Origin of the sequence: Bradyrhizobium sp. HKCCYLS3013 (genome assembly GCF_051167615.1) — a bacterium.
Classification (GTDB): domain Bacteria; phylum Pseudomonadota; class Alphaproteobacteria; order Rhizobiales; family Xanthobacteraceae; genus Bradyrhizobium.
The window spans coordinates 1-52,228 of the sequence record NZ_JBNPTK010000004.1; the positions used below are offsets into that span (position 1 = coordinate 1).

A 52,228-nucleotide genomic window follows, 5' to 3' on the forward strand; every position below is an offset into this window, starting at 1 on the left:
GGCGATGCTCAAGACCGCAGAAGAATCCACGCCATGCACCATGTCCAGTCTGTCTGAACCGGACAGCCGTGGGCTTGACCCGGCCATCCATCTCCTGAACCGTCCATCCATCACCAGAAGAGGATGGATGCCCGGGTCAAGCCCGGGCATGACGATAACTAACAGCTGTGCCTCACATCACGAGGATCATCCCAGCACTGTCTTGCCGTTCTTGATCACCGTGACGTTGCGCGACTTCACGCGCGCTTCGAAGGAGATCACATCGCCATCCTTCCAGAGATCGACCGTCACGGTCTCGCCGGGGAACACCGGCGACGAGAACCGCGCGGCGTGCTGGCGGAACGCCGAGGCGTCGTAGTCGGCATAGGTCTGCAGCACGGCGCGGCAGGTGAGGCCGTAGGTGCACATGCCGTGCAGGATCGGCCGTGGGAAACCGGCGCGACGGGCAAACTCGGGATCGGAGTGCAGCGGGTTGCGGTCCCCGCACAGGCGGTAGATCAGCGCCTGGTCAGGCCGTGTCGAGATGTCGACGCTGCGGTCCGGTGCGCGGGTCGGCACCGGGTGCGGCTCGGGAATGCCGCCAGACGGACCGCCGAAGCCGCCGTCGCCGCGGGCGAAGCGTGAGGCGACCAGCGTCGCCAGCGGCGCGCCGCCCTCGTCGCGCAGGATGGTCTGATGGCGGATGACGGCGCCCTTGTCCTTGCCCTTGTCGGACACCGCGAGCACGGAGGAGTCGGCCGTGATCTTCGCGGCCACCGCCAGCGGCTTGTGAAAGGTGATGTCGCGCTCGCCGTCGACCACCAGCACGCGGTTGAGCTTCATGTCGCCGGGACCGGCGCCCCAGGCCGCGACGGAGGCAAAGGTCGGCACCACCTTCAGCGGCCGCGGCTCGGCGGTGGCCTCGTTGACGAAGGCGAGCTCCTTCTCATCCATGGGATCGGCCCCCATGCCGATGCCATAGGCGTACAGCATCACCTCGCGATCACCGTAGGCATAGGGCTGCCCGATCGCCTTCATCGCCATCAGCTCATCGTAGTTGATCGGCATGTCGCCTCCCCGAACTTCGTTCTCTTGTAGGGTGGGCAAAGCGAAGCGTGCCCACCGCCTTTCTTGTTGTATATCGGTGGGCACGGCGCTCCGCGCCTTAGCCCACCCTACGCACGTCTTCCGATGCCCATTGCTGCGCCCTCTCCCCTTGTGGGAGAGGGCAGCGCAACTATCAATTCCGACCTCACTCGGGTGAGGGGTTGTCTCCACAGCCGCACTGTCTGCGCGGAGAGAGACCCCTCACCCGGCTCAATCTCGCTTCGCTCGATCTCGCCACCCTCTCCCACAAAGGGAGAGGGTGCACCATTGTTGGAGCACGCAGATGCATGCCCCATCGTCATTGCGAGCGGAGCGAAGCAATCCAGGGCTGCGCGAGGACTCTGGATTGCTTCGTCGCTTCGCTCCAATGACGTGGAGCCGCATCCGTGCTCACTCACCTACGCCGGTGTAAAGAACGGCAGCGGGGCGCCGTCGGTGGGCTTGAACACAACCCTCACCTTCTGGCCGATCTTCAACGCATCGAAATCGCAATCGACGAAATTGGTCTGCAGCGACGGCCCCTCCTTCAAGGTCACGTAGCCGATCGCATAGGGCCCGGTCGGCGACTTGCGCATGATCGAGAACGTGTAGATCTCGCCCTCGCCCGCGCTCTGCTCCCACACCGTCTGGTCGGAGAAGCAGAACGGGCAGATCGAGCGCGGGAAATAATGCGCCTCGCCGCATGCCGTGCAGCGCTTGATCATGAATTTGCCCTCGGCGGCGGCATCCCAGAACGCCTTGGTCTCGGGATTGGTGACGGGGGCCGGAAGTTTCTTGGCTTCGGACATCAGACGCGCTCCAGAATGCAGGTCGAGGCGGCGTGGCGCACGCCGAGCAGGCCGCCGGTGCCATGGGCGATGGCGAGGTCGCAATTCGGCACCTGGACCTTCGGATGAGCTTCGCCGCGCAGCTGGCGCACGGCCTCGATCACCTTGGTCATGCCGCCGCGGTTGACCGGATGGTTGCTGCACAGGCCGCCGCCATCGGTGTTGAACGGCAGCTTGCCGACGCCGGAGATGAGGTTGCCGTCGGCGACGAACTTGCCGCCCTCGCCCTTCTTGCAGAAGCCGAGGTCCTCGAGCTGCATCAGCACCGTGATGGTGAAGCTGTCATAGATCGAGGCGTATTTGATATCATTCGGGGTCACGCCCGCCTCCTCGAAGGCGCGCGGGCCGGACCACACACCGGCGGAATAAGTGAGATCGAGGTCCTTGCCGCCGCGCGGCCCCTTCATCGCCTCGCCATGGCCGATCAGCCGCACCAGCGGCTTCTTCAGGCTCTTGGCGATCTCCGGCGTGGTCACGATCAGCGCACCGCCGCCGTCGGTAACGACGCAGCAATCCATGCGGTGCAACGGATCGGAGATCATCGGCGAGTTGATCACGTCCTCGACCGTCACGACCTCCTTCAGCATCGCATGCGGATTGTACTGCGCGTGATGCGAGGCCGCGACCTTGATCCAGGCGAGCTGCTCCGACGTGGTGCCATAGTCGTGCATGTGGCGCATGGCGCACATGCCGTAGGCATTGTGCGTGGTGGCGCCATAGGCCATCTCGAAGTCGGCTTCCGCGCCGGCGGCGCGCGGCGGCATCGGGCCGGTGCGCGGCTTGCCGGCCAGCGTGATCAGCGCGATCGAGCATTTGCCGGCGGCAATCGCCTCAGCGGCGTGGCCGACGTGGATCAGATAGGAGCAGCCGCCGGTCTCGGTGGAATCGATGTGCCGCACCTTCAAGCCGAGATAGTCGACCATCGGCCACGCGCCGCCCGGCGCATCGCCGGCGCAGAAATAGCCGTCGACATCTTTCGCGCTCAACCCGGCATCCTCCAGCGCCCCCTTGGCGACCTCGGCATGCAGTTGTGCGGTCGATTTGTCCGGTGCGTGCCGGGTCGGATGCTCATAGATCCCGGCAATGTAGGCCTTGCCCTTGATGGTCAATTCCGTCTCCGCTTCCTGTCGTGTCCTGCCCGATGGTTGGAGATTTTCTGGACCCTCGCATGAGGCTTGGCAAGCGGTGAAAATATTCCGCGCGGTGGAGATGACGCATGGTCTCGCCCTTCACTCAGCCGTCGTCCCGGGCTTGACCAGGGACCCATAACCACCGGCGGATCTTGTTGGACTCGATGGTCGCCCCGCGTGCCCTCTCACACCCGCCGGTGGTCGTGCCCTCTCACACCCGCCGGTGGTTATGGGTCCCGGGTCAAGCCCGGGACGACAGCGATCGTGTGGCGCGAGCGAGCACATATCGAACTACACGTGACCCAGCACTCCCGCGACATCACTGCCCGGGTCATGCTGATCTTGTTCGCCCTCGTCGAATCGGAGGGCGCAGGGAAGGCCAGGCGTCGGCTGACGCCTGCGGCCCGCCTGCGAAAAAAATGCAGGCGGCAGGTACCACAGGTGCAGCCGAGAACACCCGGCCTTCCCTGCGCGATGGTCTTCACGCTTATACGCAGTCTGCCTGGTGCGCCGGGCTTGTTGGCCACCATGATCCGCGCGGCGCGTCAGCGCCGTCACGAACGTGACACCAGCGTCGGGGTGCCAGCACGCTGCGACTTCACGTCCGCGCCGAACCGTTCGTCCACGCATCCCTCAAGGACACGCTGCGGCTCCATCGCGGCCATCGCTCCCCGCCCCGCGTGTCGTGACGATCGCGCGCAACGCCCCTTCCGAGTGAGGCGGGATGGCGGCAATAAAGCATGATTTCCGATATTCGTCAATATAAATCTGTAAATCAGAATTTGAACGAGGCCTGTCACCCGGGTGAGCGCAGCGACACCCGGGACAGCCGTCCCGCATATCGCTTCGCTCATGCGGGCTACGGCTCTCTCCGCGTCATTGCGAGCGAAGCGAAGCAATCCAGGACGGCCCGTAGGACTCTGGATTGCTTCGTCGCTGCGCTGTTCGCAATGACGTTGAAACCGTAGGGTTCCGAGCTTGCGGTGAGACGGTGGGCACGCGCCGCCAGGGGCGGCGCTTTGCCTACCCTACGGCCCTACTCCGCCGCCATCTGGCGTGGCGCCGACGGCGGGTTGGCGAGGTCGGCCGCCAGTTGCGCGTAGCGCGCCTTGGCGTCCTGCACGGCCTTGTCCTTCACCGGGCCGTAGCCGCGGATCTTGTCGGGCAGCGACAGGAATTCGACGGCGATGTCGGCATTGGCGGGCGACAAGAGGCTGAGCACCGTCGCGACGTCCTTTTCGTAGCCGGCGATCAGGTCGCGCTCCATCTTGCGCTCGGCGGAATAGCCGAAGATGTCGAGCGGCGTGCCGCGCAGGCCCTTCAGCCTGGCCAGCAGCCGGAACATCTTCATCATGCCCGGGCCATAGCTCTTCTTCTTCGGCCGGCCCTGGGGATCGAGGCCGGAATTGAAGATCGGCGGCGCCAGGTTGAAGGAGATCTTGTAATCGCCTTCGAAGGCGTCGTGGAGCTGCTTCTCGAAGGTGCCGTCGGAGAACAACCGCGCCACCTCGTACTCGTCCTTGTAGGCGAGCAGCTTGGCGTAGTTGATCGCAACGGCGCGCGGCAGTGCCTCGCCGTAGCCGCCCTTGTCGGCGGCCTCGCGCACCTGGTCGACCAGCTTGCGGTAGCGCTTGGCGAGCCGGGCGTTCTGGTAGGCCGCGAGATAGGTCATGCGATGGGCGATGATCTCGTCCAGCGTCATCGCGTCGAGCGATTTCGGCGGCACCGTCTCGTCCTGTCCGGTCATCATGCCGGCGACGCGCTCGGGGTTGACCACCACGAGGCGGCCGAGCCGGAATGCCTCGGTGTTCATCTTGACCGCGACGCCGTTGATCGCGATCGCCTTCTCGATGGCCTCGGCCGAGAGCGGCAGCAGGCCCTTCTGATAGGCATAGCCCATCATCATCATGTTGGTGGCGATGGAGTCGCCGAGCAGTGCCTCTGCCGGCTTGGTGAAGTCGAAGAAGGTCGAGTCCTTGCGCAGCGCCGTTTCCAGCAGGCTCGTCACCTTGCGGTTCTGGAAGTTGAAGTCGCGGTTGAGCACGAAGTCGGCGGTGGGAATGAGATGGCTATTGATGACGCCATGGGTGCGCTCGGCATCGCACAGCGTGATCGTCTCCTTGGCACCCGCCACCACCTCGTCGGCGGCGATGACGAGATCTGCGGTGCCGGTGACGATGCGCGAGCAGGTCACGTCGGCGGTGTTCTCCGACAGGCGGACGTGGCTGAGCACCGCGCCGCCCTTTTGCGCGAGGCCCGACATGTCGAGGATCATCGAGGCCTTGCCCTCGATATGGGCGGCCATGCCGAGCAGCGCGCCGATGGTCAGCACACCGGTGCCGCCGACGCCGCCGACGGCGACATTGTAGGGCCGCTCCAGCGACGGCTTGGTCAGGGGCTCCGGCATCACGCCGATGTCGCCGAGCTCGGCCGGAGCCCGCGAGCGCGGCTTGCCGCCGTCGATGGTCACGAAGGACGGGCAGAAGCCCTTCACGCAGGAATAGTCCTTGTTGCAGGACGACTGGTTGATGACGCGCTTGCGGCCGAGTTCGGTCTCCAGCGGCTCGACCGAGATGCAGTTCGACTGCACCGAGCAGTCGCCGCAGCCTTCGCAGACGGCCGGGTTGATGAAGACGCGGCGCTGCGGATCCTCCATCGTGCCGCGCTTGCGGCGGCGGCGCTTCTCGGCGGCGCAGGTCTGCACGAACACGATGGCGGAAGCGCCTTTGGTCTGGCGCAGCGTCTTCATGACGTTGTCGAGCTCATCGCGATGCGCCAGCTTGACGCCGGGCGCGATGCTGTCGGCCGGATACGAGTCCGGATTTTCCGAGACCAGGTAGATCTCGCGGATGCCTTCCGAATGCAGCTGGAAGGTGATCTGCTGCGGCGACAGATCGCCGTCATGGCGCTGGCCGCCGGTCATCGCGACGGCGTCGTTATAGAGAATCTTGTAGGTGATGTTGGCCTTGGAGGCGACCGCCTGGCGGATCGCGAGGCTGCCGGAGTGGAAATAGGTCCCGTCGCCGAGATTGGCGAAGATGTGCTCCTCATTGGTGAACGGCGCGATGCCGACCCACGGCACGCCCTCGCCGCCCATATGCGTGAAGGTCTCGGTGTTGCGGTTCATCCACAGCGACATGAAGTGGCAGCCGATGCCGGCGAGCGCGCGGCTGCCCTCGGGCACTTTCGTCGAGGTGTTGTGCGGACAGCCGGAGCAGAAATACGGCGTGCGCGCCACCGGCGAGACCAGCTGCATCTGCGAGGCGTCGCGGCCGTTGAACCAGTCGGCCTTGGCGCGCAGCATCGCCTTGATCTCGGGATTGAGGTCGAGGCGGAGAAGGCGTTCCGTGAGCGATGTCGCGAGCGAGGCGACGGAGAGCTCGGTCGCGAACGGCAGGAAGCGCTTGTCGTGGTCGTCCATCTTGCCGACGATGCGCGGGCGGACGTCGTCGCGCCAGTTGAACAGCTCCTGCTTGACCTGGTTCTCGACGATCTCGCGGCGCTCCTCGACGATGAAGATCTCCTCGAGCCCGACCGCGAACTGGCGCACGCCCTCCGGCTCCAGCGGCCAGGGCATGCCAATCTTGTAGAGCCTGAGACCGATCTTGGCGGCGACCTCCTCGGTGATCCCCAGCTCGCGCAGCGCCTGACGGATGTCCTCGTAGCTCTTGCCCGACGCCATGATGCCGTAGCGGGCGTTCGGCGAGTCCATCGTGATGCGGTTGACCTTGTTGGCGCGGGCGAAGGCGATCGCGGCAAAGCCCTTGTAGTCCTGCAGCCGGCGGTCCTGGTCGAAGCGATCGTCGGGCCAGCGCAGATTGAGGCCGCCCGGCGGCAGCTCGAAGTCGGTGGGGATGACGAACGGCGTCATCTCGTCGTTGAGGTTGATCTCCGCGGTCGTCTCGACCGTCTCGGTGATCACCTTCATGCCGACCCAGCAGCCGGAGTAGCGCGACATGGCGATGCCGAGCAGGCCCATCTCGATCATCTCGTGGATCGAGGACGGATAGAGATAGGGCATCAGCGCCGACATGAAGGCGTGGTCGGACTGGTGCGGCACGGTAGAGGACTTGGCGCCGTGGTCGTCGCCGGCGAGACAGAGCACGCCGCCGTTCTTGGCGGAGCCCGCGGCATTGCCGTGGCGGAACACGTCACCACAGCGGTCGACGCCGGGGCCCTTGCCGTACCAGATGCCGACCACGCCGTCATACTTGCCGCCGGGCGACAAATGAAGCTGCTGCGAGCCCCACACGGCGGTCGCTGCCAGGTCCTCGTTCACCCCGGGCTGGAACTTGATGTTGTACTGCTCGAGATGCTTGCGCGCGGAGAACAGCTGCTGGTCGTAGCCGCCGAGCGGCGAGCCGCGATAGCCGGAGATGAAGCCGGCGGTGTTGAGGCCGGCGGCGCGGTCGCGCCGGATCTGGGCCATCGGCAGCCGCACCAGCGCCTGGATGCCGGTCAGGAAGATGTGGCCGGAGCTTGCGGTGTATTTCTGGTCGAGATTGATCTCGCTCTCGTTGATGCCCATTCCGCCCTCTTGCCGTGCCTTATCAGGGGTGCGCGGCTGCCGCCGGACGGCGGAAGCGCGCGTTCCGCCAATCATTTATGTCCGGTTTTGAAGAATGCGCATCACAAATCTCGTCTGCGCAGGGCAGCCAACCGAAATCGCAATTTCATGGCGGCAGCCGGCTGCGGCTTTTGCGGTTTGTGTCGAAAACGGCGGCTGCCGCGAAATGGGATGATGCGCGCCATGGCTTTGGCGGCTCGGCGGACGGTGACTGAACCGTTGTGGCCGGCGCGATTCTGGCCCCAACGAATTGTGCAATGCGATAGGACCGCCGCCGTTCAGCCGCGCTCCTCACCTGAAAAGACGAAGCGCGGCATGTTCCATTTATAGCGGATCGCGAGCAGCCGGAACGACAATCCGAGCGCGAAGGTCAGCGCCGTCCACCATCCGCTGCCGATGCCGAGCGACAGCCCCGTCGCATAGACCAGGCCCGTGACGAGGGAGACGCTGGCGTAGAGCTCGGCGCGAAACAGCAATGGCACGTCATTGCACAGGATGTCGCGCAGCACGCCGCCGGCGCAGCCGGTGATCATCCCGGCGACGATGACGATGCCGATCGGCACGTTCATCTGCCAAGCGATGTCGCAGCCGGTCATCGTGAACACGACGAGGCCGACGGCATCGAGAACGAGGAACGCCATCGTCAGCCGGTGAACCAGGCGCGCCATGGCGATCGTCACGAACGGCGCCAGCACGGTGAGCAGCAGCAGGGACGGCCGCTCGACCCAGGCGAGCGGATAGTGGCCGAGCAGAACGTCGCGCAAGGTGCCGCCGCCGAGCGCGGTGATCGCCCCCAACAAACAGACGCCCATCCAGTCCATGCTGCGGCGTCCCGCCGCGAGCGCGGCCGTCATCGCCTGCGCCGCCAGCGCCACCCAGGTCAACAGATGCAGCACGCTGTCACCGGGCGGCAGGTTCCACATCGAGGGGGCTCCAGCTGGACAGAGAATCGCAAAGCAGGCGAGGAACCTTAGCGCGGCACGCAACGGATCGACTGGGGAATTCGCAAGGTTTCGCGGAACAGAGCCGGGGCTGCGCTGGTTGTCGGGTGACAATCGCCAAGGAGGACATCATGGCCAACGAACGGCTCCCGAACGAACGCTATCCCGACGGCATCAACCGGCCGGACATGACCACGCGCCCCGGCATGGCCGGTGCTGACATGACCGCTGCCGAGTACGAGCGCGCGGCGCGGATAGACAGCCAGCTGCAGCCCGATCCCGAGCTGAGGGAAGGCTCCGCCTCGACCGGCCGTATTGCCGCCTACGCCCTGGGCATCGCGATCCTGCTCGGCGCCGTGTTCTACGGCCTCAACAACATGTCGATGCGTAGCGATCAGGCGAGCACGACGCCCGCCTCGCAGTCGGCGTCGACGAGCAATGGCAGCAGCAACAGCTCGGCCGGCGTGACCACCGGCGCCGCGGGCGACCGCACCACGCCGCCGCCGGCCCCGAAGGCTCCGACCAACACCAACAACGCGAAGTAATTCGTCAACTATCCCACGAACGGCGTACCGCCGTTCTCAACTCGGGCGGCGGATGAGCGATCGTCCGCCGCCTTTTTGCGCCCGCTCATCACCAAGACCGATATCGGCGCGCGCGTCATGGCGCCAACAAACGAGTTTCAAGGTGGAACGATCTGCGCGCTTGCCGATTGCCTGTGCGGCACTTTGACCCACACTGATTGGAGGAGATTTGTGATGAAGGCTTTCATTCTCGCGGCCGCAGCAGGCACGCTCGTGATGACCGCAGCACAGGCTGCGCCGCTCTCGGTCGATGTGTCGGCCGTCCCCCAGCGCGACGTCCAGACCGTCCGCATGGTCTGCAACGAGGACGGCCATTGCTGGCGCGAGCGCCACGAGCGCCGTGTGATCATTCACGACGACCGCGACTCCTACGCCTATGCGCCGCGCGAGCGCTACATCGAACGTCGCACCTATGAACACCGCGACGGCATCGGCATCCGCGCCCCCGGCGTGAGCGTCGGCATCGGAACGGACCGCTACTGAACAGTCGTAGCGAACGGATTGGAAAAGCCGCGGCAAGTCCGCGGCTTTTCTACATGCGTGGCCCAACTCAACCGAAGAGCTTGTTCAGCTCGCCGCCGGGATAGCCGCCTGCCAGCTCGGTGAAGGTGCCCTGCTCGGCCATCTCCCTGGCCGCGCGCATGAAGCCGGCCCAGGCCATCCGAGCCAGCGAACCGCCGACGCTGATGCGGCGCACGCCGAGCTCGGCGGCCTGGCTGAGTGAGAGACCGGACGCCCCGATCAGCAGGTTGACCGGCTTTGGCGCCACCGCTTTGACGACCGCCATGATCTCCTCGACCGACTTGATCCCGGGGGCGTAGAGACAATCCGCGCCAGCCTCGGCATAGGCCGTGAGACGCTCGGTCACCAGCGCGAGGTCGGGCTTGCCCCAGAGAAAAGCCTCGCAGCGGCCGGTCAGCAGGACATCGCCGCCGCTGGCATCGATCGCCTGGCGCGCGGCGCGGATGCGCGCCACCGCCAGTTCGCGTTCGTAGAGCGGATCATCCTTGTCACCCGTGGAGTCCTCGATCGACAGACCCGCGACGCCGGTCGCGACCGCACGCGTGACGTTGGCGGCCACGCCCTCGGGGGCATCGGCGAAGCCGCCCTCGAAATCGGCATTGACGGGAATGTCGACCGCCGCTGACAGCGCCGCCAGATGCGCGAGCATCTCGTCGAGCGTCGTGCCGGTGTCGGCCTTGCCAATCGACCACGCGAAGCCGGCGCTGGTCGAGGCGATCGCCTTGAAGCCGAGATGCTGCAGCATTTTCGCCGTGCCGGCATCGAACGGGTTCGGCAAAATAAAGCAGCCGGCCTCGTGCAATTTGCGAAAGGCCGCGCGCTTGTCCGCCGTGCTGGTCACCGTCATGTCATCCTCCCATGCATCTCTTCGTTGCACCAGGATAGTCCCGCTCTCATGGCGCCGCCACGACATTGCGCAGAAATGTTCGTTCTTCGCCCAGAATGAGTTTGTGCTCCTCCGCGAGTGCGAAGTTCGCCCGTCCCTCGCCATCGCTGCGCAAGGTTGCGCGATAGCGCTCGTAAGCCGCGAGACTGTCGAATGAAATCAGGCCATAGGCGACGTCGTTGGTGCCTTCATGAGGCATGAAATAGCCGATCAGGTCGCCGCCGCAGCGGGGAATGATCGACAGCCAGCGCCTGGCGTAGGCTTCGAACACGTCGCGCTGATGCGGATCGATGCGATAGCGGATGAAGACGGTGATGGCCATGACAACCTCCGGTAAGTTTCGTATCATCGACACTATCCGCTTGCGGGGCGAGAATGCTTCGGCTAGCATCGAACTATGAAATCGGGTCCGGACATTGCGATGGTGGCGGCGCTGGTCGGCGATCCCGCCCGCGCCAACATGCTGACGGCGCTGCTCTCGGGCCGGGCGCTGACCGCGACCGAGCTCGCCCAGGAAGCGGGCGTGACGCCGCAGACGGCGAGCTCGCATCTTGCCAAGCTCGAAGGCGGCGGCCTGGTCGAGCCGGAAAAACAGGGCCGTCACCGCTACTACCGGCTCGCCGATCCGGACGTCGCCGACGTGCTGGAGAAGCTCGCCGGCCTTGCCGCGCGCGCCGGCCACATGCGGGTGCGCACCGGGCCGAAGGAGCCGGAGCTGCGGCGGGCGCGCATCTGCTACGATCATCTTGCCGGCGATCTCGGCGTGCAGATGCTCGATAGCATGACCCGGCAGAAGCTGGTGCGCCGGCGCAAGCAGGAGATCGTGCTGACCGAGGACGGCAAACATTTCCTGGCGCAGCATTTGCGGATCTCGCCGGAAATGCTGGCGCATCCGCGCCGGCCCGTCTGCAAGGCCTGCCTCGACTGGAGCGCGCGGCGGCATCATCTCGCCGGCACGCTCGGCGCAGCGTTGATGAAGCGCTTCACCGAGCTGAAATGGGCGGCCCGCGATGCCACTCCAGGCAGTCGCGTGGTCAATTTCAGCCGCGCCGGCGAAAAGCATTTCGCGGCGCTGTTCGGTCCGGCCGAGGACTGACGATCACGTGCTGTTTATCGCAGCAATGCCTTCGTGCATTGCGGCCAGAGCGAACGCAGGGCACGGCGAGACGGTTGACGACCCCATCTCGCTCCCGGAGTCTCCATGTCCCGTTTCGCTGCCGCGCTCTGCGCTGCCCTGCTCACCGTCGCGCCGATCGCCGCCCGCGCTGCGGAGATGCCGCGCGAGCCCTATGGCATCAACCTCGAAGGCTTCGCCTATCCCTACCCGGTCAGCCTGCTGCCCCTGGTCAACGACAGCGAGCAGCTGCGCATGGCCTACATGGATGTCGCGCCGGCGCAGCCGAACGGCCGCGTTGCGCTGCTGCTCCACGGCCGCAACTTCCCCTCGAGCTACTGGGCGCCCGTGATCAAGACGCTGACCGACGCCGGCTTCCGCGTCGTGGTGCCCGACCAGGTCGGCTTCGGCAAATCATCCAAGCCGTCGGGCGAACTGCATTTCGACACGCTGGCGCGCAACACGATGACGCTGCTCGATCACCTCGGCATCGCCAAGGCCGACATCGTCGCGCATTCGATGGGCGGCATGCTGGCCGTCCGCATCGCCCGCGCCTATCCCGACCGGGTCGCGCATCTCGTGCTGACCGCGCCGATCGGGCTCGAGGACTACCGCGCCTACGTGCCGCCGGTCCCGTCGGAAAAGATCAGCGAGAGCGAGGACCGGCTGACGTCGGACGGCTATCGCAAGCAGCTGGAGACCAACTACGCGCTGAAGCTGCCGCCGGAGCAGGTCACGCCGTTCATCGATGCCCGCTTCAACCTGAAGCAAAGCGCCGACTATCCGCGCTGGCTGAAGAGCTTCGTCAGCTCCTATCAGATGATCTACCGCGAGCCGGTGGTGCACGAGATCCCGCTGCTGACGCAGCCGACGCTGTTCATCATGGGCGCGGACGATCACAACGCGCCGGGACGGCCGAACGCGCCGGAAGCCTTGAGAGCGAAGATGGGCCAGAACGCCGAGCTGGCAAAGGACCTGGCCAGCCGGATGCGCGATGCCCGCGCCGAGGTGGTCGCCAATGCCGGCCACCTCGTCTTCCTCGACGCGCCGGACAAATACGACGCGCTGCTGCTGGACTTCCTCGGCAGGTAGTTCAAACGGACACGACCGGCAGGGATCGCGCCGATCCCTGCCGTGCCGCAATCACGAGTCCGAAACGGCGCCTGGCCGCAACGCGGCCGGGCCGATCACCAGGAGTGGCGCCGATGCCAATGGCGGCGCCAGTGCCGATGATGGTGACGCCAGCCCCAATGGCGGCGCCGCCAACCCCAATGCCGCCGGCGCCAGCCCCAGTGATGGCCGTGGCCGTGATGTCCGTGATGATGACCGTGGTGTCCCCAGCGCACCTGCTCCGGCGCGAGCCGATCGGCCTCGTCCTGCGAGCCGACCGCGCGCTCGACGTGCTGATCCCTGGCTGAAGGCGCGGCTTCGTTCAGCGGCGACGGCGAGAGCGGCGCGGCGACCGCATCGCTGGTGCGAAGCACGGCGCCGGCCGCCGCTGCACAGCCGAGCCCCAATGCCAGCTTGAGGAAATTCCGTCGTTCCATCGCACGCCTCCATGATCCACGAGCCAGAGCATGACGGAGTATTCGGCCGATCACCTGAACGTGAGCTGAACCGGATCGCAGTACGGTGATGGAAGCGCCACGCCTTCGTCGTCGAAGGCAACGCAAGCTCAGCCGTCGACCGTCTGCGCCAGCACGAAGCTCTCGCGCGTCCGGGTCACGTCGGGCCAGTCGCGATTGAAATCGGCGGTCAGGCGTTTCATCTCGCGCCGCCGATCGCACGCTCCACCGCGGCGATGGCATCGAACTGATACATCGCCTGATGCACCCTGGGATCAGCGAGACTCCACACCCGCCACGCCTTGCGCACGCCGAAGCTCCTGATCGCGTCGGGCAGATGAACGTCGCGATACCAGCGATCGAACGCATCGCGCCGGGCGGGATCAGGCACGGTCGCGCGCACGACGAAGATGGCTGACGGCATCGAGTTTCCTCCGGACCACGTTGGTGTTGTTCCGGAGTCGACCCGCAATCCGCAGCTCAGCGAAACCCCGCGGCCAGGCCGACCACCTGCCCGTCGAGCCCGTTGAAGCCGTGATGGCCGCGCGCCTGACAGGGATCCCCCTCTTCCGCGCCGCCCGACAGCCACTTCGCGCGCGCCCGGCCGCCGGACCATCTGATGAACGGGTCGACGCCTGCCGGCAGCGTGAACTTGCAGGCGTCGCTGGTATGATGGATGACCAGCGTCCGGGGCAAGGCGGATGGCGAGCCGAGGATCGACATCACGTTCGAGGAGCTCCCCGACTCCGGACTGAGGAAGCCCGAGGTGAGCACCAACGCATCCGGCCGGGCACCGCGCGCGATGCCTTCCGCGGCGCGCAACGTGCCGCGGCTGGTGCCGATCACCGTCACCGGCCGCTTGATCGCGGCCATGTAGTCGACCGCGGCCTTCAGATCGGTGCTGGTGTCCGCGACCATCACGGCGAGCCCGCGCGCGGCATAGGCGTTGCGCGTGCGCACCAGTTGGTTGCCGAGCAGGCCGTGAATGTCGCCGCGCTCGCCGACATGGATGGCGCCGTCGCCGCCGGGCAGCAGAATCACGCTGGCGCGCACCGAGGCCGGCCTGATCAGCGCGACGCGGGAGCCGCCGATCGTCACGCTCTCATCGGCGAAGGCTGCTCCGGCTGCGACAGCCGACATCGCAACTGCCAGCCAGATACGTATCCAATTCGCCGGTCTGATCATCGGAGCCTCCCCGCGCGGACTCGCGCTGCCGCGGGAGACTATCAGAAATCAACGAGGCCCGGAGTGCCTAGGAGTCCGGGCCTCGTCACCTCGCGACCTCGCGCGAGCGAAGCCGGTCGGTATTTGAGAATGTCTAGCGTCCGATCACGCCGATCGCATTGAGCTGGCTCAAGCCGTCAGTAGCAGCGCGTGATCGTGACGGTGTGATCGCCTCCCCGGCGTCCCGGCACCGTCACGGTCTGCATCGGGCAGCTCGATACGTAGGGGCGATCGGATGGCACGACGTTCGGTGGAAAGCGGTGGGCCCAGTCCCACGGGACGTCGTAGGTATAGGTGTAACGCACGTCGGCCGAGGTCCGCTCCGGGATCTGCTGCGGCACGGGCTCGTCATAACCGCCATAGGCGAAGGCGCCGGCGGCTGGCAGATAGGCGCGAGCCCCGCGATAATGGTGATGACGCAGGCCGGGCCTGATCCCAGGCGCCGGCCGGACGACCTGGCTCGGTCCAACGGGACCGGCAGCCACCGCGGCGCCAGACCGGGCCGATGCGGCCTCGGTCGAGAAGATCAGCGCAGCTGCCGCCGCGCAGACGACGAAAACGCCTGAATTCCGAAATGCCGATGTTCTGTCAGCCATGATACGCGATCCTACTCTTCCGACCCACCCGCAGTCCGACAAGGCTAGGCCAGCGGCCCAGTTCCCGCAAACCCATCGTTAAAGGTTAGTTAAGCGACAGGCTTAACGCCAGGGCCCGACCCGGCTCCGGATTGCCGCAATTTCCCGCAATGCGACCAGCAACCCAGAGCCGGGCACGAGGCCCCCGGATTGCTTCGTCGCTGCGCTCCTCGCAATGACGATGGGTGCGGCGGGCTCTCATCCCCGGCCGACGCAGCAGGACGGCGACGGCGCCCGGCGCGCGCGCCGCGTTCTCCGTCATTGCGAGCGAAGCGAAGCAATCCAGGGCCACGCGGCAGCTCGCAATGATTTTGTCGCCGCCGCCCGCGAGGACGACGGCTTGAGCCGATGCCTACAGCGGCAGATTGTCGTGCTTCTTCGCCGGCATCTCCATCTTCTTGTCGCGGAGCATCGCGAGCGCGCGGGCGATGCGGCGGCGGGTGGAGTGCGGCATGATGACGTCGTCGATATAGCCGCGCTCGGCGGCGATGAACGGCGACAGGAAGCGGTCCTCGTATTCCTTGGTGCGCGCGGCGATCTTGTCCGGGTCCGCCATGTCGGCGCGGAAGATGATCTCGACCGCGCCCTTGGCGCCCATGACCGCGATCTGCGCCGTCGGCCAGGCATAGTTCATGTCGGCCCCGATCTCCTTGGAGGCCATGACGTCGAAGGCGCCGCCATAGGCTTTGCGGGTGATCACCGTCACCAGCGGCACCGTGCATTGCGAGTACGCGAACAGAAGCTTGGCGCCGTGCTTGATCAGGCCGCCATATTCCTGCGCGGTGCCCGGCAGGAAGCCCGGAACGTCGACGAAGGTGACGATCGGGATGTTGAAGGCATCACAGAAGCGCACGAAGCGCGCGGCCTTGCGCGAGGCGTCGGAGTCGAGCACGCCCGCCAGCACCATCGGCTGGTTGGCGACGAAGCCGACGGTGCGCCCCGCAATGCGGCCGAAGCCGGTGACGATGTTCTTGGCGAAGGCGTCCGCGATCTCGAAGAAGTCGCCCTCGTCGACGACCTTCAGGATCAGCTCCTTCATGTCATAGGGCTTGTTCGGATTGTCCGGGATCAGGGTATCGAGCGACATGTCGACGCGCTCGATGTCGTCGAAGCTCGGCCATTCCGGCACGCCGTCGCTGTTGTTGCTCGGCAGGAAGTCGATCAGCCGGCGCATCTGCAGCAGCGTCTCGACGTCGTTGTCGAAGGCGCCATCGGCAATCGAGGAGCGCGTCGCGTGCACCGAGGCGCCGCCGAGCTCCTCCGCGGTGACGACCTCGTTGGTGACGGTCTTCACGACGTCGGGGCCGGTGACGAACATGTAGCTGGTGTTCTTCACCATGAAGATGAAGTCGGTCATGGCCGGCGAATAGACGTCGCCGCCGGCGCACGGGCCCATGATGACGGAGATCTGCGGGATCACGCCCGAGGCCAGCACATTGCGGCGGAACACGTAGGAATAGCCCGCGAGCGCCGCGACGCCCTCCTGGATGCGGGCGCCGCCGGCATCATAGAGGCCGATGATGGGGCTACGCGCCTTCATCGCCATGTCCTGCAGCTTGGTGATCTTCAGCGCGTGGGTCTCGGACAGCGAGCCGCCGAACACGGTGAAATCCTTGGCGAAGACGAAGGTCTTGCGGCCGTTGACGGTGCCCCAGCCGGTGACGACGCCGTCGCCGGGGACCTTGGTCTTCTCCATTCCGAACTCGGTGGAGCGGTGCTCGACGAACATGTCGAACTCCTCGAACGAGCCCTTGTCGAGCAGCAGCTCGATGCGCTCCCGGGCGGTCAGCTTGCCGCGCGCATGCTGCGCCTCGATGCGCTTCTCGCCGCCGCCGAGCTTGGCGCCTTTGCGCCGTTCCTCGAGGGTGTCCAGAATGTCCTTCATGCGCTTCCCGCCCGTTCCCGATGTCGTGACTGTTGGCGGCCTTCTAACACGGCTATTTCGAAGCCGGAAAGCCGCTTTCGGCAGTGCCGCCCCTCCTCCCACAGCTCGGAATTGGAAGCAGAATCATGGATATGGCCGCGCAACCGGACCTGGTCACTGAGCCCTTGGGCACATCCCGTGGCGCCGTCCAGGGCGGCCTGCGCCTGCTGCTGCGGCTCGAAGGGCTGGTGCTGGCGGCCGCGACGATCGCCTTCTACGCCCACCAAAGCGGCTCGTGGTGGCTGTTCGCGGCCCTGTTCCTGGCGCCCGACGTCAGCTTCGCCGCCTATCTCGGCGGCCCGCGGATCGGCGCCGTGGCCTACAATGCCGTCCACAGCACGCTGGCACCCGCCGCCCTGCTCGCGATCGGGCTGGCGGCCGGACAGCCGCTGGTGGTCGAGATCGCCACGATCTGGCTCGCTCATATCGGCGTCGACCGGCTCGCCGGCTACGGCCTGAAATACGCCGATGGCTTCGGCTTCACCCATCTCGGCCGGATCGGCGGAGTTCGTCGACCCTGACACCGCGGTCCGAGATGCCGGAGTCTCAAAGAGGCCCGCCGCCCCTTGTTTCGCGGCGCACCAGGCTCGGTGTTGTCCACCGCTGTCAGCCAGCGCGCCGCGCACGGCTGTTTGACAGCTCCGCGATCGCTCGTTCTACTTGGTTGCAAAGCCGCGCCACAAGCGGCGAGCCAGGAGGACGGTCATGGAGCGACACATTGTTGCTGCCTCATCGACGCTTGCCATGGACGCTCGTGTTGCCGTCTCGCATCGACCGCGCCGCGCCGTTGGAGGGTCCCGTTGCCGACAGGCGGCGGTGGCCGTGACGATGCTGCTGACAGCCTTGGCCGGTGACTTCGGCAGCAGCGCCAGCGCCCAGGGCTTCACCAAGGATATGCCCGCCCGGGTCGAGATGTATCCGATCCCGTCGCTGACCCTGTCCGACCGGCAGTTCCTCTCCGGCGACGACGGCGGCAAGCCGGTGACCGTCGTCGGCGAAATGCGCGTCGCGCAGGGCAGCGGCAGGCTGCCGGTGGTGGTGCTGATGCACGGCTCCGGCGGCGTCGGCGCCAACATCGCGGCGTGGAGCCGCACCTTCAATGCGATGGGGATCTCGACCTTCGCGATCGACGGCTTCACCGGGCGCGGCATCACCGCGACCAGCACCAACCAGGCCCAGCTCGGCCGGCTGAACCTGATCATGGACATCTACCGTGCGCTGGACGTGCTGGCGAAGCATCCGCGCGTCGATCCCGAGCGCATCGTGCTGATGGGCTTTTCGCGCGGCGGTCAGGCGGCGCTGTATGCGAGCCTCGAGCGCTTCCACAGGCGCTGGAACAAATCGGGGCTGCAGTTCGCCGCCTACATCCCGTTCTATCCCGACTGCTCGACGACCTATCTCGGCGACACCGACGTCGTGGCGCGGCCGATCCGGATCTTTCACGGCGGACCGGACGACTACAATCCGGTGCGGACCTGCAAGGCCTATGTCGAGCGGCTGAAGGCCGCGGGCCGCGACGTCGCGCTGACGGAATACGCGGACTCGCCGCACGGCTTCGATCTCGGCCTGCTCGGCGCCAACATGCTCGCCGTCGCGCCGAAGGCGCAGACCGTGCGCAACTGCCGCATCAAGGAGAGCGACGGCGGGATGCTGATCAATGCCGACACGCAGCAGCCCTTCACCTATCAGGACGCCTGCGTCGAGTTCGATCCGCATGTCGGCGGCAATCCGGCCACGGCCGAGGCGGCGCGCCAGGCGGTGACGGATTTCCTGCGCGCGCTGTTCAAGCTGTCGTGAGCAAAAATAGAACGATTTGGATCAATTTTTGAGGTGACAGATCGAACGTATCGGGTCTTGCTGCGTTGTCGCTCGCTTTTCGACGATGAAACGGAGCCCGATGATGCGCGCCTCTCGCCTTGCGATCCCCACTTTGCTGACCGCCCTCGCCTTGGGCGGCGCGGCCCATGCGGCGCCTGCCGCGCCGTTCCGGGGGCTGCAGGGCTCCTGGACTGGCGGCGGCGTGATCAGCTTGTCCGACGGCAACCAGGAGCGGCTGCGCTGCCGCGCGGCCTATGACGTCGGCGGCGCCGGCGAGCAGCTCCGGCTCAACATCCGCTGCGCCAGCGACAGCTACAACATCGACCTCTCCAGCGACGTCGCCTATCGCGGCGGCGAGATCTCGGGACAATGGAGCGAGTCGAGCCACAACGCGTCCGGCACGATCGAGGGCCGCGCCGTCGGCAACCGCATCGAGGCCCAGGCGCGCGGGCAGACGTTTTCCGCCGGCCTGTCGCTGACGACGCAGGGACGCCGGCAGACCGTGTCGATCCGCCCGGCGGGCACGGAGATCAGGGGCGTCGACCTGGAGCTGGCGCGGAGATAGGCCACCAACATCTCCGCGTCATTGCGAAGCGAAGCCAAGCGATCCAGAGTCCCTCGATGACTCTGGATCGTCGCGTCGCTCCTCGCGATGACGACAGTGTCTTGGTCTTCGGGGAACTCACGTTCGCCGATCCCGGATATCGCTTGCGCTCATCTAGGCTACAGCGACACCACGGCAGTTCGATTCACACCGCGCCGATGTCCTTCAGGCACGCCTGCGTCAGCGTCATCCGAGCCTCGACGTGGCGCGGCTCCGGGCAGTCCATGTTGAGCGCGAACACGGTCGGCTGATCTCCCTTGTCGACCCAGCCGACCATCCAGCCGAGCGCCCCCTGCTCCTTGCCGAGCAGTCCGGACTTGAAGTGAATGACGGCATCGCCGACCTTGGTCACGGGGATGATGTCGCGGGTCAGATCCTGGCTGCGCTTGGAGACCTGAAGGGCGCCACGCCTGAGGCGATCGATGAAATCGACCTGCTCAACGGGATCGATGCGAAGCGCGCCTGTCAGCCAGAACTGATCGATGCCTCCGCCGATGTCGTGATTGCCGTAGTCGAGCTCCTCGAGATATTTTTGCATCCGCTCGGGACCGATGCGGCGCGCGATCTCCTGATAGACCGGCACGGCGGAGACCGCGATCGCGCTGCGCAAGGTGTGATCCTTGTTCCAGGCCTCGATCGATCTCGTGACGCCATCCCATTTGAACACGTCCTTGTCGGGATCCTCGACGACGCCCGTCTCCAGCGCGATCAGCGAGTTCGCGATCTTGAAGGTCGAGGCCGGCAGCTTCGCCTCGCCGGAGCGATCGGCATCGCTGGCGATGATGAGATATTCCTCGACCTTGTACGCCAGGAACGTGCCCTTGGTGTTCTCGTCGGCGAAGCGCTTGGCGAGATCGCCGCGGATCTCGTTGCGCGGCGGTGCGACATGCGCAAGTGCGCGCGCGGGCAACAGGCTGGCGCCGGTCATCAGGGCGAGCGCGTGGCGGCGGCTCATCATGGGCATCGCAAATCTCCGTCGTCGTTCGCCCTCCCTACCACAGGGCGGTGACGACCGACGCATGACGGAGATCACAAATGCGGCGCGCTCAGCGCATCGGCCGCGACAGGTTGAGCACGAACACCAGCACCTCGGCGACGGCCTTGTAGAGCTCCTCCGGGATCTCGTCGCCGAGCTCGACATTGGAGAGCGCGCCGGCCAGCACCTCGTTCTCCTCGATCGGGATGTCGTGCGCCTTCGCGACCTCGATGATCTTGGCGCCGATCGTGCCCTTGCCCTTGGCGACGACGCGCGGCGCGCCCTGGCCCTTGTCGTAGTGCAAGGCGACGGCGAGCTGGGTCTTGTTGGCGGCCTTCACCTCGATGCTCATAGCGCGCGATCCAGGAAATGGCCGGCCCTGGGCGGCATCACGGCCGGCGGCGCGCCGTCCTGCACCACGAGATCGCCCGGCGAGAGCTCGGCACGGCTGAGGGCCTGGCTGAGGTCGGCAAGGCCGGCGCGCAGCCGCGCGGCGGTGACCGGACGCTCGGCCCACATCCGCACCGAGGTGCGCTCGGCGCTGAACGAGATCATCGCGTGCACCGGGCCGGCCGGCTCGACGTCGAGCGAGAAGCGCGCCCGCCAGACGCGCTTGGCGGCGTCCGGCGATTGCGTGCCGCCGTCGCGCGCGATCTCGAACTGCGCCATGGCCGTGCCCTGCGGGGTGGCGAAGGGAATCTCGAAGTTCCAGCGCGGCGGCGCCGGGTCGGTGCGCGCGGTCGAGGCGTCCGGGCGATCCGGCAGCGAGGCGACCTGCAGCAGGGTCTGGCGCGACAGCGCCTGGTCGGTCTCGTCGAGCAGCCGGTGCGCGATCGCCGACAGCGGCGTGTCGGGACCGAGCGTCGGCATCGCCACGGCCTGCGGCATCGGTGCAGCCCCGCGGAACGGCGGCGGCGGGGTGTTGGTGCGCACGACCATATCGGCGCGGCCGTTGGCGTTGCGTCCGGGAACGAGGCCCGCGGCGCGCGGAATCTGCTGCTGCGCTTCCTGCAGCACGGCCAGCACCGTGCCGGGCGTGAGCGACTGCGCCTTGGCGCCCGTCAGGGCCTCGATCAGCGCCGAGCCGGTGAAGCCGGCAGACGCGGCGTCGGGCCGCCCCATTCCCGTGGCCCAGGGCTGGGGCGGCAGCTCGATCTCGATGTCGGGCACCAGCGAGGGAGCGCCGCTCTGTTGCTGCGCGGCGGCGGCGCGGCCGGCCTCCGACAGCACCGAGGCATAGGAGCCACCGGGCGACGGCTGCGTCGACGCCGCCATGCCGGGCTCGGCGGTCTGCAGCACCGTCGCCAGCGTCTGGCGCAGCACGATCAGCGCCGCCTTCAGGTCGGGCGTGCCGGTGCCGGCGCTGCCATTGGCGAGCGAGGATTCCAGGAACAGGCCGGATTGCTGCACGGCGGTCTGCACATCCTCCGCGGTCAGCGCCGGCGATAGCGGGGTCTGCTGCGCCAGCACCTGGGCCACGGCGGCCCGCAAGGCCGGTGGAAGGTTCGGCGAGTCGGCGACGGCCTGGAGATCGGCGAACAATTGGCCCTGGCTGCCCTGGCGGGTCGCCGCCTCCTCGCTGGCAATCGACAATGCGAGCCGCTCCAGCCCGGTCAGCGGATCCGGCGGTGGCGGCAGCGCCGGTGCCAGCCGGCCGGTGACGTCGACGACGGTGGCGGCCGGGGTCGGGGTGCCGGTGGTGCCAGTGGCAGCACTGCCGCCCTGCCCGACGATGGCGAGCTGCAGCCCTTGCGCGGTCTGCGACACGGCGACCTGCACGGTCTGGCCGGCCTGCAGCGGCAGCTCGCTCGCGAGCTCCATCGACAGGTTTCCGATCGCGACCTGGACCAGGTTCTCGGCGAGCACCTGCTGCACCCTGGCGCTGACCAGAGCGCCGGCCTGCAGCGTGGTCGCCGCCGCCACCGTGGTTCCGGCCGGCGAGCTGCCGACGCCGCGGACGGCGCTCACGGAAGGCGACGGGGTGACACTCTGGACCATGCGCGTACTCGGGTTACGCGCACAGCCTAGCGGGTGCCCCTAAACCCGGCGTTAACCGGCCTCAGAGCGCGGCGTCGACTGCCCGGAGGATGCGGACGGCGGCCTGGTAGTCGATCTGCTTGGCGGCGCGGCGGCTCATCGCCTCCTCGTCGGCCCCCCATTGCGCGACGTTCCAGTCCTCGTCGACATGGGCTGCCGCCCAGACCTGATCGGCGTCGCGCACCCCATGCACCAGCGCCAGCGCCAGCAGCGCCGAGCCGGTCAGTGTGGTGACGACATGCGCCGCCGCCACCGTCCACGGGCCGGTCGGCAGCGCACCGCGTGCCGCCTGCACCGCTGCCTCCGACTGGGCCACATGCATGATGCCTTCGGACAGGATGAAATGCGCGCCCAGGCCGTCGCGCGCCCAGTCCAGCACCGGGTCCCAATGCTCGGCCTCGCGCGCGACCAGCCCCTCGGGATGACCGGCCCGGTAGAACAACAGGTCGGATTGGAGATATTTGGCGATGTCCTCGCGGACGTCATCGACGCGGTCGACCACCGACTGCACGACGCTGTTGGCGAACCGCGTCAGCGGCATCGTGGCGGGATCGATGTTCTCACCCTGGGCCTGCCACTCGGCGGCGACGGCCTCGGCCAGCTCCCCGGCGGGAACGATGACGACGCGCCCCGACGGTGTGCGGATCGGCCGGCCGTCGAGGGTGACGTTGAAGCCGCCCTCGGCCGCGGCGGTCCCGGCCTCCTTGTAGAAGCGCTTGCGCAGCGGCGTCCGCATCGCCTGGCGCGCCGATTCCTGCGGATCGAGCGGCGACCGGCCGACGACCTCGTCAAACAGTTCACGCATCAGAATTCCAGCCCTCTCGCGGGATGATCACACGGGATCCGTTGTTTTCGCGGTAGATAAGCCCTGTCCGCCCGAAATGCGAGCTGCCGATGCGTCCGCTGCTCTCCGCCCTCGTCCTGCTCGGCAGCGCCGTTGAGGCCGCCGCCGGCTTCCGCTCGCCGGAATCGCTGGTGCGCAACGTCTATGCGCATTACGGCCGGGGCGCGCCGGAGCTCTCCGCCGGGCTGCCGCGGACGGCCGAGACCGCGCGGCAGTTCTTCGATCCGAGCCTCGCCGGGGCCTGGGCGGCGCCGCGGCGTGAGCCCTACGATTTCCTGGTGCAGAGCCCACGCTGGAAGCTCGGCCCGGTCGCGATCTCGATCTTGCGCAAGCAGTTCGACAAGACGTATGTGGCGGCCAGCTTCGACAACCAGGGCCACCGCGTCACGCTGAACTTCATCGTCGTGAAGGGACCGGACGGCTGGGTCATCCTCGACGTTGAGACCCCGCACGATTCGCTGCGGGAGTTTTTGCGGCAGTTCCGGAATTGAGCCGCTGCGTAGCCCGATGAGCGAAGCGATATCCGTGTTACGAGAGGCCGCTCACTCCTCCGGCGCGTTCTCGATCGGGTCGAAGCGGTCGTGCTCGAGGCCGAGCAGGTTCCACGACTGCAGCATGTGCGGCGGCAGCGGCGCGGTGGCGTCGATGAATCCGCCGCGCGGATGCGGGATGACGATGCGGCGCGCCAGCAGATGCAGCCGGTTCTGCAGGCCGCCGGGCAGCGCCCAGTTCTCGATGTTGAAATATTTGGGATCGCCGACGATGGGATGGCCGATATGGGCCATGTGCGCGCGCAGCTGATGGGTGCGGCCGGTCACCGGTTTCAGCGACACCCAGGCGAGCTTGTTGGCCGAGGCCTCGACCACGGCGTAATAGGTCACGGCGTGGCTGGCGCCCTCGTCGCCATGGGCGGCGACGCGCATGATGGTGTCGTCCTCGCTCTCCTCCTTGGCAAGATAGGTGGAGATGCGGCCCTGCTTGGGCTTGGGCACGCCCGCCACCAGCGCCCAGTAGATCTTGCGCGCCGAGCGGCTGCGGAAGGCGCCGGTCAGATGCGTCGCGGCGAAGCGGGTCTTGGCGATCAGCAGGCAGCCGGAGGTCTCGCGGTCGATGCGGTGCACGAGCCGCGGCTTCTGGCCCTTGGCGTCGCGCATAACCTCCAGCATCTGGTCGATGTGGCGGGTCATGCCGGAGCCGCCCTGCACCGCGAGCCCGGCCGGCTTGTTGAGGACGAGCACGTCGTCGTCCTCGTACAAGGTCATTGCCTTGAGGCTCTCCAGCGTCTTGCGCTCGCCCTCGGTGAGGCCGGCGCGCTCCTTCGGCGCGTCCAGCTTGAGCGGCGGAATACGCACGCTCTGGCCTTCTTCAAGGCGATCCTTGGAGTCGGCGCGCTTGCCGTCGACGCGCAGCTCGCCTTTGCGGACGATGCGCTGGATGTGCGAGAACGACAGGCCGGGAAAGCGCGCCTCGAGGAAGCGGTCGACGCGCATGTTGTTCTCGTCGGCCGTGACCACCACGGTCTGCACCTTCGTCGGCAGCAGCGGCGTCTCCGGCTCGACCTTCTTCGGCGGCGGCGCCGCAGGCCTGCGCTCGGCACGCTCCGAGCTGAACCGCGCGGGCTTGCCGGCACCGGCGCGCTTGGCCGGCGGCCGCTCGCGCGGGGCGAAGCTGTCGCGGCGATCCTCTCCCTCGGCGCGCGGCGCACGGCTGCGCTCGGCCTTGCCGCGCCCGAAATCGCCGCGCGGTGCCGCCTCGCGGTCACCGGCAAAACGGTCGCGCCGCGGCCGCTCGGCATCGGGACGCTTCGCAGACTCACGCTTGGCCGCGGCGCCTGCGCTGCGGGCGGCCTCGGCCTTCGGCCGCTCGCTGCGGCGATCGGTCGGGCGATCGGATCGGGTCTGGGTTCGCTTGATACGGCGGCTCATGGCAGGTTGCGTATCGCAAAAGCCCCTGCCAGTCACGGCGAAATCGCGATAAATCCGCTTGTGAGTCGGCCGCTTGGGCCATCGATACTGATCGGAGCGAATTCGAATGACGCTCACGCGACTGGGCCTGGCGATCCTGGCAGCCACGCTGGCGACGACCGCCACGCAGGCGCAGCAGAGCCCCATGCCCGACGACATCGCCTGGAAGCTGATCGAGATCGGCCGGGTCATCGCCCCGCCGAAGACCGCCGCGATCTACACGCCGCTGCAGGCCAAGGAACCCTACACCGGCGTCAAGGTGCAGCGCGATGTGAGATACGGCACGGCCGAACGCAATCTGCTCGACGTCTTCACGCCGGATGCCGCGGCCGCGCCCCGGCCGGTGCTGATCTTCGTGCATGGCGGCGCCTTCATCGGCGGCAACAAGCGCACCACGCCGGACGGCCCGTTCTACGACAACATCATGCTGTGGGCGGTGAAGAGCGGGTTCGTCGGCGTCAACATCACCTACCGCCTGGCGCCGAAATTCTCCTGGCCTGCCGGCGTCGAGGATGTCGCCAGCGCGGTGCAATGGGTGGCCGCCCACGCCGCCGAGAACGGCGGCGATCCCGCGCGCATCTATCTGATGGGCCATTCGGCCGGCGCGGTGCACGTCGCGACCTATGTGGCGCATCCCGAATTCCACAAGGTCGCCGGCGGCGGCCTTGCGGGCGCGATCATGGCCTCGGGCGTCTACGACCTCACCGCGACGCCGCTTGGCGACCAGGAGATGGCCTATTTCGGCACCGATCCCTCGCGCTTCAAGGAGCGCTCGTCGCTGCAGGGGCTGCAAGCCTCGCCCTTGCCGCTGATGATCGTCTCCGCCGAGCTCGACCCGCCGCGCTTTGTCGAGCAGTTCGATCTGCTCAAGCAGGCCGCCTGCAAGCGACCGTCCGGCTGCGCCCGCGCGGTGATGCTGCCGCAGCACAGCCACATGTCGGAGGTGTATGCGATCAACACCGAGGACGACCGGCTGACGCGGGAGATTGCGGAGTTCGTCAAGACGGGGAAGTAGTAGCGCGCTCCCTCCACCGTCATTACCCGCAGCGAAACAATCCAGGGCGTCGCGAGGACTCGGGATTGCTTCGCTGCGCTCGCAATGACGTGGAGAGAGCATGACGCAACATAAGCAGCGCGACACGCGGTCACAGAACGAGCGGCGTCGGGGCTCCTACTCACCCCGCTCCTTCCGCAGCTTCGCCCAGTAGTCCAGCCGCTTCCTGATCTCGCGCTCGAAGCCGCGCTCGGGGGGATCGTAGAACTGCTGGCGGCCGAGGGCGTCGGGGAAGTAGTCCTGGCCCGAAAACGCGTCCGGCGCATCGTGGTCGTACTGATAGCCCGCGCCGTAGCCTTCGCCCTGCATCAGCTTGGTCGGCGCGTTCAAGATGTGCTTTGGCGGCAGCAGCGAGCCGCCCTCTTTCGCCACGCGCTTGGCGGCGCCGAACGCTTTGTAGGCGGCGTTGGATTTCGGCGCGGTGGCGACATAGATCACGGCCTGCGCGATCGCGAGCTCGCCCTCGGGTGAGCCCAAGAAGTCATAGGCATCCTTGGCGGCGTTGGCGATCACCAGCGCCTGGGGATCGGCGAGGCCGATGTCCTCCACCGCCATCCGAACGATGCGGCGAGCAAGGAACAGCGGATCCTCGCCGGCGTCGAGCATGCGGGCGAAGTAGTACAGCGCCGCATCCGGATCGGAGCCGCGCACCGATTTGTGCAGGGCCGAGATCAGGTTGTAGTGGCCGTCGGCCGATTTGTCGTAGATCGGCGCACGGCGCTGCAGGATGTCCTGCAACTGCACCGCGTTGAAGATCTCGTCCTTGCGCGCCGAGCGCCAGACTTCCTCGGCGAGCGTCAGTGCGGCGCGGCCGTCGCCGTCGGCCATGCGGATCAGCACGGCGCGCGCCTCGTCGTCGAGCGGCAGCTTGCGGCCCTCGACCGCCTCGGCGTTGCCGTAGAGCTTCTCGATCGCGGCGGCGTCGAGCGAGTGGAACACCAGCACGCGCGAACGCGACAGCAGAGCGGCGTTGAGCTCGAACGAGGGATTCTCGGTGGTCGCGCCGACCAGCACGACGGTGCCGTCCTCCATCACCGGCAGGAAAGAGTCCTGCTGCGCGCGGTTGAAGCGATGCACCTCGTCGACGAACAGCAGCGTGCCCTGCCCGGTCTCGCGTCGCGCGCGTGCCGCGTCGAAGACTTTCTTCAGGTCGGCGACGCCGGAGAACACCGCCGAGATCTGCTCGAAATGCAGCTCGGTAGCATCGGCCAGCAGCCGCGCCACCGTGGTCTTGCCGGTGCCGGGAGGGCCCCAGAAGATCAGCGAGCCCAGCGTGCGCGTCTCCAGCATGCGCGTCAGCGCGCCGTCGGGACCGAGGATGTGGTCCTGCCCGACGACGTCGGACAATTTGTGCGGGCGCAGCCGCTCCGGCAGCGGCCGCGGCGCATCGTGCTCCATCCCCGCCGCGGCGAAGAGGCTCGGGCCTCCCTGCTGGGGACGCTTCGGGCTCATCCGCCGAGCGTGACGTTGATCTGCTGGCCGCCGCGCAGCACGGTGATGCGCCAGATGCGCGCGGCCTCGCGCGACGCCTTGTCGAGGTCGGCGGTCTTGGCGATCTTCTGGTTGTTCACGGCCATGATCACGTCGCCCTTCTGGAAGCCGACATTGGCCGCGGTGGTGCCGTCGCCCGGCTCGAGCACGACCACGCCCTCGGTGTCGGCATCGAGATGCAGCTCATCGGCGACCGCCGGAGAGATGTTGGCGACCTTGGCGCCCTGGAACGGCGAGCGGCCGTTGATCACCATCTCGTTGCGTCCGGTGTCCGGCGCGGTCTCCAGCGCGACCGCGACCTTCACCGGCTTGCCGCCGCGCTGCAGCTCGATCTGCGCCGTGCCGCCGAGCGGCCGGGTCGCGAAGCGATAGTCGAACGCGTTCGGATCATCGACGGTCTGGCCGTCGATCGACACGATCAGGTCCGACGACTTGATGCCCGCCTTTGCCGCCGGGCTGTTCGCGACCACGGAGGCGACCAGCGCGCCGGTCGGCGAGCGCAGGCCGAGGCTCTCGGCGATCTCGGGCGTCACCGCCTGCAGCCGCGCGCCGAGCCACGGGCGCTTCACCGCCTTGCCGCCGCTCTTCGCCGAAGCCACGACCACGCGCACCATGTTGGCAGGGATCGCGAAGCCGATGCCCTGCGAGCCGCCGGACTTGGAATAGATCGCGGTGTTGATGCCGACGAGACGTCCGGTCATGTCCACCAGCGCGCCGCCGGAATTGCCGGGATTGATCGCGGCGTCGGTCTGGATGAAGAACTGATAGTCGGTGATCCCGACCTGCGTGCGCGCCAGCGCCGACACGATGCCGTGGGTCACGGTCTGGCCGACGCCGAAGGGATTGCCGATCGCCAGCACGACGTCGCCGACCAGGAGATCATCGGAGTTGGCGAGGTCGAGCGTCGGAAACTGCTCCTTGGTGCCCTTCAGCTTGAGCACGGCCAGATCAGTGCGGCTGTCCTTCAGCACGATCTCGGCTTCGAACTCGCGCTTGTCGGCGAGCGAGACCTTCACCTCGTCGGCGCCCTCGATCACGTGCACGTTGGTGACGACGAGACCGGACGCATCGATCATCACGCCCGAGCCGAGCGAGCGCTGCATCTGCTCCTGCGGCCCGCCCTGCAGGCCGAAGAAGCGGCGGAAGATCGGATCGTCGAGAAAGGGATTGCGGTTCTGCACCACCTTGGCGGCATAGACGTTGACGACCGCCGGCTGCACGCGCTGCACGATCGGCGCATAGGACAGCCGCAGCTCGGCCGCGGACTGCGGCACGCGCCGGTCCTGCGCCGCGAGCGGAGTGGCTGCCAGCAGAGACAGCAGCAGGACCAGTGTGGAGCGAATCAACGTCATGCGAACAATCCTGGGAAAATGACGGCTTGGATATAGGCGGAACGGCCGCCGCGGCCAAGCTCAGGCGGCCTGATGCGGCGTTTTGATGGTCTCTGCAACGGGGCCGCAGGACAGCCGTTCCTGGTGCCGCTCGCCCCAGCTCCTGAGGACCTCGATCACCGGCCGCAGGCTCTCGCCGACCTCGGACAGGGTATAGTCCACCCGCGGCGGCACCTCGGCATAGACCTTGCGAACCACCAGCCCGTCGTCCTCGAGCGCCCGCAGCTGCTTGGTCAGCATGCGCTGGGTGATGCCGGGCATCAGGCGGCGCAGCTCGCCGAAGCGCTGGCTGCCGCCCTGCAGGTGGTAGAGGATCACGCCCTTCCACTTGCCGTCGATCAGATCGAGCGTGGCTTCGACCGCGCAGCCCGGACGGCGGGTGAAATTCTTCCGTTTCATCGCGTTTTGGCCCAATAGTATCCAAACGGGGACTAGTTCCCCATTTTTACAGTACTTGCTGAAATGACGCCAGAAGGACAAACAGATCCTATCGCCAAGCCAACCAGGAGGTTGTTCATGAAGGCCGTCGGATACCAGCAGTCGCTCCCCATCACCGAGGACCGCGCGCTGTTCGACTTCGAGACCGCCAAACCCGAGCCGAAGGGACGCGACATCCGCGTCGCAGTGAAGGCGGTATCGGTCAATCCGGTCGACACCAAGGTGCGCAAGCGCGCCGCACCGCCCGCCGGCGAAACCAAGATCCTGGGCTATGACGCCGCTGGCGTGGTCGAGGCTGTCGGCCCGGACGTGAGCCTGTTCAAGCCCGGTGACGAGGTGTTCTACGCCGGCTCGATCCTGCGCCAGGGTACCAATGCCGAATTCCATCTGGTCGACGAGCGCATCGTCGGCCGCAAGCCGAAGAGCCTGTCGTTCGCCGAGGCCGCCGCCCTGCCCCTGACCTCGATCACCGCGTGGGAGCTGCTGTTCGACCGGCTCGGCGCCGTCCCCGGCAAGAGCCTCGATGACCGCACCTTGCTGATCACGGGCGCCGCCGGCGGCGTCGGCTCGATCCTGATCCAGCTGTCGCGCCGCCTCACCGGCCTGACCGTGCTCGCCACCGCCACCCGGCCCGAGTCGCGCGACTGGTGCCTGAAGCTCGGCGCCCACGCCGTGATCGACCATGGCAAGCCGATGAAGGCGCAGATCGACGCACTGAAGCTGCCGCCGGTCAGCCTCATCGCGAGCCTCACCCACACCGACCAGCACTACAAGGCGATCGCCGACTTCATGGCGCCGCAGGGCAAGTTCGGCCTGATCGACGATCCCGCCGAGTTCTCACTCGCAGCCTTCAAGGGCAAGGCGATCTCGATCCACTGGGAATCGATGTTCACGCGCTCCTCGTTCACGACGCCCGATATCATCGCGCAGCACAACCTGCTCAACGATGTCTCTGATCTCATCGACGAGGGCGTGATCCGCACCACCCTCGGCGACAACTACGGCACCATCAACGCCGCCAACCTCAAGCGCGCCCATGCGCTGATCGAGAGCAACACATCGCGCGGCAAGATCGTGCTGGAGGGGTGGGGTTAAGTAATAGCGCTCATAGGGTGGGCAAAGGCGTGGCTCAGGTCTCTCCACGTTCGAGGTCGCGGTGGCGCCGTGCCCACCATCTCGCCGGTGCGCTCGCTGACGGACGGTGGGCACGCTGCCGCCTGACGGCGGCCGCTTTGCCCACCCTACGGCACCGCTCCCCCTCAACTAACAAGCCTCATAGGTCCCAAAGCGCGATGGCCATCTTCTCCCCGCGGCGGCAACGGCGTCCGGTCGCTCATTGCCGCGCTGGTCCCCAAGCGTAGGCCTCATCGGGAGTGCTGAACGCCCTGATCACCGGCTCGGAAAAGCCGAGCGCCTCGTAGCAGTACTCACTGCCGACGAAACTGAAATGCCGGGGTCGACGGCCGACCGGATCGATCGCCTCATAGGCATTCAACAAGGCCGATTGCCCGGCCTCCTTGATATAGACGCCGCCGTCGTACACGACGGTGTCGGCGCCATGCGCCGACACCGCGTAAGCGACCTCTTCGAACCCGGCATAGATCTGGCACGCGATCTCGATGCCGTAGGCGCGCAAACCGGGCGGCGATGCCACGACGATCAGGTGAAGCACGCCGCGCCAGAGACCTTGATCGAAGACCGCAGGCGGTCGTTCGATGCCGTCGATCATCGAAGGGTAAGGACGCCATTTGATGGAAGGGTCCGGAAACAAGAAACCTCCAGGCAGATCTTGATCATGGATCATAGCGCGGCATGTAGGGGCTGCATATTCGCCCTGCATTCGATAATTCGGAGGGCCGCGAGGCCATGATGGGCGAGGACTGGCCGGCCGGGCCGATCTCCTTTAACGAAGCGTGACATTCGCATCTGGAACGGCGTCCGTGAGCAGCCTCGAGCAAGAGACCCATTCGTCCGCCGATCGCGGCCCGCGCAGCGGATCGCCGCTCGAGGTCCTCAGCATCTTCCTCAAGCTCGGCCTCACCTGCTTCGGCGGGCCGATTGCCCATATCGGCTATTTCCGCGACGAGTTCGTCGTCAGGCGAAAATGGATCGACGAGCATGCCTATGCCGATCTGGTCGGGCTGTGCCAGTTCCTGCCCGGTCCCGCCAGCAGCCAGGTCGGCTTCTCCATCGGGCTGATGCGCGCCGGCTATCTCGGTGCGCTCGCCGCCTGGACCGGCTTCACTTTGCCGTCGGCCGCCGTGCTCATCCTGTTCGCCTATGGTGCGGGCCGATTGAGTGGACCGATCGGCAGCGGCCTGCTGCACGGGCTGAAGCTGACCGCAGTCGCCATCGTCGCACAGGCGGTCTGGGGCATGGCGCGCACGCTCTGTCCCGATCGCACGCGCGCCTCGATCGCGGTCGCCGCAACGTTGATCATTCTGCTCAGTTCGGCCTCGGCCGCGCAGATCGGGGCCATCGTGCTCGGCGGACTCGCCGGCCTCTGGCTGTGCCGCGGCGAGGCGGCGCCGTCGGGACACGTCGCGATCCCGGTGTCGCGGAGCGTGGGGTTCATGGCGCTCGCGCTGTTCGTCGTCCTGTTGGCGGGACTTCCGCTGCTGCGCGGCTCAACGGGATCGACGCCGCTTGCCTTGTTCGACGCGTTCTATCGCTCCGGCGCGCTCGTGTTCGGCGGTGGACATGTGGTGCTGCCGCTGTTGCGCGAAGCCTTCGTCGGACCAGGCTGGCTGAGCGACGACGCCTTTCTCGCCGGCTACGGTGCAGCGCAGGCCGTCCCGGGCCCGCTCTTCACCTTCGCCGCCTATCTCGGCACCGTGGTCGCTCCGGAGCCGCATGAGATCATCGGGGCCGCGCTCGGTCTCCTCGGAATCTTCCTTCCGGGCATGCTGGTCCTGCTCGCCGCGCTGCCGTTCTGGGACTCGTTCCGCAAGCGCGCCGGCGCCCAGGCCATGATGCGGGGTGTCAACGCTGCGGTCGTCGGTGTGCTGGGAGCAGCCCTGTACAACCCGGTCTGGACAACCACCGTCCATAACGCGGCAGATTTTGGCATCGCGCTGGTCGGTTTCGTCCTCTTGGTCGCCTGGCGCGCGCCGCCGCTCGTCGTGGTGACGTTCAGCGCCATTGCCGGCGTCGCGGCCGCGCTGGTGTAAGCGGCGGTGCCGCCGCATCACATGTGGTTGGCAAAGCGCCGCCGAAGCGGCGCTCTGCCCCCAGCGAGCTGCCGTGCGCGGCTAATTATGCTTCTTCCAGAAGATGCGCGCGCCCTGCACGGATTGCGCGACGTTGATGCGTGCACGCTCGAACGGCGTCACCATGCCGTCGGCCTTGGCCTTGTTTTCCAGCTTCTGCACGTGGATCTGGCCGCGGACGAGCTGCTGCGCCTCCGGATAGGTCAGCCGCCCGCTCGCGATGCCATTGTAGATGCGATGTGACTGGTTGCGCTGACGCGCATCGATCAGCGGCGTGCCCGCAAGGCTTGCGCCCGACGTCAGCGCGAGCAGCAACACAGCGGCCATGATGGACTTCATTTTACTCTCCTGTGGTTGTCGTCCACCGGCGTGAAGACGTCATTGTCCGCACGGCTCCAGCGAACGGCCGCCAGGATGCGCGCGATCGGCCGTGTCGACCGTGCCCGGGCTCACACGCGGCCGTGTCGTCCGATGACGACGAATGCTGCAGTGATCGATCGTCGGGTGGAGCCGCATGTCACGCCGCGGGGGCCTCCGCAAAAAAATTGCGGCTTGCGTGAGCTGCCGGTCTTGCAAATCTCACCTTTGGGTGCATGTTCGCCGCGCACTACTTTTGAATGAATCATTTTTAACAATCATTGGCGACGCATGGCGGCGAGACCAACAGCCCATCCCAGCGCGCACATCCATGGAGACCGGCCATGAGAACGATTCAGTGGCTCATGCTCACTTTCGCGACGACCGTCACCGCAAGCGGCCTTGCCGGCGCCCTCAGCCCTGCGAGCGCCGCCCCGCCTCCGCCGGCGAAGAACTGCCCGGCCTTCGGCTGGTCGGAGGGACTTGGCAGTTATCTCAAGCCGGACGCCGCCTTCCCCACCTCCGACACCAAGACCATCCCGACGCCGGACTGCAATTTCCATCAATGGTCGTGGGAGGCGTTCGTCTGGGCGACGGCTCTGGTGAAGGATTCGGGCTCCGGCGCCGCCGTGCCGCGGTTCATGACCTTGGCGACGCCCGACGAGTTGCTCAACAACGCCGAGAATGCCGGCGCCCCACGGCCGCGCCCGCTGACCTTGGCGGCCCGTGCCCAGGTCTTCCACGGCATGGCCGGCTTCACCGAAGGCGCCGGCGCCATCGTCGAAGCCGACGGCAACATGCTGGTCGCGCAGAACGGCTATCCCGTCTACGCCTCGGTTCACATGAACCAGAGCTATTTCAACACCGCCCGCAAGAACCTGATCGCGACCGGCGGCTACCAGAGCCAGCCGGCAGATTCCTCCTTCGCCGTGGGCGATGCAGTGTTCAAGGCGACGTGGCTGCGGCTCGACCCCGGCCAGGCGCCGCCCGCGGGCGCCTATACGACCCAGGCACAGGTGCCGGTGCTGGAGAACAACGTCACCCCCGGCCTGATCACGATCCGGCCGGCGCCCGGCAAATTCGTCACGGTGACGGTGGCGCTGGTCGGCCTGCACGTCGTCGGCTACACCGAGAACCACCCTGAATTCCTGTGGGGCACGTTCGAGCTGAAGAACAACTCACCGCAGACGCCGGACAACACCTTCGCGCCCTCGGCAAGCCGCTCGGATCCGAAGAGCTATACGCTCTACAAGGGCGGCACGCCGTTCTCGCAGGTCAACATCGCAGCATCGCCCGGCGCCAACCGGCCGCAACTGCGGCTCGATCCGGCGACCCAGAAGCTGACGCCGGTGACCAACGTCGTGCTCGAAAACCAGACCGGCGGCGAGAACCAGCCCAACGGCGTCGGCAACATCTTCGCGATCACGGCGCAAGCCCAGGGCTTTCTCTCCGGCCTGAAGGGCCCGCAATCGACGTTCGCGAACTACGCCCTCGACGGCACCGTCTGGATGCTCCCCAACTCGTACAATCTGAACAGCAACCAGACCAGCGCCGTCGGCTCGGTCAATCTCGCCAACGCCACCGCCGAGACCTTCGTGCAGAACGCCGACAACACGCCGATCAAGAACGTGCTGAACTGCTTCCTGTGCCACAACCCGACGTCCTATTCGTTCCAGACGCCGCCGCCGGCCAAGCTGCCGAACCGGCTGATCGCGCTCAGCCACGTGCTGTCGATCGGCTCGCCCTACGAGGTGCCGAACTCGATCTCCGGCCGGCTCCTGATGCGGCCGGATCCGTTCAGGAAGTAGATCGACGACGCTTGCGCAGCGGTGCCGGCAACGGGGCCGCTGCCGTTTCGAGCCGATGGCAGATCTCAGGATCTGCCATCAAGCGATTGAACCGACGCCGGTTATCGGCGCGCTCCGAACCGCTGCTTGAGCGCTGGGATCAGGATGGCGCGGCAACCTGCTTCGGCTCCTGCGCTGCCTCAGCCTTCGTCTCAGCTCTGGCGACGAAGCCCTTGGCGAGGGCGTGATAGAGCCCCTCCTCGCAGATCAGGCGCGAGGTGCCGTAGGCGATCAGCGACGCCATCATCAGCGGCACCACCATGGCGTGGTTGTCGGTCATCTCGGTGACGATGACGAAGGCGGTGATCGGCGCCTGCACCACGCCGGCGAAATAGGCGACCATGCCGAGCAGCATGATCGGCGCCAGCGGCGACTGCTGGAACAGGCTGGCGACGTTGGCGCCGATGCCCGCCCCGACCGCCAGCGACGGCGCGAAGATGCCGCCGGGAATGCCGCTGATCGCGGCAAAGGTGGTGGCGAGGAATTTCAGCACGCCGAAATCGCTCGGCAGCGGCGTGCCGGTCTCCAGCGCGCCTTTCACCTGTGCATAGCCGGTGCCGTAGACCGTATCGCCCGAGGCCAGCCCGCACAGCGCGACGGCAAAGCCGCAGGCGAGCGCGAACGGCAGCGGGTGGCGTTTGATGAGGCGGCCGCCAGCGCCGGGCAGTCCGCGCGCCATGGTGATCAGGATGCGGCTGAACAGGCCGCCGGCGGCGCCGCCCAGGACCCCGCAGACGGGCACCGCCAGCCAGTCGATGCCCTTGCCGAGCGCGATCGGCGTCGTGCCGAAATAGGCGTAATTGCCCATCAGGGCCAGCGAGGTCAGGCCCGCGGCGATCACGGTGGCGATGATGAGGCTCGAGGTCCGCGTCTCGAAGGCACGACTCATCTCCTCGATGCCGAACACGATGCCGGCGAGCGGCGTGTTGAAGGCGGCCGCGACCCCGGCGGCGGCGCCGGCCAGGATCAAGCCCGGCTGCCGCCGCGGCGATAGCCGGCCGAGCGCGAACATGATGGAGGCGCCGACCTGCACTGTCGGGCCCTCGCGGCCGACCGAGCCGCCGCACAGCAGCCCCAGCAGGGTCAAGAGCACCTTGCCGATGGCGATGCGGATCGACACCAGCGGGCTGCGCGCGCTCGTGTCGGTCAGGTGCCGAGCGGCGATCGCCTGAGGGATGCCGCTGCCTTGCGCGTTCGGGAAGAAGCGCTGGGTCAGGTAGACCGACAGCGCGAAGCCGGCGGGCGTCACGATCAGTGAGGCGTAGCGTGATTTCGACAGCAGCCAGTTGAAGGCGAGCTGGGCCAGGTCGGCGAGCTCCGCCAGGGCCACGGCCGCCGCGCCCACCACCAGGCCGCCGGCCACGAACAGCACCCGCCGCTGCCAGCGCGCCGAGGTCAGCTTGAGCCAACGCTTGCGGCGGGGGGTGATGGTCAGCATGGGCGCAACGGAGTCCGTTCTCTACGCAGGTGCAGCACCCTCGACGAAAATCAGCCGGCGGTCCAGCGCCTTCCCGCGCTCGCCCAGGGCGTCGGCGTATTCGGCCGACGCATACCATTCGCGCAGCCGGGCCATCGACGGGAACTCGACGATGATGAGGGTCTTGGCCGGCGGACCGCCTTCGACCGTCTCGGAGATCCCGCCGCGGACCAGATAGCGCCCGCCATACTGCGCGATCGAGCGCGCCGCGAGCATGCGGTAGCGCTCCATCGCTTGGGCGTCGCGAACCTCGGCCTCGGAGATGACGTAAGCCGCCATGGCCGGCCTCAGGCGATGGTGTCGAGGATGCCGCCCTCGGCGCGTAGCGCGGCTCCGTTGGTGGCGGAGGCCTGCTGCGAGGCGGCATAGACGACCATGCTGGCGATCTCGTCGACGCTGGCGAAGCGCTGCAGCAGCGAGGCCGGCCGGTGCTGCTTGACGAAGGACGAGGCCGCCTCCTCCTCCGACTGGCCGTTCTGGCGGGCGAGATCCTTGACGAAGGTCTCGACGCCCTCCGACATCGTCGGACCCGGCAGCACCGCGTTGACCGTGACGCCGGTGCCGCGGGTCAGCTTGGCAAGCCCGCGCGAGATCGCGAGTTGGGCGGTCTTGGTCGTGCCGTAGTGGATCATCTCGGTCGGAATGTTCACCCCGGACTCCGAGGAAATGAAGATGATGCGGCCCCAGTTGCGCTTCAGCATGCCCTGCATGTAGGCGCGTGCCATGCGCACGCCGGACATCACGTTGGTCTCGAAGAAGCGGCTCCAATCCTCGTCGGGAATGTCGAAGAAGTCCTTGGGCTCGAAGATGCCGGCATTGTTGACGAGGATGTCGACCTCGGGGAGCGCGGTGACGATGGCGTTGCAGCCGTCGATCCGAGCGACGTCGCCGACGACGCCGCGCAGGCTGGCGGCAGGGACAAGCTGCTTGAGCTTCGCGACCGCCTCATCGACCCGGGCTTGGCTGCGACCATTGACGACGACCTCCGCGCCTGCCGCGGCAAGCCCCTTGGCGATGGCAAAACCGATGCCGGCGGTCGAACCCGTGACGAGGGCGGTCTTTCCCGAGAGGTCGATGTGCATGAGCAGCTCTCCGTTGTGCTGAAGCAACGGATGTGGGGCGTCGTCGCGCCAACGCAACGCAGAGCTGATCCTCGAGAAGAACGGTGAATGGCGCGCGCAAATGCCGCCGGCGGCCTCCGTAGGGTGAGCAAAGCGGCCGCCGAAGGCGGCGGCGGGCCCACCATCGATCGACGAATTCTCGGTGAGATGGCGGGCGCGGCGCCGCCAAGAGCACGTGCGAGGCGACGGCGTCGACCCGTCTTTGCCCACCCTAGAAGCGACCACCCTCAAACGAAAACGGCGCCCGAAGGCGCCGTTCTGAAAACTCGGGTCGGATCGCCGCTTACGCGGCTTCCGAGGTCTCCTGCACCGGGCCGGAATCCTGCCCCTTGGCATCGACGTCGCGGTCGACGAACTCGATCACGGCCATCGCGGCGTTGTCGCCGTAGCGGAAGCCGGCCTTGATGATGCGGGTGTAGCCGCCGTTGCGGTCCTTGTAGCGGGGCGCCAGCACGTCGAACAGCTTCTTGACCTGGTCGACGTCGCGCATCTCGGCGATCGCCTGACGGCGCAGCGCGAGTCCGCCCTTCTTGCCGAGGGTGACGAGCTTCTCGACGATCGGCCGCAGCTCCTTGGCCTTCGGCAGCGTGGTGACGATCTGCTCGTGCTTGATCAGCGCGGCGCACATGTTGGCGAACATCGCCTTGCGGTGCTCGGCGGTGCGGTTGAGCTTCCGATGAACCTTGCCGTGACGCATAGTGTTAGTCCTTCATTTCAATCTGCCGCGACGGTTCGTCGGACATGTTGCTCAGGTGGGCTGCCTGCGTTCGCCCGGGTGGTTACGGTGGCGGGTAGGACCCTACCCGCCCGCCGCTCAGTAGTGATCCTCGAAGCGCTTGGCCAGCTCGTCGATGTTCTCCGGCGGCCAGCCGGGCACTTCCATGCCGAGATGCAGACCCATCTGGGCCAGCACTTCCTTGATCTCGTTCAGCGATTTGCGGCCGAAGTTCGGGGTGCGCAGCATTTCCGCTTCCGACTTCTGCACGAGGTCGCCGATATAGACGATGTTGTCGTTCTTCAGGCAGTTCGCCGAACGCACCGACAGCTCGAGCTCGTCCACCTTCTTGAGGAAGGCCGGGTTGAAGGCGAGGTCCGGGATGATCTCCTGAGCGACTTCCTTGCGCGGCTCTTCGAAGTTGACGAACACGTTGAGCTGATCCTGCAGGATGCGCGCGGCATAGGCCACCGCGTCCTCCGGCGAGATCGCGCCGTTGGTCTCGATCGTCATGGTCAGCTTGTCGTAGTCGAGGATCTGGCCCTCGCGGGTGTTCTCGACCTTGTAGGAGACCTTGCGGACCGGAGAGAACAGGCTGTCGACCGGGATCAGGCCGATCGGCGCGTCCTCGGGACGGTTACGATCGGCGGCGACATAGCCCTTGCCGGTCGCGACCGTGAACTCCATGCGGATCTCGGCGCCCTCGTCCAGAGTGCAGAGCTGCAGGTCGGGGTTCAGAACGACGATATCGCCGACGGTCTGGATGTCGCCGGCGGTGACCGCGCCCGGACCCTGCTTCTTCACGACCATCCGCTTCGGGCCTTCGCCCTGCATCTTGATCGCGATGTCCTTGATGTTCAGCACGATGTCGGTGACGTCCTCGCGGACACCGGCGATCGAGGAGAACTCGTGCAGCACGCCGTCGATGTGCACCGACTGCACAGCGGCGCCCTGCAGCGACGACAGCAGGATGCGGCGCAGCGCATTGCCGAGCGTCTGGCCGAAACCGCGCTCCAGCGGCTCGGCAACCACGGTGGCGAAACGGGTCGCGTCGGAGCCCGGCGTGACCTGGAGCTTGTTCGGCCGAATCAATTCTTGCCAATTCTTCTGGATCGTCACTGTTTCACCCATGGGCCAGTCATGGGATCTGACTGACTGGCGTTGGAGAACCGCGCTTCAGATCGCGGCAGTCGAAATGTCTCAAAAGCACGACGAGGCGGACATGCTGTCCGCCTCTTTCAGATTAGACGCGCCGACGCTTGCGCGGGCGGCAACCATTGTGCGGGATCGTCGTCACGTCGCGGATCGAGGTGACGGTGAAACCCGCAGCCTGCAGCGCACGGAGCGCCGATTCACGGCCGGAGCCAGGGCCGGCAACCTCGACCTCGAGGGTGCGCATGCCGTGTTCCTGAGCCTTCTTGGACACGTCCTCCGCCGCGACCTGCGCGGCATACGGGGTCGACTTGCGCGATCCCTTGAACCCCATCGTGCCGGCCGACGACCAGGCAATGGTGTTGCCCTGCGCATCGGTGATGGTGATGGTGGTGTTGTTGAACGACGAATTCACGTGGGCGACGCCGGAGGCGATGTTCTTGCGCTCACGACGGCGGACGCGTGCGGCTTCCTTGGCCATATAAGTACCTTTCTCGAGATCTCAACGCCGCCGTAGTGCCAGCGGCTACACCAGAAAGGCGAATGGTGAATAGCGAGTAGCGAATAGGGATCACCCCTATCCGCCACCCGCCATCAGCAGTTCGCCAGATTACTTCTTCTTGCCGGCAATCGCCTTGGCCGGTCCCTTGCGCGTGCGCGCATTGGTGTGGGTGCGCTGGCCGCGCACCGGCAGACCGCGGCGATGGCGCAGGCCGCGATAGCAGCCGAGGTCCATCAGACGCTTGATGTTGATGCCGGTCTCGCGCCGCAGGTCGCCCTCGACGACGTAGTCGCGGTCGATGATTTCGCGGATCTGCAGGACTTCCTGGTCGCTCAACTGGTTGACGCGACGATCCTCGGCGATCTTGACCTTGTCAATGATCTCGCCCGCGATCTTCGGGCCGATGCCATGGATATACTGGAGCGCGATCAGAACGCGCTTGTTGGTCGGGATGTTGACACCGGCAATACGGGCCACGGACTTCTCTCCTGTCACCGATCCCAGGATGGACCGGCCTTCGTTCTCGCTATCTCGGGCAGGCGTCCGCAAACGCGAACAAGACGCCCACCCCTCGATTCGTGGGGCCCGGCATCTTTGGAAAACCATCCGACTTGGATGCGGGCTTATTAATGGATTCACACGGCGGTCGTCAACCGCCCCTACAAGATTCGATCACCTCTTGGCGCGCTTTTTTGCAGCCTTTGCAGAGGTTTTCCGGGTTCCCTTGGCCGCCTTGGCAGCGAGCTTGGGAGCCTTCTTCGAGGCCTTGGAGGCTTTCTTGGGGGCCGCCTTTGCTCCCTTTTTGGCTGTCTTTGCGGCCTTTTTCGTCGGCGCAGGCGCCTTCGGAGCCTTTTTAGCGACCTTCTTGGCCGATTTGGCCGGCGCGGTCTTCCCCGCAGCCTTGGCACTGCGCTTGGCCGGGCTCGCCTTCTTCGCCGCCCGGCTGCCGCCGGTGTTACCGACGGCGGCCAGGATCCGTCCGATCTCCTCGGTGACCTGCTCGATCGGCATCATGCCGTCGACGGTCGCCAGCATCCGGTGGTCCGAATAATAGTGGATCAGAGGCTCGGTCTGGTCGCGGTAGCTGGCCAGGCGCTTGGTCAGGACCTCCGGCGTATCATCGGCCCGCACAGCCTCGCCGCGCGCGCGGGTCTCGGCGGCCCGGCGCTCGACGCGCTCAAGCAGCACGCCCTCATTGACCCGGAGCTCGATCACCGCGTCGAGCTTCATCTGCTTCTGCTTCAGCAGCGCATCCAGCGCCTCGGCCTGCGGCACCGTGCGCGGGAAGCCGTCAAGGATGAAGCCATTGGCGGCGTCCGGCTGCTCGATCCGGTCCGCGATGATGCCGACCACGACCTCGTCAGGCACCAGACCGCCCGCCGCCATGATGTCCTTGGCCTTGAGCCCGATCGGCGTCTGAGCGGCGACCGCGGCGCGCAGCATGTCGCCGGTCGACAGCTGAACGATGCCGTATTGCTGGACCAGGCGCTGCGCCTGCGTCCCCTTGCCCGAACCGGGCGGCCCCAGAAGAATGAGTCTCATCGAATTTCGCCCCCCGGCACACGGTGAGCGACCCTCCCGCACACCTTGTTCTTGGCTTGGTGGTTCCCGGGCCGCGATCCGCCGCTATCCGCGGCGGCGCCCCCGCAACTTCGACTTCCTGATCAGCCCCTCATACTGATGGGCGAGCAGATAACCCTGAACCTGCGCCACGGTATCCATCGTAACGCTGACCACGATCAGAAGCGAAGTGCCACCAAAGTAGAACGGGACGGAAGCGTAGGAAATCAGAATTTCCGGGATCAGACACACGATCGCCAGATAGATGGCGCCGAGCACGGTGATCCGCGACAGCACGTAATCGATATATTCCGCGGTGCGCTCGCCCGGCCTGATGCCCGGGATAAAGCCGCCATGCTTCTTCAGATTGTCGGCGGTCTCGGTCGGGTTGAACACGATCGCGGTGTAGAAGAAAGCGAAGAACAGAATCAGCGCCAGATACAGCACCAGGAACAGCGGCCGGCCGTGACCGAGCTGGGTGGTGATCCACTGGAACCACTCCGGTCCCTTGCCGGCGTTGAAATTGGCGACCGTGGTCGGCAGCAGCAGCAGCGACGAGGCGAAGATCGGCGGGATCACGCCCGAGGTGTTCAGCTTCAGCGGCAGATGCGAGGACTGGCCTTCGAACATCTTGTTGCCGACCTGGCGCTTCGGATACTGGATCAGGAGCCGGCGCTGGGCGCGCTCCACGAACACGATGAAGGCGATCACGGCAACCGCCATCACGATGACGATCAGGATCAGGCCGGTCGACAGCGCGCCCTGGCGGCCGAGTTCCAGCATGTTGGCGAGTGCAGAGGGCAGCTCCGCGACGATGCCGGACAGGATGATCAGCGAGATGCCGTTGCCGATGCCGCGCGAGGTGATCTGCTCGCCGAGCCACATCAGGAACATGGTGCCGCCGGTCAGCGTGATCGCGGTCGAGAGGCGGAAGAACAGGCCGGGATCGGCGACGACGTTGCCGGCGCCTTCGAGGCCGACGGCGATGCCGTAGGACTGCACGGCAGCCAGGATCACCGTCAGATAGCGGGTGTACTGGTTCAGCATCTTGCGGCCAGCCTCACCCTCTTTCTTGAGGGCCTCGAGCTGGGGCGAGACGGTGGTGAGCAGCTGAATGATGATCGATGCCGAGATGTACGGCATGATGTTCAGCGCGAAGATCGCCATGCGGTGAATGCCGCCGCCGGCGAACATGTTGAACATGCCGAGAATGCCGCCGGCCTGGGTGCGGAACACCGAGTCCCAGATGTTCGGGTCGATGCCGGGCAGCGGAATGTAGGTGCCGAGGCGGTAGACCAGCAGCGCGCCGAGGGTGAACCAGATGCGCTTCTTCAGCTCATCGGCCTTCGCGAGCGCGCCGAAATTGAGGTTTGCCGCCAGTTGTTCCGCTGCTGAGGCCATGTCTAGCTTTCTCCCGCCGCCCTTCTTGACCGCATCAGCCCCGCGAGGGCTCGCGAGGCTTGGGCAGACGTCGGATATTATCTGGTACGCGAGCGCGTTCTGTCCATTGCCCTGCCCTCTCCAGCACAAGCCGGCAGCAGGGCAATGACGCAGATGTTACGCCGCCTCGCCTTCGTCCTTGGCTGGCGCCAGGAGCTTGACGGTGCCGCCGGCCTTCTCGACCGCCGCGATCGCCGACTTCGAGGCACCATGCACCTCGATGTTGATCTTGGCCTTGAGCTCGCCGCGGCCGAGCAGACGCACGCCGTCCTTGGCGCGGCGCAGCGCACCGGACTTCACGAGGGACTCGGCGTTGATCACGCTGCCGGCATCGAGCTTCTTGGCATCGATCGCCTGCTGGATCCGGTCGAGATTGATCTCGACGAAATCGAGCGCGAAGATGTTGTTGAAGCCGCGCTTCGGCAGACGGCGATGCATCGGCATCTGACCGCCTTCGAAGCCCTTGATGCGCACGCCGGAGCGCGCGGTCTGGCCCTTGCCGCCACGGCCCGAGGTCTTGCCCTTGCCGGAGCCGATGCCGCGCCCGACGCGCATGCGCTTCTTGCGCGCGCCGGCGTTGTCGGCGATATCGCTGAGCTTCATCGCCCTTCTCCTTACTTCTCGTCGACGATGCGGACGAGATGATGAACCTTGGTGATCATGCCGCGGACCGCCGGCGTATCCGGCAGCTCGGTCACGCGGCCGATCTTGTTGAGCTTCAACCCGATCAGCGTCTCGCGCTGCGAGTGATGCCGGCGGATCGGGCTGCCGATCTGCTCGATCTTGATCGTCTTGGCGCTAGCCATGGTCTTCACTCCGAGATGCGCCGGCCAGAGGCGGCGCGCGTTCGTTAGTCGGCAGCTGCCTCGGCATCGCCACCGACGCGGCGGGCCTGCAGGGTCGATACCTTGATGTTGCGGCGCGCGGCAACCGAGCGCGGTGAATCCTGGTGCTTCAGCGCGTTGAAGGTCGCGCGCACCATGTTGTACGGGTTGGACGAGCCGATCGACTTCGCCACCACGTCCTGGATGCCCAGCGTCTCGAACACGGCGCGCATCGGGCCGCCGGCGATGATGCCGGTACCGGCCGGAGCCGCACGCAGATAGACGCGGCCCGCACCGTGACGACCGAAGATGTCGTGGTGCAGGGTCCGGCCCTCGCGCAGCGCGACGCGGGTCAGGTTGCGCTTGGCGGAGTCCGTCGCCTTGCGGATCGCCTCCGGCACTTCGCGCGCCTTGCCGTGGCCGAAGCCGACCCGGCCCTTCTGATCGCCGATCACGACGAGCGCCGCAAAGCCGAAGCGCTTACCGCCCTTCACGACCTTCGCGACTCGGTTGATGTGGACGAGCTTGTCGACGAACTCGCTGTCGCGCTCCTCGCGCTCCTTGCGATCGCGACCGCCTCGTTCCCGTTCACCTGCCATGGTGCTATCCAATCTTCTGAGGGGCTCTCGCGCCCATATCCATTGATGTTAGAAGCTCAGCCCGCTCTCGCGCGCCGCGTCGGCCAGGGCCTTGACACGACCGTGATAGAGATAGCCGCCGCGATCGAACACGACTTCCTTGATCCCCGCCTTCACCGCGCGCTCGGCGAGCAGCTTGCCCACCGCCTTCGCCGCATCGATGTCGGCACCGGTGTTGCCGGCCGAGCGCATCTCCTTCTCCATCGACGACGCGGAGGCGAGCGTCTCGCCCTTCTGATCGTCGATGACCTGAGCGTAGATGTGCTTCGACGAACGGAACACCGACAGGCGTGGACGGCCGCCGGCGGAGCGGCGCAGCGACAGCCTCACGCGCTGCTTGCGCCGGGCATTCGTAACCTTTGCTCTCGACATGTCCGGCTCCGTTACTTCTTCTTGCCTTCCTTGCGGAAGATGAATTCACCCGCGTACTTCACGCCCTTGCCCTTGTAGGGCTCCGGCGGCCGGTAGGCGCGGATTTCGGCGGCCACCTGGCCGACGCGCTGCGGGTCGATCCCCGTGACCGTGATCTCGGTCGGCTTCGGCACGGCGATCGTGATGCCTTCCGGGATCTGGTAGACGACGTCGTGGCTGTAGCCGAGCGCGAGCTGCAGGTTCTTGCCCTGCATCGCGGCGCGGTAGCCGACGCCGGTGATCTCGAGCTTCTTCTCGAAGCCCTTGGTCACGCCTTCGACCAGGTTGGCGATCTGGGCGCGCGCGGTGCCGTACAGCGACCGGGCGCGCTTGGTCTCGGCGCGCGGGGCAACCTTGACCTGGCCGTTCTCGAACTTCACGTCCACGTCGTCATGGACGATGAACTGAAGCTGGCCCTTCGGCCCCTTCATCTTGACGGTCTGTCCGTCGACGGAGGCCGTCACTCCGGACGGCACCGCCACAGGCTTCTTGCCAATACGTGACATGGCTCAATCCTTCTTAGAACACCGTGAAGAGAACTTCACCGCCGACATTCGCGTCACGCGCGCTATGGTCGGCCATGATTCCCTTCGGCGTCGACAAAACAGAAATTCCGAGCCCGTTGTTCACGCGCGGCAGGTTCTTCACCGAGGTGTAGACGCGGCGGCCGGGCTTGGAGACGCGCTCGATCTCGCGGATCACGGGCTCGCCGTCGAAATATTTCAGCTCGATCTCGATCTCGCTGCGGCCCGACGGATGCTCCAGCGTGGCATAGCCGCGGATGTAGCCTTCGGACTTCAGCACCTCGAGCACGCTGGCGCGCATCTTGGAGCCGGGAGTCGAGACCTTCGACTTCGAGCGCATCTGCGCGTTGCGGATGCGGGTGATCAGATCGCTGATGGGATCGTGCGTTGACATGGTGCGATCCTCCTTACCAGCTCGACTTCACGAGGCCCGGAACCAGGCCCTTGGACCCGAGCTCGCGCAACGCGATGCGGCTCAGCTTGTTCTTGCGATAGTTCGACCGCGGACGGCCGGTCAGCTCGCACCGGTTGCGGATGCGGGTCGCCGACGAATTGCGCGGCATCTCGGCCAGCTTCAGGGTCGCGGCAAAGCGCTCCTCCATCGGCTTTTCCTTGTCGGCGATGATCGCCTTCAACCGGGCGCGCTTCGGGGCGGCGTTCTTGGCCATCCGCTTGCGCCGGTTGTTCTTCTCGACTGAACTCTTCTTTGCCATGCTTGGCTCCTGGGTATCCGCGTTTGAGAGGCTGTTCAGCGTCTCACTGCCGGAACGGGAAATTGAATGCGGTCAGAAGGGCACGGGCCTCGTCGTCGGTCGTCGCGGTGGTGCACACCGTGATGTCCATGCCCCAGCTCTCCCCGGCCTTGTCAAAGTCGATCTCGGGGAAAATGATGTGCTCCTTGATGCCGAGCGAATAGTTGCCGCGGCCGTCGAAGCTCTTCGGGTTCAGGCCGCGGAAGTCGCGGACGCGCGGCAGCGCGACGTTGATCAGGCGGTCGATGAACTCGTACATCTTGGTCTTGCGCAAGGTGACCTTGCAGCCGATCGGCTGGTTCTCGCGCAGCTTGAAGGTCGCGATGGCGACGCGCGAATAGGTCACGACCGCCTTCTGGCCGGCGATCAGCGACAGGTCGGCCGCCGCCGTCTCCGCCTTCTTGCGGTCGTTGACCGCCTCGCCGATGCCCATGTTGAGCACGACCTTGTCGAGCCGCGGCACCTGCATGACGTTGGCGTAGCCGAACTTCTCGGTCAGCTGGCTCTTGATCTTGCGATCATATTCCTCGCGCAGGCGCGGGGTGTAAGCGGTCTCAGCCATCGATCTCAACTCCCGAGCTCTTGGCAACGCGGACCTTCTTGCCGTCCGCCTGAATCTTGAATCCAACGCGCGTCGGCTTGCCGTCCTTGCCGACATACGCGACGTTAGACAGGTTGATCGGCGCCTCCTTGGAGATGATGCCGCCTTCCTGGTTCTGGGTCTGCTTCTGGTGACGCTTCACCAGGTTGATGCCGCGTACCAGCGCGGTGCCCTCGTCGGGACGCACCTCGAACACCTCCCCGGTGCGCCCCTTGTCGCGGCCGGTCAGGACGATCACCTTGTCGCCCTTGCGGATCTTGGCAGCCATCACAGCACCTCCGGCGCAAGCGAAATGATCTTCATGTGGTTCTTGGCGCGCAGTTCGCGCGGCACCGGCCCGAAGATGCGGGTGCCGACCGGCTCCGACTGGTTGTTGATCAGGACGGCCGCGTTGCGGTCGAAGCGGATCACCGAGCCGTCGGCGCGGCGGATGTCCTTGCGGACGCGCACCACGACGGCCTTCATGACGTCGCCCTTCTTCACCTTGCCACGCGGAATGGCTTCCTTGATCGACACCACGATGATGTCGCCGACGGTGGCATAGCGGCGCTTCGAGCCGCCCAGCACCTTGATACACATGACACGGCGTGCGCCGGAATTATCGGCCACGTCGAGGTTGGTCTGCATCTGAATCATTGATGCACCTCGTCCTCTTCATCTGCTGCGCAGGAAAGCTGCGCCTTGTTTGATCCCGAAAGCGAAACCGGCCCCTTTGACAGGGCCGCGTCTCGCGCCTCAGGCGGTTTTCTTGTGCTCGCCCCGGATCACGGTCCAGCGCTTGAGCTTCGAGATCGGCTTGCTCTCCTCGATCCACACCATGTCGCCCGGCTTGAACTCGTTGTTCTCGTCGTGCGCGTGGTAGTTCTTCGAGCGGCGGATGGTCTTCTTGTAGATCGGGTGGGTGAAGCGCCGGTCGACGCGCACAACGATCGTCTTGGCCTGCTTGTCGCTGACGACGACGCCCTGAAGGGTCCGTTTCGGCATGTCGAGCCTCTTACTTCGTCTTGGCGCGCTGCTGCGCGGCGATGGTCTTGATACGGGCGATGTCGCGGCGCGCCTCACGCAGCCGCGCGGTATTCTCCAGCTGCCCGGTGGCACGCTGGAAGCGCAGGTTGAAGCGCTCCTTCTTCAGATTGACGATCGCATCGTCCATCTGATCGGGGCTCATCGCGCGAATGTCGGCAATCTTCATCTCGGCCATGACCATTACTCCGCAATGCGTTCGACGAAGCGCGTCTTGATCGGCAGCTTGGCGGCCGCCAGCAGCAGCGCCTCGCGCGCGATCTGGTTGCTCACGCCGTCGATCTCGAACATCACCCGGCCCGGCTTGACGCGGGCCACCCACAATTCCGGCGAGCCCTTGCCGGAGCCCATGCGGACCTCGGCCGGCTTTTTCGACACCGGAAGATCCGGGAACACGCGAATCCAGACGCGGCCGGCGCGCTTCATGTGACGGGTCAAGGCACGACGAGCGGCCTCGATCTGGCGCGCGGTGACGCGATCCGGCTCCATCGCCTTCAGCCCGAACTGGCCGAAGGCCAGCGTCGCGCCCGAGGACGCAACGCCGTGGATACGGCCCTTATGCGCCTTTCGGAACTTGGTCTTCTTTGGTTGCATCATGGCTTTGAGCCCTCAAACCTGTCTTGTCGCGGCTGATCGATCAGGCCGCGTCGCGGCGCGACCGGGGCTGCGAGCTCTCGCCGCCGCCTTCGTTCATCCGCTTGTCCTGTGCCATCGGATCGTGCTCGAGGATCTCGCCCTTGAAGATCCAGACCTTCACGCCGCAGGTGCCGAAGGTGGTGAACGCGGTGGCCACACCGTAGTCGATGTCGGCGCGCAGCGTGTGCAGCGGCACCCGGCCCTCACGATACCACTCCATGCGGGCGATTTCCGCGCCGCCCAGACGACCCGAGCAGTTGATGCGGATGCCCTCGGCGCCGAGACGCATCGCCGACTGCACGGCGCGCTTCATGGCGCGGCGGAACGCAACGCGACGCTCGAGCTGCTGCGCGATCGATTCGGCGACCAGCGTGGCATCGAGCTCCGGCTTGCGGATCTCGACGATGTTGATGACGACGTCCGACGAGGTGATGTCGGCGACGCGCTTGCGCAGCTTGTCGATGTCGGCGCCCTTCTTGCCTATCACGACGCCCGGACGTGCCGAGTGGATCGTGACGCGGCACTTCTTGTGCGGACGCTCGATCACGATGCGGGCAACGGCCGCCTGCTTGAGCTCCTTGTGCAGGATCTCACGGATCTTGACGTCTTCATGCAGCAGCTTGCCGTACTCGGCCTTGCCGGCGAACCAGCGCGAATCCCAGGTCCGGTTGATGCCGAGACGCAGACCGATCGGATTGATCTTTTGACCCATCGTATTCTCCCAGCGCCTGCTTTAAGCGCTCGCCTCGACCTGACGCACAATGATCGTCAGCTGCGAAAACGGTTTGAAAACTCGGCCCGAACGGCCACGACCGCGCGGCGAGAAACGCTTCATCACGATTCCCTTGCCGACGAAAGCCTGCGAGACGACGAGATCGTCGACCTCGAGCTCGTGATTGTTCTCGGCATTGGCGATCGCCGATTCCAGGCACTTCTTGACGTCGACCGCAATCCGCTTGCGCGAGAACTGCAGGTCGGCGAGGGCGGCCGACGCCTTGCGGCCGCGGATCATCTGCGCCACCAGGTTCAGCTTCTGCGGGCTCACCCGAAGCATCCGGGCCACAGCCTTGGCCTCGTTTTCGGGGAGGCTCCGTTCGCGCTTTGGTTTGCTCATCGCTTAATCCTCAAGCCTTCTTGGCTTTCTTATCGCCCGAATGGCCGTGGAAGGTGCGGGTCGGCGAGAACTCGCCGAACTTGTGGCCGACCATCTCTTCGTTGATCGCCACCGGCACGTGCTTCTGGCCGTTGTAGACGCCGAACGTCAGGCCGACGAACTGCGGCAGGATGGTCGAGCGGCGGCTCCAGATCTTGATGACGTCGTGACGGCCGGACGCGCGCGCCGCATCTGCCTTCTTGAGCAGCGACGCCTCGACGAACGGGCCTTTCCAGACTGAACGAACCATGTCCGTCGTTCCTTACTTCTTCCGCTTGTGGCGGCTCAAGAGAATGAATTTATCGGTCGACTTGTTGGTGCGAGTCTTCTTGCCCTTGGTAGGCTTGCCCCACGGAGTGACCGGGTGACGACCGCCCGAGGTACGGCCTTCGCCGCCGCCGTGCGGATGGTCGATCGGGTTCATCGCGACACCGCGGTTGTGAGGCCTGCGGCCCATCCAACGCTTGCGGCCGGCCTTGCCGATCGAGGTGTTCATGTGGTCCGGGTTCGACACCGCACCGATGGTGCCGCGGCAGCGGCCATGCACCAGACGCTGCTCGCCCGAGTTCAGGCGGACGATCACGTAGTCCTGGTCGCGGCCGACGATCTGGGCGTAGGTGCCGGCCGAACGTGCGAGCTGGCCGCCCTTCCCGATCTTGACCTCGATGTTGTGCACGATCGTGCCGACCGGCATGTTGCCCAGCGGCATGACGTTGCCCGGCTTCACGTCGACATAGTTGCCGGCGACGATGGTGTCGCCGACCGCCAGGCGCTGCGGCGCCAGGATGTAGGCGAGCTCGCCGTCCTGATACTTGACCAGGGCGATGAAGGCGGTCCGGTTCGGATCATACTCCAGGCGCTCGACGGTCGCGGGAACGTCGACCTTGTCGCGCTTGAAGTCGACCGTGCGGTACGACTGCTTGTGGCCGCCGCCGAGGAAGCGAACCGTGATGCGGCCGGTGTTGTTGCGACCGCCGCTCGACTGCTTGCCTTCGGTCAGCGCCTTGACCGGCTTGCCCTTGTACAGGGCCGAACGATCGACCATCACCAGCTGGCGCTGGCCGGGCGTCGTGGGATTGAATGTCTTCAGTGCCATGGCAGCTCAGCCTTACAGTCCGGTGGTCACGTCGATACGGTGGCCCTCTTCGAGGGTCACGATCGCGCGCTTGCTGTCCGATTGCGAACCGAAATTGCCGCGGAACACCTTGGTCTTGCCCTTGCGGACGAGCGTGTTGACGCTCTTGACCTTGACGTCGAACAGCTTCTCGATCGCTTCCTTGATCTGCGGCTTGGTCGCCTTTGCGGCCACCTTGAACAGAACCTTGTTGTGCTCCGAGGCGAACGTCGCCTTCTCGGTCACGACCGGCGCGATGATGATGTCGTAGTGGCGCGGATCGATGGTCTTCATTTGAAGCGCGCCTCCAGCGCATCGATCGCCGCCTTGGTCAGCACGAGCTTCTGACGGCGCAGGATGTCGTAGACGTTGATGCCCTGGATCGGCAGCACGTCCAGGTTCGGGATGTTGCGGGCCGCAGCGGCGAAGCCGTTGTGCAGCTCGGCGCCGTCGATGATCAGCGCGTTGGTGAGGCCCAGACCCGAGAAGTGGCCGATCAGCGCCTTGGTCTTCGCCGCCTCGAGGGTGGCGTTCTCCAAGACGACCAGATCACCGTCCTTGGCCTTGGCCGACAGCGCATGCTTCAGAGCGAGCGCACGGACCTTCTTCGGCAGGTCGGTCGCATGCGAGCGCACGACCGGACCGAAGGCGCGGCCGCCGCCACGGAACTGCGGCACGCGAGCCGAGCCGTGACGAGCACCGCCGGTGCCCTTCTGCTTGTACATCTTCTTGCCGGTGCGCCAGATCTCGGCGCGCCCCTTGGCCTTGTGAGTGCCGGCCTGGCGCTTGTTCAGCTGCCACTGGACGCAACGCTGAATGATGTCAGCGCGCGGCTCCAGACCGAAGATGGCGTCGGACAGCTGGACGGAGCCGGCTTCCTTGCCCTCAAGCGTGGTGACTTTCAGTTCCATTTATGCGCCCTCCTGCACGGCCGGCGCTTCGGCAGCCTGCTCACCCGCGACCTTGAACTTGCCGGGCTTCGGCGCTTCCTTCGGCAGCGGCTTCTTGACGGCGTCGCGCACCGAGATCCAGCCCCCCTTGGAGCCGGGCACCGCGCCTTCGACCAGGATCAGGCCGCGCTCGACGTCCGTCTGCACCACACGCAGGTTCAGCGTGGTGATGCGGTCGACGCCCATGTGACCGGGCATCTTCTTGTTCTTCCAGGTCTTGCCGGGGTCCTGACGACCACCGGTCGAACCGATCGAACGATGCGAGATCGACACACCGTGCGTCGCGCGAAGACCGCCGAAGTTCCAGCGCTTCATGCCGCCGGCGAAGCCCTTACCGACCGAGGTGCCGGTAACGTCGACGAACTGGCCGACGACGAAGTGGTCGGCCTGGATCTCGGCGCCGACCGGGATCAGCGAATCCTCGCTGACACGGAATTCGGCAAGCTTTCGCTTCGGCTCGACCTTGGCGACCGCGAACTGGCCGCGCTCCGCCTTCGGCATGTAGACCGTCTTGCGGCTGCCGCTGCCGAGCTGCAGCGCGACATAGCCGTTCTTCTCGGTGGTGCGGTGACCGACCACCTGGCAATTGCCGAGCTTCAG

The 52,228-nt window shown here is 66.3% G+C and carries 63 protein-coding genes and 1 pseudogene (1 of these 64 cut by a window edge); 13 read left to right on the forward strand and 51 right to left on the reverse strand.

Annotated elements, in window-relative coordinates; genetic code table 11:
* Positions 1 to 186 precede the first annotated feature (186 nt).
* The 4 genes from ACQR1F_RS09005 to ACQR1F_RS09020 form a co-directional block, all read right to left on the reverse strand.
* Positions 187 to 1,047, reverse strand: a complete 861-nt coding sequence (locus ACQR1F_RS09005) for a MaoC family dehydratase (protein WP_315800935.1) — start codon at positions 1,045 to 1,047, stop codon at positions 187 to 189.
* 437 nt (positions 1,048 to 1,484) lie between these two features.
* Positions 1,485 to 1,874, reverse strand: coding sequence for a Zn-ribbon domain-containing OB-fold protein (locus tag ACQR1F_RS09010; protein WP_315800936.1), 390 nt, complete (start codon positions 1,872 to 1,874; stop codon positions 1,485 to 1,487).
* The gene (locus tag ACQR1F_RS09015; protein WP_316183709.1) at positions 1,874 to 3,022 is read right to left on the reverse strand and encodes a thiolase domain-containing protein; all 1,149 of its coding nucleotides are present in this window, start codon (positions 3,020 to 3,022) and stop codon (positions 1,874 to 1,876) included. Before ACQR1F_RS09015 ends, ACQR1F_RS09010 begins: the two co-directional genes overlap by 1 nt.
* A 1,057-nt stretch (positions 3,023 to 4,079) precedes the next feature.
* Positions 4,080 to 7,571, reverse strand: a complete 3,492-nt coding sequence (locus tag ACQR1F_RS09020) for an indolepyruvate ferredoxin oxidoreductase family protein (RefSeq protein WP_434890249.1) — start codon at positions 7,569 to 7,571, stop codon at positions 4,080 to 4,082.
* 77 nt (positions 7,572 to 7,648) lie between these two features.
* Here ACQR1F_RS09020 and ACQR1F_RS09025 point away from each other — a divergent pair, with 77 nt between their 5' ends.
* Positions 7,649 to 7,825, forward strand: a complete 177-nt coding sequence (locus ACQR1F_RS09025) for a hypothetical protein (RefSeq protein ID WP_434912886.1) — start codon at positions 7,649 to 7,651, stop codon at positions 7,823 to 7,825.
* A 63-nt stretch (positions 7,826 to 7,888) separates the two neighbouring features.
* Here the strand turns inward: ACQR1F_RS09025 and ACQR1F_RS09030 are convergent, their stop codons facing one another.
* Positions 7,889 to 8,533 (reverse strand): trimeric intracellular cation channel family protein, encoded by a 645-nt coding sequence (locus ACQR1F_RS09030; RefSeq protein ID WP_315800939.1) that lies wholly within the window; start codon positions 8,531 to 8,533, stop codon positions 7,889 to 7,891.
* A 149-nt stretch (positions 8,534 to 8,682) separates the two neighbouring features.
* Between ACQR1F_RS09030 and ACQR1F_RS09035 the strand changes: the two genes are divergently transcribed.
* Both ACQR1F_RS09035 and ACQR1F_RS09040 read left to right on the forward strand, forming a co-directional pair.
* Complete coding sequence (locus tag ACQR1F_RS09035; RefSeq protein ID WP_434912887.1) at positions 8,683 to 9,096, forward strand: hypothetical protein; 414 nt, start codon at positions 8,683 to 8,685, stop codon at positions 9,094 to 9,096.
* A 213-nt stretch (positions 9,097 to 9,309) separates the two neighbouring features.
* Entirely contained in the window at positions 9,310 to 9,618 is a 309-nt protein-coding gene (locus ACQR1F_RS09040; RefSeq protein ID WP_434907162.1) for a hypothetical protein, read from the forward strand.
* A 67-nt stretch (positions 9,619 to 9,685) separates the two neighbouring features.
* Here ACQR1F_RS09040 and ACQR1F_RS09045 read toward each other — a convergent pair whose 3' ends face one another.
* Positions 9,686 to 10,504, reverse strand: coding sequence for an isocitrate lyase/PEP mutase family protein (locus ACQR1F_RS09045; RefSeq protein WP_316177155.1), 819 nt, complete (start codon positions 10,502 to 10,504; stop codon positions 9,686 to 9,688).
* A 46-nt stretch (positions 10,505 to 10,550) separates the two neighbouring features.
* Positions 10,551 to 10,865, reverse strand: coding sequence for an NIPSNAP family protein (locus ACQR1F_RS09050; protein ID WP_316177153.1), 315 nt, complete (start codon positions 10,863 to 10,865; stop codon positions 10,551 to 10,553).
* Positions 10,866 to 10,940: 75 nt separating this feature from the next.
* Here ACQR1F_RS09050 and ACQR1F_RS09055 point away from each other — a divergent pair, with 75 nt between their 5' ends.
* Together ACQR1F_RS09055 and ACQR1F_RS09060 are read left to right on the forward strand one after the other, a co-directional pair.
* Positions 10,941 to 11,639, forward strand: coding sequence for an ArsR/SmtB family transcription factor (locus ACQR1F_RS09055; protein WP_315714525.1), 699 nt, complete (start codon positions 10,941 to 10,943; stop codon positions 11,637 to 11,639).
* A 105-nt stretch (positions 11,640 to 11,744) separates the two neighbouring features.
* Complete coding sequence (locus tag ACQR1F_RS09060) at positions 11,745 to 12,749, forward strand: alpha/beta fold hydrolase (protein ID WP_315800944.1); 1,005 nt, start codon at positions 11,745 to 11,747, stop codon at positions 12,747 to 12,749.
* Between the two features lie 95 nt (positions 12,750 to 12,844).
* On the opposite strand, the gene ACQR1F_RS09065 is transcribed toward ACQR1F_RS09060, so the two are convergent.
* The 5 genes and pseudogenes from ACQR1F_RS09065 to ACQR1F_RS09085 form a co-directional block, all read right to left on the reverse strand.
* Positions 12,845 to 13,204: a twin-arginine translocation signal domain-containing protein gene (locus ACQR1F_RS09065; protein WP_316216058.1), complete on the reverse strand. Its 360-nt coding sequence runs from the start codon at positions 13,202 to 13,204 to the stop codon at positions 12,845 to 12,847.
* Between the two features lie 128 nt (positions 13,205 to 13,332).
* Positions 13,333 to 13,646: pseudogene (locus tag ACQR1F_RS09070) on the reverse strand (hypothetical protein).
* Between the two features lie 56 nt (positions 13,647 to 13,702).
* Positions 13,703 to 14,407: an alpha/beta hydrolase gene (locus ACQR1F_RS09075; protein ID WP_434912888.1), complete on the reverse strand. Its 705-nt coding sequence runs from the start codon at positions 14,405 to 14,407 to the stop codon at positions 13,703 to 13,705.
* A gap of 176 nt (positions 14,408 to 14,583) precedes the next feature.
* Positions 14,584 to 15,042 (reverse strand): hypothetical protein, encoded by a 459-nt coding sequence (locus ACQR1F_RS09080; protein WP_316177147.1) that lies wholly within the window; start codon positions 15,040 to 15,042, stop codon positions 14,584 to 14,586.
* Positions 15,043 to 15,433: 391 nt separating this feature from the next.
* Positions 15,434 to 16,966, reverse strand: coding sequence for an acyl-CoA carboxylase subunit beta (locus tag ACQR1F_RS09085; RefSeq protein WP_315800948.1), 1,533 nt, complete (start codon positions 16,964 to 16,966; stop codon positions 15,434 to 15,436).
* Positions 16,967 to 17,091: 125 nt separating this feature from the next.
* On the opposite strand from ACQR1F_RS09085, the gene ACQR1F_RS09090 reads away from it, so the two are divergent.
* The 3 genes from ACQR1F_RS09090 (at position 17,092) to ACQR1F_RS09100 (ending at position 19,388) form a co-directional block, all read left to right on the forward strand.
* The gene (locus ACQR1F_RS09090) at positions 17,092 to 17,526 is read left to right on the forward strand and encodes a DUF4260 domain-containing protein (RefSeq protein ID WP_434912889.1); all 435 of its coding nucleotides are present in this window, start codon (positions 17,092 to 17,094) and stop codon (positions 17,524 to 17,526) included.
* Between the two features lie 307 nt (positions 17,527 to 17,833).
* Complete coding sequence (locus ACQR1F_RS09095; RefSeq protein ID WP_434884223.1) at positions 17,834 to 18,802, forward strand: dienelactone hydrolase family protein; 969 nt, start codon at positions 17,834 to 17,836, stop codon at positions 18,800 to 18,802.
* Between the two features lie 100 nt (positions 18,803 to 18,902).
* Positions 18,903 to 19,388 carry a hypothetical protein gene (locus ACQR1F_RS09100; RefSeq protein WP_434912890.1) on the forward strand — a complete coding sequence of 162 codons (486 nt, stop codon included), beginning with the start codon at positions 18,903 to 18,905 and terminating at the stop codon, positions 19,386 to 19,388.
* Positions 19,389 to 19,572: 184 nt separating this feature from the next.
* Here ACQR1F_RS09100 and blaOXA read toward each other — a convergent pair whose 3' ends face one another.
* The 4 genes from blaOXA to ACQR1F_RS09120 all read right to left on the reverse strand — a co-directional run bounded on the left by blaOXA (position 19,573) and on the right by ACQR1F_RS09120 (position 23,245).
* Positions 19,573 to 20,391: an OXA-1091 family oxacillin-hydrolyzing class D beta-lactamase gene (gene blaOXA, locus ACQR1F_RS09105; protein WP_434912891.1), complete on the reverse strand. Its 819-nt coding sequence runs from the start codon at positions 20,389 to 20,391 to the stop codon at positions 19,573 to 19,575.
* A gap of 82 nt (positions 20,392 to 20,473) precedes the next feature.
* Positions 20,474 to 20,755, reverse strand: coding sequence for an EscU/YscU/HrcU family type III secretion system export apparatus switch protein (locus ACQR1F_RS09110; protein WP_315714536.1), 282 nt, complete (start codon positions 20,753 to 20,755; stop codon positions 20,474 to 20,476).
* Positions 20,752 to 22,401 carry a flagellar hook-length control protein FliK gene (locus tag ACQR1F_RS09115; RefSeq protein ID WP_434912892.1) on the reverse strand — a complete coding sequence of 550 codons (1,650 nt, stop codon included), beginning with the start codon at positions 22,399 to 22,401 and terminating at the stop codon, positions 20,752 to 20,754. Before ACQR1F_RS09115 ends, ACQR1F_RS09110 begins: the two co-directional genes overlap by 4 nt.
* Positions 22,402 to 22,462: 61 nt before the next feature.
* On the reverse strand, positions 22,463 to 23,245 hold the full coding sequence (locus ACQR1F_RS09120; protein ID WP_434912893.1) for an ATP12 family chaperone protein: 783 nt from the start codon (positions 23,243 to 23,245) through the stop codon (positions 22,463 to 22,465).
* Between the two features lie 89 nt (positions 23,246 to 23,334).
* Here ACQR1F_RS09120 and ACQR1F_RS09125 point away from each other — a divergent pair, with 89 nt between their 5' ends.
* Positions 23,335 to 23,775 (forward strand): hypothetical protein, encoded by a 441-nt coding sequence (locus ACQR1F_RS09125; RefSeq protein WP_315800954.1) that lies wholly within the window; start codon positions 23,335 to 23,337, stop codon positions 23,773 to 23,775.
* Positions 23,776 to 23,826: 51 nt separating this feature from the next.
* On the opposite strand, the gene ACQR1F_RS09130 is transcribed toward ACQR1F_RS09125, so the two are convergent.
* Positions 23,827 to 25,209 carry an RluA family pseudouridine synthase gene (locus tag ACQR1F_RS09130; RefSeq protein ID WP_434874595.1) on the reverse strand — a complete coding sequence of 461 codons (1,383 nt, stop codon included), beginning with the start codon at positions 25,207 to 25,209 and terminating at the stop codon, positions 23,827 to 23,829.
* A 106-nt stretch (positions 25,210 to 25,315) separates the two neighbouring features.
* Here ACQR1F_RS09130 and ACQR1F_RS09135 point away from each other — a divergent pair, with 106 nt between their 5' ends.
* Positions 25,316 to 26,263: an alpha/beta hydrolase gene (locus ACQR1F_RS09135; RefSeq protein ID WP_434838342.1), complete on the forward strand. Its 948-nt coding sequence runs from the start codon at positions 25,316 to 25,318 to the stop codon at positions 26,261 to 26,263.
* A gap of 156 nt (positions 26,264 to 26,419) precedes the next feature.
* On the opposite strand, the gene ACQR1F_RS09140 is transcribed toward ACQR1F_RS09135, so the two are convergent.
* Genes ACQR1F_RS09140 through ACQR1F_RS09150 form a run of 3 tightly spaced genes read right to left on the reverse strand, consistent with a single transcriptional unit; the run spans position 26,420 to position 29,583 of the window.
* Positions 26,420 to 27,754, reverse strand: coding sequence for a replication-associated recombination protein A (locus ACQR1F_RS09140; protein WP_434912894.1), 1,335 nt, complete (start codon positions 27,752 to 27,754; stop codon positions 26,420 to 26,422).
* Positions 27,751 to 29,145: a DegQ family serine endoprotease gene (locus tag ACQR1F_RS09145; RefSeq protein ID WP_315800958.1), complete on the reverse strand. Its 1,395-nt coding sequence runs from the start codon at positions 29,143 to 29,145 to the stop codon at positions 27,751 to 27,753. The genes ACQR1F_RS09140 and ACQR1F_RS09145 overlap by 4 nt, the downstream gene beginning before the upstream one ends.
* Positions 29,146 to 29,205: 60 nt before the next feature.
* Complete coding sequence (locus tag ACQR1F_RS09150; RefSeq protein ID WP_431334774.1) at positions 29,206 to 29,583, reverse strand: winged helix-turn-helix transcriptional regulator; 378 nt, start codon at positions 29,581 to 29,583, stop codon at positions 29,206 to 29,208.
* A gap of 117 nt (positions 29,584 to 29,700) precedes the next feature.
* Between ACQR1F_RS09150 and ACQR1F_RS09155 the strand changes: the two genes are divergently transcribed.
* Positions 29,701 to 30,717, forward strand: a complete 1,017-nt coding sequence (locus ACQR1F_RS09155) for a zinc-binding alcohol dehydrogenase family protein (RefSeq protein WP_434912895.1) — start codon at positions 29,701 to 29,703, stop codon at positions 30,715 to 30,717.
* 238 nt (positions 30,718 to 30,955) lie between these two features.
* On the opposite strand, the gene ACQR1F_RS09160 is transcribed toward ACQR1F_RS09155, so the two are convergent.
* Positions 30,956 to 31,351 (reverse strand): hypothetical protein, encoded by a 396-nt coding sequence (locus tag ACQR1F_RS09160; protein WP_315800961.1) that lies wholly within the window; start codon positions 31,349 to 31,351, stop codon positions 30,956 to 30,958.
* Between the two features lie 211 nt (positions 31,352 to 31,562).
* Here ACQR1F_RS09160 and chrA point away from each other — a divergent pair, with 211 nt between their 5' ends.
* A complete protein-coding gene (gene chrA, locus ACQR1F_RS09165) occupies positions 31,563 to 32,792 on the forward strand; it encodes a chromate efflux transporter (RefSeq protein WP_434912896.1) in 1,230 nt (409 codons plus the stop codon).
* Between the two features lie 81 nt (positions 32,793 to 32,873).
* Here chrA and ACQR1F_RS09170 read toward each other — a convergent pair whose 3' ends face one another.
* Positions 32,874 to 33,170, reverse strand: coding sequence for a hypothetical protein (locus ACQR1F_RS09170; RefSeq protein WP_434912897.1), 297 nt, complete (start codon positions 33,168 to 33,170; stop codon positions 32,874 to 32,876).
* 362 nt (positions 33,171 to 33,532) lie between these two features.
* Between ACQR1F_RS09170 and ACQR1F_RS09175 the strand changes: the two genes are divergently transcribed.
* Positions 33,533 to 34,996: a hypothetical protein gene (locus tag ACQR1F_RS09175; protein ID WP_434884233.1), complete on the forward strand. Its 1,464-nt coding sequence runs from the start codon at positions 33,533 to 33,535 to the stop codon at positions 34,994 to 34,996.
* A gap of 139 nt (positions 34,997 to 35,135) precedes the next feature.
* On the opposite strand, the gene ACQR1F_RS09180 is transcribed toward ACQR1F_RS09175, so the two are convergent.
* From ACQR1F_RS09180 to rplC, 29 genes are all read right to left on the reverse strand, one after another.
* Positions 35,136 to 36,473, reverse strand: a complete 1,338-nt coding sequence (locus ACQR1F_RS09180; RefSeq protein ID WP_315800965.1) for a chloride channel protein — start codon at positions 36,471 to 36,473, stop codon at positions 35,136 to 35,138.
* A 21-nt stretch (positions 36,474 to 36,494) separates the two neighbouring features.
* Entirely contained in the window at positions 36,495 to 36,791 is a 297-nt protein-coding gene (locus ACQR1F_RS09185) for a DUF1330 domain-containing protein (RefSeq protein ID WP_316216042.1), read from the reverse strand.
* 8 nt (positions 36,792 to 36,799) lie between these two features.
* Positions 36,800 to 37,594 (reverse strand): SDR family NAD(P)-dependent oxidoreductase, encoded by a 795-nt coding sequence (locus ACQR1F_RS09190; protein WP_434912898.1) that lies wholly within the window; start codon positions 37,592 to 37,594, stop codon positions 36,800 to 36,802.
* A gap of 322 nt (positions 37,595 to 37,916) precedes the next feature.
* Positions 37,917 to 38,330 carry a 50S ribosomal protein L17 gene (gene rplQ, locus ACQR1F_RS09195; RefSeq protein ID WP_006611863.1) on the reverse strand — a complete coding sequence of 138 codons (414 nt, stop codon included), beginning with the start codon at positions 38,328 to 38,330 and terminating at the stop codon, positions 37,917 to 37,919.
* Between the two features lie 117 nt (positions 38,331 to 38,447).
* A complete protein-coding gene (locus tag ACQR1F_RS09200; protein WP_315800968.1) occupies positions 38,448 to 39,479 on the reverse strand; it encodes a DNA-directed RNA polymerase subunit alpha in 1,032 nt (343 codons plus the stop codon).
* 112 nt (positions 39,480 to 39,591) lie between these two features.
* Positions 39,592 to 39,981 (reverse strand): 30S ribosomal protein S11, encoded by a 390-nt coding sequence (gene rpsK / locus ACQR1F_RS09205; RefSeq protein WP_006611861.1) that lies wholly within the window; start codon positions 39,979 to 39,981, stop codon positions 39,592 to 39,594.
* A gap of 129 nt (positions 39,982 to 40,110) precedes the next feature.
* Positions 40,111 to 40,479 carry a 30S ribosomal protein S13 gene (gene rpsM / locus ACQR1F_RS09210; RefSeq protein WP_315714555.1) on the reverse strand — a complete coding sequence of 123 codons (369 nt, stop codon included), beginning with the start codon at positions 40,477 to 40,479 and terminating at the stop codon, positions 40,111 to 40,113.
* Between the two features lie 195 nt (positions 40,480 to 40,674).
* On the reverse strand, positions 40,675 to 41,544 hold the full coding sequence (locus ACQR1F_RS09215; protein ID WP_316177111.1) for an adenylate kinase: 870 nt from the start codon (positions 41,542 to 41,544) through the stop codon (positions 40,675 to 40,677).
* 84 nt (positions 41,545 to 41,628) lie between these two features.
* The gene (secY, locus tag ACQR1F_RS09220; RefSeq protein ID WP_315714557.1) at positions 41,629 to 42,963 is read right to left on the reverse strand and encodes a preprotein translocase subunit SecY; all 1,335 of its coding nucleotides are present in this window, start codon (positions 42,961 to 42,963) and stop codon (positions 41,629 to 41,631) included.
* Between the two features lie 156 nt (positions 42,964 to 43,119).
* Positions 43,120 to 43,605, reverse strand: coding sequence for a 50S ribosomal protein L15 (rplO, locus tag ACQR1F_RS09225; RefSeq protein ID WP_009031841.1), 486 nt, complete (start codon positions 43,603 to 43,605; stop codon positions 43,120 to 43,122).
* Between the two features lie 11 nt (positions 43,606 to 43,616).
* The gene (gene rpmD / locus ACQR1F_RS09230; RefSeq protein ID WP_006611856.1) at positions 43,617 to 43,808 is read right to left on the reverse strand and encodes a 50S ribosomal protein L30; all 192 of its coding nucleotides are present in this window, start codon (positions 43,806 to 43,808) and stop codon (positions 43,617 to 43,619) included.
* 44 nt (positions 43,809 to 43,852) lie between these two features.
* Positions 43,853 to 44,425 (reverse strand): 30S ribosomal protein S5, encoded by a 573-nt coding sequence (rpsE, locus tag ACQR1F_RS09235; protein ID WP_006611855.1) that lies wholly within the window; start codon positions 44,423 to 44,425, stop codon positions 43,853 to 43,855.
* 48 nt (positions 44,426 to 44,473) lie between these two features.
* Positions 44,474 to 44,836: a 50S ribosomal protein L18 gene (rplR, locus tag ACQR1F_RS09240; protein ID WP_006611854.1), complete on the reverse strand. Its 363-nt coding sequence runs from the start codon at positions 44,834 to 44,836 to the stop codon at positions 44,474 to 44,476.
* A gap of 11 nt (positions 44,837 to 44,847) precedes the next feature.
* Entirely contained in the window at positions 44,848 to 45,381 is a 534-nt protein-coding gene (rplF, locus tag ACQR1F_RS09245; RefSeq protein ID WP_172108074.1) for a 50S ribosomal protein L6, read from the reverse strand.
* 13 nt (positions 45,382 to 45,394) lie between these two features.
* Complete coding sequence (gene rpsH / locus ACQR1F_RS09250; RefSeq protein WP_315714559.1) at positions 45,395 to 45,793, reverse strand: 30S ribosomal protein S8; 399 nt, start codon at positions 45,791 to 45,793, stop codon at positions 45,395 to 45,397.
* 13 nt (positions 45,794 to 45,806) lie between these two features.
* Positions 45,807 to 46,112 carry a 30S ribosomal protein S14 gene (gene rpsN, locus ACQR1F_RS09255; RefSeq protein ID WP_315800970.1) on the reverse strand — a complete coding sequence of 102 codons (306 nt, stop codon included), beginning with the start codon at positions 46,110 to 46,112 and terminating at the stop codon, positions 45,807 to 45,809.
* Positions 46,113 to 46,155: 43 nt separating this feature from the next.
* Complete coding sequence (rplE, locus tag ACQR1F_RS09260) at positions 46,156 to 46,713, reverse strand: 50S ribosomal protein L5 (RefSeq protein ID WP_315800971.1); 558 nt, start codon at positions 46,711 to 46,713, stop codon at positions 46,156 to 46,158.
* Entirely contained in the window at positions 46,706 to 47,020 is a 315-nt protein-coding gene (rplX, locus tag ACQR1F_RS09265; RefSeq protein WP_315737601.1) for a 50S ribosomal protein L24, read from the reverse strand. The genes rplE and rplX overlap by 8 nt, the downstream gene beginning before the upstream one ends.
* On the reverse strand, positions 47,020 to 47,388 hold the full coding sequence (gene rplN, locus ACQR1F_RS09270) for a 50S ribosomal protein L14 (RefSeq protein WP_006611848.1): 369 nt from the start codon (positions 47,386 to 47,388) through the stop codon (positions 47,020 to 47,022). Before rplN ends, rplX begins: the two co-directional genes overlap by 1 nt.
* Positions 47,389 to 47,487: 99 nt before the next feature.
* A complete protein-coding gene (gene rpsQ, locus ACQR1F_RS09275; RefSeq protein WP_015667612.1) occupies positions 47,488 to 47,736 on the reverse strand; it encodes a 30S ribosomal protein S17 in 249 nt (82 codons plus the stop codon).
* 10 nt (positions 47,737 to 47,746) lie between these two features.
* On the reverse strand, positions 47,747 to 47,953 hold the full coding sequence (rpmC, locus tag ACQR1F_RS09280) for a 50S ribosomal protein L29 (protein WP_006611846.1): 207 nt from the start codon (positions 47,951 to 47,953) through the stop codon (positions 47,747 to 47,749).
* Between the two features lie 5 nt (positions 47,954 to 47,958).
* On the reverse strand, positions 47,959 to 48,372 hold the full coding sequence (gene rplP / locus ACQR1F_RS09285; protein ID WP_008963467.1) for a 50S ribosomal protein L16: 414 nt from the start codon (positions 48,370 to 48,372) through the stop codon (positions 47,959 to 47,961).
* A gap of 40 nt (positions 48,373 to 48,412) precedes the next feature.
* Positions 48,413 to 49,123: a 30S ribosomal protein S3 gene (rpsC, locus tag ACQR1F_RS09290; RefSeq protein WP_012045041.1), complete on the reverse strand. Its 711-nt coding sequence runs from the start codon at positions 49,121 to 49,123 to the stop codon at positions 48,413 to 48,415.
* A 21-nt stretch (positions 49,124 to 49,144) separates the two neighbouring features.
* Positions 49,145 to 49,525, reverse strand: coding sequence for a 50S ribosomal protein L22 (gene rplV, locus ACQR1F_RS09295; protein ID WP_315714562.1), 381 nt, complete (start codon positions 49,523 to 49,525; stop codon positions 49,145 to 49,147).
* 10 nt (positions 49,526 to 49,535) lie between these two features.
* Positions 49,536 to 49,814, reverse strand: coding sequence for a 30S ribosomal protein S19 (gene rpsS / locus ACQR1F_RS09300; protein WP_006611842.1), 279 nt, complete (start codon positions 49,812 to 49,814; stop codon positions 49,536 to 49,538).
* A 12-nt stretch (positions 49,815 to 49,826) separates the two neighbouring features.
* Entirely contained in the window at positions 49,827 to 50,660 is an 834-nt protein-coding gene (gene rplB / locus ACQR1F_RS09305; RefSeq protein WP_006611841.1) for a 50S ribosomal protein L2, read from the reverse strand.
* Between the two features lie 12 nt (positions 50,661 to 50,672).
* Positions 50,673 to 50,972 carry a 50S ribosomal protein L23 gene (locus ACQR1F_RS09310; RefSeq protein WP_172108066.1) on the reverse strand — a complete coding sequence of 100 codons (300 nt, stop codon included), beginning with the start codon at positions 50,970 to 50,972 and terminating at the stop codon, positions 50,673 to 50,675.
* Entirely contained in the window at positions 50,969 to 51,589 is a 621-nt protein-coding gene (rplD, locus tag ACQR1F_RS09315) for a 50S ribosomal protein L4 (protein WP_006611839.1), read from the reverse strand. The genes ACQR1F_RS09310 and rplD overlap by 4 nt, the downstream gene beginning before the upstream one ends.
* Positions 51,590 to 52,228, reverse strand: the 3' portion of a protein-coding gene (gene rplC / locus ACQR1F_RS09320; protein WP_006611838.1) for a 50S ribosomal protein L3. The gene runs 81 nt beyond the window's last position; only the last 639 of its 720 coding nucleotides appear in the window; its start codon lies off the right edge, out of view — the gene reads right to left on this strand; the stop codon is at positions 51,590 to 51,592.

Excerpts from the sequence above, each read along its gene's own strand:
- rpmC (WP_006611846.1), bottom strand. The coding sequence starts at position 47,953 with ATGGCCGAGATGAAGATTGCCGACATTCGCGCGATGAGCCCCGATCAG.
- rplQ (WP_006611863.1), bottom strand. The coding sequence starts at position 38,330 with ATGCGTCACGGCAAGGTTCATCGGAAGCTCAACCGCACCGCCGAGCAC.
- rplD (WP_006611839.1), bottom strand. The coding sequence starts at position 51,589 with ATGGAACTGAAAGTCACCACGCTTGAGGGCAAGGAAGCCGGCTCCGTC.
- rplN (WP_006611848.1), bottom strand. The coding sequence starts at position 47,388 with ATGATTCAGATGCAGACCAACCTCGACGTGGCCGATAATTCCGGCGCA.
- ACQR1F_RS09120 (WP_434912893.1), bottom strand. The coding sequence starts at position 23,245 with ATGCGTGAACTGTTTGACGAGGTCGTCGGCCGGTCGCCGCTCGATCCG.
- ACQR1F_RS09025 (WP_434912886.1), top strand. The coding sequence starts at position 7,649 with ATGTCCGGTTTTGAAGAATGCGCATCACAAATCTCGTCTGCGCAGGGC.
- ACQR1F_RS09125 (WP_315800954.1), top strand. The coding sequence starts at position 23,335 with ATGCGTCCGCTGCTCTCCGCCCTCGTCCTGCTCGGCAGCGCCGTTGAG.
- ACQR1F_RS09145 (WP_315800958.1), bottom strand. The coding sequence starts at position 29,145 with ATGACGTTGATTCGCTCCACACTGGTCCTGCTGCTGTCTCTGCTGGCA.
- ACQR1F_RS09090 (WP_434912889.1), top strand. The coding sequence starts at position 17,092 with ATGGATATGGCCGCGCAACCGGACCTGGTCACTGAGCCCTTGGGCACA.
- rplF (WP_172108074.1), bottom strand. The coding sequence starts at position 45,381 with ATGTCACGTATTGGCAAGAAGCCTGTGGCGGTGCCGTCCGGAGTGACG.
- rpsN (WP_315800970.1), bottom strand. The coding sequence starts at position 46,112 with ATGGCAAAGAAGAGTTCAGTCGAGAAGAACAACCGGCGCAAGCGGATG.
- rpsK (WP_006611861.1), bottom strand. The coding sequence starts at position 39,981 with ATGGCCAAGGAAGCCGCACGCGTCCGCCGTCGTGAGCGCAAGAACATC.
- ACQR1F_RS09055 (WP_315714525.1), top strand. The coding sequence starts at position 10,941 with ATGAAATCGGGTCCGGACATTGCGATGGTGGCGGCGCTGGTCGGCGAT.
- ACQR1F_RS09050 (WP_316177153.1), bottom strand. The coding sequence starts at position 10,865 with ATGGCCATCACCGTCTTCATCCGCTATCGCATCGATCCGCATCAGCGC.
- rplO (WP_009031841.1), bottom strand. The coding sequence starts at position 43,605 with ATGAAGCTCAGCGATATCGCCGACAACGCCGGCGCGCGCAAGAAGCGC.
- ACQR1F_RS09010 (WP_315800936.1), bottom strand. The coding sequence starts at position 1,874 with ATGTCCGAAGCCAAGAAACTTCCGGCCCCCGTCACCAATCCCGAGACC.
- secY (WP_315714557.1), bottom strand. The coding sequence starts at position 42,963 with ATGGCCTCAGCAGCGGAACAACTGGCGGCAAACCTCAATTTCGGCGCG.
- ACQR1F_RS09155 (WP_434912895.1), top strand. The coding sequence starts at position 29,701 with ATGAAGGCCGTCGGATACCAGCAGTCGCTCCCCATCACCGAGGACCGC.
- ACQR1F_RS09080 (WP_316177147.1), bottom strand. The coding sequence starts at position 15,042 with ATGGCTGACAGAACATCGGCATTTCGGAATTCAGGCGTTTTCGTCGTC.
- rpmD (WP_006611856.1), bottom strand. The coding sequence starts at position 43,808 with ATGGCTAGCGCCAAGACGATCAAGATCGAGCAGATCGGCAGCCCGATC.
- ACQR1F_RS09170 (WP_434912897.1), bottom strand. The coding sequence starts at position 33,170 with ATGAAGTCCATCATGGCCGCTGTGTTGCTGCTCGCGCTGACGTCGGGC.
- rpsQ (WP_015667612.1), bottom strand. The coding sequence starts at position 47,736 with ATGCCGAAACGGACCCTTCAGGGCGTCGTCGTCAGCGACAAGCAGGCC.
- rpsC (WP_012045041.1), bottom strand. The coding sequence starts at position 49,123 with ATGGGTCAAAAGATCAATCCGATCGGTCTGCGTCTCGGCATCAACCGG.
- ACQR1F_RS09075 (WP_434912888.1), bottom strand. The coding sequence starts at position 14,407 with ATGATCAGACCGGCGAATTGGATACGTATCTGGCTGGCAGTTGCGATG.
- ACQR1F_RS09130 (WP_434874595.1), bottom strand. The coding sequence starts at position 25,209 with ATGAGCCGCCGTATCAAGCGAACCCAGACCCGATCCGATCGCCCGACC.
- rpsE (WP_006611855.1), bottom strand. The coding sequence starts at position 44,425 with ATGGCAGGTGAACGGGAACGAGGCGGTCGCGATCGCAAGGAGCGCGAG.
- ACQR1F_RS09020 (WP_434890249.1), bottom strand. The coding sequence starts at position 7,571 with ATGGGCATCAACGAGAGCGAGATCAATCTCGACCAGAAATACACCGCA.
- ACQR1F_RS09005 (WP_315800935.1), bottom strand. The coding sequence starts at position 1,047 with ATGCCGATCAACTACGATGAGCTGATGGCGATGAAGGCGATCGGGCAG.
- ACQR1F_RS09190 (WP_434912898.1), bottom strand. The coding sequence starts at position 37,594 with ATGCACATCGACCTCTCGGGAAAGACCGCCCTCGTCACGGGTTCGACC.
- blaOXA (WP_434912891.1), bottom strand. The coding sequence starts at position 20,391 with ATGCCCATGATGAGCCGCCGCCACGCGCTCGCCCTGATGACCGGCGCC.
- ACQR1F_RS09085 (WP_315800948.1), bottom strand. The coding sequence starts at position 16,966 with ATGAAGGACATTCTGGACACCCTCGAGGAACGGCGCAAAGGCGCCAAG.
- ACQR1F_RS09060 (WP_315800944.1), top strand. The coding sequence starts at position 11,745 with ATGTCCCGTTTCGCTGCCGCGCTCTGCGCTGCCCTGCTCACCGTCGCG.
- ACQR1F_RS09180 (WP_315800965.1), bottom strand. The coding sequence starts at position 36,473 with ATGCTGACCATCACCCCCCGCCGCAAGCGTTGGCTCAAGCTGACCTCG.
- ACQR1F_RS09040 (WP_434907162.1), top strand. The coding sequence starts at position 9,310 with ATGAAGGCTTTCATTCTCGCGGCCGCAGCAGGCACGCTCGTGATGACC.
- ACQR1F_RS09095 (WP_434884223.1), top strand. The coding sequence starts at position 17,834 with ATGCTGCTGACAGCCTTGGCCGGTGACTTCGGCAGCAGCGCCAGCGCC.
- ACQR1F_RS09160 (WP_315800961.1), bottom strand. The coding sequence starts at position 31,351 with ATGATCGACGGCATCGAACGACCGCCTGCGGTCTTCGATCAAGGTCTC.
- ACQR1F_RS09045 (WP_316177155.1), bottom strand. The coding sequence starts at position 10,504 with ATGACGGTGACCAGCACGGCGGACAAGCGCGCGGCCTTTCGCAAATTG.
- ACQR1F_RS09035 (WP_434912887.1), top strand. The coding sequence starts at position 8,683 with ATGGCCAACGAACGGCTCCCGAACGAACGCTATCCCGACGGCATCAAC.
- rplX (WP_315737601.1), bottom strand. The coding sequence starts at position 47,020 with ATGGCTGCCAAGATCCGCAAGGGCGACAAGGTGATCGTCCTGACCGGC.
- ACQR1F_RS09310 (WP_172108066.1), bottom strand. The coding sequence starts at position 50,972 with ATGAAGACCATCGATCCGCGCCACTACGACATCATCATCGCGCCGGTC.
- rplV (WP_315714562.1), bottom strand. The coding sequence starts at position 49,525 with ATGAGCAAACCAAAGCGCGAACGGAGCCTCCCCGAAAACGAGGCCAAG.
- ACQR1F_RS09030 (WP_315800939.1), bottom strand. The coding sequence starts at position 8,533 with ATGTGGAACCTGCCGCCCGGTGACAGCGTGCTGCATCTGTTGACCTGG.
- ACQR1F_RS09175 (WP_434884233.1), top strand. The coding sequence starts at position 33,533 with ATGAGAACGATTCAGTGGCTCATGCTCACTTTCGCGACGACCGTCACC.
- rplB (WP_006611841.1), bottom strand. The coding sequence starts at position 50,660 with ATGGCACTGAAGACATTCAATCCCACGACGCCCGGCCAGCGCCAGCTG.
- ACQR1F_RS09115 (WP_434912892.1), bottom strand. The coding sequence starts at position 22,401 with ATGGTCCAGAGTGTCACCCCGTCGCCTTCCGTGAGCGCCGTCCGCGGC.
- ACQR1F_RS09215 (WP_316177111.1), bottom strand. The coding sequence starts at position 41,544 with ATGAGACTCATTCTTCTGGGGCCGCCCGGTTCGGGCAAGGGGACGCAG.
- rpsS (WP_006611842.1), bottom strand. The coding sequence starts at position 49,814 with ATGGTTCGTTCAGTCTGGAAAGGCCCGTTCGTCGAGGCGTCGCTGCTC.
- ACQR1F_RS09185 (WP_316216042.1), bottom strand. The coding sequence starts at position 36,791 with ATGGCGGCTTACGTCATCTCCGAGGCCGAGGTTCGCGACGCCCAAGCG.
- ACQR1F_RS09200 (WP_315800968.1), bottom strand. The coding sequence starts at position 39,479 with ATGGGTGAAACAGTGACGATCCAGAAGAATTGGCAAGAATTGATTCGG.
- rplP (WP_008963467.1), bottom strand. The coding sequence starts at position 48,372 with ATGATGCAACCAAAGAAGACCAAGTTCCGAAAGGCGCATAAGGGCCGT.
- rpsH (WP_315714559.1), bottom strand. The coding sequence starts at position 45,793 with ATGTCAACGCACGATCCCATCAGCGATCTGATCACCCGCATCCGCAAC.
- rplR (WP_006611854.1), bottom strand. The coding sequence starts at position 44,836 with ATGTCGAGAGCAAAGGTTACGAATGCCCGGCGCAAGCAGCGCGTGAGG.
- ACQR1F_RS09135 (WP_434838342.1), top strand. The coding sequence starts at position 25,316 with ATGACGCTCACGCGACTGGGCCTGGCGATCCTGGCAGCCACGCTGGCG.
- ACQR1F_RS09140 (WP_434912894.1), bottom strand. The coding sequence starts at position 27,754 with ATGAGCCCGAAGCGTCCCCAGCAGGGAGGCCCGAGCCTCTTCGCCGCG.
- ACQR1F_RS09100 (WP_434912890.1), top strand. The coding sequence starts at position 18,903 with ATGATGCGCGCCTCTCGCCTTGCGATCCCCACTTTGCTGACCGCCCTC.
- ACQR1F_RS09150 (WP_431334774.1), bottom strand. The coding sequence starts at position 29,583 with ATGAAACGGAAGAATTTCACCCGCCGTCCGGGCTGCGCGGTCGAAGCC.
- ACQR1F_RS09065 (WP_316216058.1), bottom strand. The coding sequence starts at position 13,204 with ATGGAACGACGGAATTTCCTCAAGCTGGCATTGGGGCTCGGCTGTGCA.
- ACQR1F_RS09110 (WP_315714536.1), bottom strand. The coding sequence starts at position 20,755 with ATGAGCATCGAGGTGAAGGCCGCCAACAAGACCCAGCTCGCCGTCGCC.
- rplE (WP_315800971.1), bottom strand. The coding sequence starts at position 46,713 with ATGGCTGAGACCGCTTACACCCCGCGCCTGCGCGAGGAATATGATCGC.